This is a genomic window from Actinopolyspora mzabensis (assembly GCF_900101095.1).
GTDB lineage: Bacteria > Actinomycetota > Actinomycetes > Mycobacteriales > Pseudonocardiaceae > Actinopolyspora > Actinopolyspora mzabensis.
In genome coordinates this window covers 57,672-115,342 of the sequence record NZ_FNFM01000002.1, presented here as the reverse complement: position 1 = coordinate 115,342, position 57,671 = coordinate 57,672, and the positions used below count along the sequence as shown (strand labels likewise).

The window sequence follows — 57,671 nt, the reverse complement described above, 5'->3', positions numbered from 1 at the left end:
TACAGTCGCAAGACCGAAACATCGTGTTACCGCGTCATCGGTAATACCGGGTATCTGAAAGTGGAGATCCCCCAGGTTTACACGCTGAAGGGGGATGACCACGCGGTCGAGGCCACCGTGACGGTGGAGGGCCAGACCGAGGTGGTCGACGTGGCCGAGAACTCCTTCACGCCGGTCGGTGAGGGCGAGAATACCGAAAACGGTCCGGCCACATTGCTGGAACTACGCGCATCGTGATGAGTAGCGAAAAGGGAATGGTTTTGTCGAGTTCTAGATCGAGATGTGGTTTGGCCGTCGGGGTGGCTACGGTGGCCGCGACGGTGTTGGCCGGGTTGCCTGCTCACGCGCTCAGTGGTGGTCAGCAGGTGCCGCAGGGCAGTTACGAGTTTCTGGCCAAGGTGGATGTGGGCAGCGATCGCTCCTGCTCCGGTGCGCTGGTGGCGCCGCGGTGGGTGGCCACGGCGGCATCTTGCTTCGCGCAGGACCCGTCGCAGCCGGGCACGGTTCCGGCCGGGCCGCCGAACACGGCCACTACCGTCACGGTGGGTCGTGCGGATTTGTCCACTGACGGTGGTCAGGTCGCCGATGTGACGGAGTTGGTGCCGCGCACCGATCGGAATCTGGTGCTGGCCAAGCTGGGCAGCGCGATTTCGGGGATCACTCCGGCGCCGTTGACGACCGAGGGCGCCACTACTGGGGAGACGTTGCGGTCGGCGGGGTATGGCCGTACCGCGACCGATTGGACGCCGAACACCGCGCACACCGGCACGTTCGACGTGCAGTCCGTGTCGAGCGGGTCGGCCACCGTGCTGGGCACGACCGAGCAGTCCAGCATCTGCAAGGGCGACGCCGGTGGTCCGGTGCTGCGGTTGGTCAATGAGACCGTGCAGCTGGTCGGGCTCAACAGCGCCTCGTGGCAGCACGGCTGCTTCGGGGAGGACACCACCGAGCGTGGGGCGACCATCGCCCGCACCGACAACATCACCGGATGGCTCAACTCCCGGATGCTGGGGTTGTCCGCGACCGGTGTCAAGCACGCCAACACGCTGAACTGGGTGGACGCGGGCGCCGCGCAGTACCGCGTTTACGGCGCAACCGCCGCCGAGGTGCCGCTGCAGCAGGCCAACCTGCTGGGCACCGTGGCTGGAACCGGGTTCCGTCACGAAGCGCTCCGGGCGGGACAGACCTGGCACTACCGGGTGGTGCCTGTCTACCCCACCGGGGATGGCGCGGCCTCCAACACCGTTGAGTCCACGGTGTCCACCGAGGCCGGCACCGACTTCAACGGTGACGGCTACGAGGACATCGCCGCGTACACTACGGGGCTCTATGGTAGCGAATTCAGCAATGCCATCTCCGATGGTGCCGGTTTCGGTTCCGTTACCAATATCACACAGGAGCAGTTAGACGGTGCCCATTGGACGATGGGTGGCGATTTCAACGGTGACGGCAAGTCGGATCTGCTTATCGCCAACAAATTCTCCAGCGACAACCCAGGTGTTTACGTGGCACTGTCCAACGGTGACGGGTTCAATCCTTTCCAGCGTTGGCGGTCGAAGGTCAATCTGACGGTGACTCCGAGTGTAGATGTCGGTGACTTCAACGGTGACGGCAAGGACGACCTGGTGAGGTTCCCCAACAACTCCTCCGGTGGAGCCTATGTCTCACTCTCGAACGGCAGCGGTTTCGATGCGGAGACGCGGTGGCACGACTCCTTCGCCCCTGCCGGTGAGATTCCGATGGCAGGTGACTTCAACGGTGACGGCAGGGACGACATCGTTACCTTCCTGCAGGACGATCCGAAGCGTCCCGACGACGTTTACGTCTCGCTGTCCACCGGAAACAGCTTCCGCGAGGACGACGCCCTGTGGCATGAGCGCTTCGCTCTCGAAGGGGAACGTCCCGGCGTGGGTGATTTCAACGGTGACGGCAGGGACGATATCGTTACTTTCACCAGCGGTGACAACGGCCTCGTTTACGTCTCACTGTCCACCGGTGAGAAGTTCGCGGGCGGAGGCGTATGGCACGATTACTTCGCCCCCTCCGGTGAGAAGCCGGGTATTGGTGATTTCAACGGGGACGGCAGGGACGACATCATCACATTCCTGAATGGGGGCAAGGGCGAGGTCTACGTCTCGCTGTCCACTGGTGATTCTTTCATCAGGAACGATGATCTCTGGATCGAAGGTTTCTGTGGTGAGGACAGTACGAACCTTGAGATGTGTAATCCGGTTCCAAGCCTTCCACTGCCGAAAAGTCTCTGATTGAACGAACGTTCGTAACGGTGGCCGGTGCTCCACCAAGGGGCACCGGCCACGTTGCGTTCCCGCCCCGACGAGCACATTCGCCGCGTCCCATCCGCTGAAATCCGTTCGCGACTCCGGAGTAACCCAGCCGCGCCGGTCTCGTTGAGCGGTGTGACACGCACAACGCTCGTTAAGCGTGTCACAACTGTCAGATTTTCCGTCTGACCAGCGACCCGGGCCGCGTGCAGGCGTGGGTGCCGATGAGCGACGTGGAGGTGCGGATGGGTGTCGAAGTGGCCGTCGAGGGACTTTCCAAGTCCTTCGGGTCGCAGAACATCTGGTCCGACGTCACGCTGACGCTGCCCACCGGTGAGATCAGCGTGCTGCTGGGTCCCTCCGGGACCGGCAAGTCGGTGTTTCTGAAGGCCCTGGTCGGTCTGCTCAACCCGGAGCACGGCAAGGTCGTCATCAACGGAGTGGACGTCTGCGACTGCTCGGAGAGCCAGCTCTACGAGGTGCGCAAGCTCTTCGGCGTGCTGTTCCAGGACGGCGCGCTGTTCGGTTCGATGAACCTCTACGACAACATCGCCTTCCCGCTGCGGGAGCACACGAGGAAGGGCGAGACCGAGGTCCGCAACATCGTGGGCGAGAAGATGGAGATGGTCGGGCTCGTCGGCTCCGAGGAAAAACTGCCGGGCGAGATCTCCGGCGGTATGAAGAAGCGTGCCGGACTGGCCCGCGCCCTGGTGCTCGAACCGGAGATCGTCCTGTTCGACGAGCCGGACTCCGGGCTCGACCCGGTGCGCACGGCCTACCTCAACCAGCTGATCGTCGATCTCAACGCGCAGACCGACGCGACGTTCCTGATCGTCACCCACGACATCAACACCGCCCGCACCGTCCCGGACAACATCGGGATGCTCTACCGGCGCCACCTCGCCATGTTCGGCCCGAGGGAGCTGCTGCTGACCTCCACCGAACCCGCCGTGGAGCAGTTCCTCAACGGCCGCAGGGCCGGCCCCATCGGGATGAGCGAGGAGAAGGACTCCGGCCAGACCGCCGCGGAACTCGCCGAACTCGGCGAGGACCAGGGGGTTCCCGAGATCATTCCGCAGCTGGGCATCTCGCCGGGAGTTCCCGAGCGGGTCGCGGTTCGGCGCAGGCAGGACCGGGTCATGGCCGATCTCGACTCGCTCGAACCGGGCGCCCGGCAGGCAGTGGTCAACAGCCTCTCCGATTCCGAACGCGCCCGCTACGGCCTGGCCGGGGACGTCCCCACCGGCCCGGTCGACCTCGATGCCGAGCAGTGGAGCGCCGACAACGGTGACACGGTGCGGCTCTCCGGCGAGGCCGGATTCGCGGGAGAACTGTCCACCGAGCAGGTGGCGCGACTTCCCAGGGAGGAGGCGGGTGCTCCGAGCGGGGACCACTCCGGACCGGAGGCCCCGCGGCAGGAGGTCCCATCCGCCTCCGAGCAGACCCCGTCGAGCTCCGGTTCGCCGCAGCCCCGGCCCACGCCGCATCCGCGCCGTGCACCGGAACAGCGCGCCCCCGAACAGCGGGCTCCGGAACAACACCCCCCGGAGCAGCCGCAGCCGGTCGGTTCGGCCGAACCCGCCGCCTCCGACGGACGCAAACGCCGCCGGTTCTGGCGTAAGCGGGGTGACCGGTGAGCGCTCCGACCCGAACCAACATTCCGGGCACCGGGGCACTGCGCGAGACCGGCAGGTTGTTCGCGCTCGGCCTCGACGTGATCCGCCTGCTGCCCAAACGCCCGTTCCAGCTGCGCGAGTTCATCCAGCAGTGCTGGTTTATCGCCGGTGTCACGATCATGCCCACCGCGCTGGTGGCGATCCCGTTCGGCGCCGTGATCGCGCTGCAGCTCGGCTCGCTGACCCAGCAGCTCGGCGCGCAGGCCTTCACCGGCGCCGCGAGCGTGCTGGCCATCATCCAGCAGGCCAGCCCCATCGTCACCGCGCTGCTCATCTCGGGCGCGGGCGGTTCGGCGATCTGCGCCGACCTCGGCTCCCGCAAGATCCGCGACGAGATCGACGCGATGGAGGTGCTCGGCGTCTCGCCGGTGCAGCGGCTGGTCGTGCCCAGGGTGCTCTCGGCGATGCTGGTGGCCGTGCTGCTCAACGGCATGGTCAGCGTGGTCGGCGTGCTCGGGGGCTACTTCTTCAACGTGATCATGCAGGGCGGCACGCCCGGCGCCTACATGGCGAGTTTCGGCTCGCTGGCGCGGCTGTCCGACATCTGGGTGGGCGAGTTCAAGGCACTGATCTTCGGTTTCATCGCGGGCGTGGTGGCAGCCCACCGCGGTCTCAACCCGCCACCGGGACCGAAGGGGGTCGGCGAGGCCGTCAACCAGTCGGTGGTCGTGACGTTCCTGCTGCTGTTCGCCGTGAACTTCATCATCACGCTGCTCTACCTGCAGATCTTCCCGGCACAGAGGTTGTGAGGGAATGACCACTATCTCCCGGCGCGCGCTCGAAGTGGCGCGGCGTCCACTCCGGACCCTGGACGGCCTGGGCGACCAGATGTCGTTCTACCTGCGGGTGCTGGTGTGGCTGCCCAAGGCGATCGTTCGCTACTCCAGGGAAGTCCTGCGGCTGCTGGCCGAGGTCAGCTTCGGCAGCGGCGCGCTCGCGGTGATCGGCGGCACGGTCGGCGTGATGATCGGTCTGACCATGTTCACCGGTGTCGTGGTCGGGCTGCAGGGCTACGCCGCGCTGAACCAGCTCGGCACCGCGGCGTTCTCCGGCTTCGTCTCGGCCTACTTCAACACCCGTGAGATCGCGCCGCTGGTCGCCGGGCTGGCGCTGTCGGCAACCGTCGGATCCGGTTTCACCGCCCAGCTCGGCGCCATGCGCATCTCCGACGAGATCGACGCGCTGGAGGTCATGGGCATCCCCAGCCTGCCCTACCTGGTCAGCACGCGGGTGACCGCCGGTTTCGTGGCGGTGATCCCGCTGTACGTGCTGGGGCTGCTGACCTCCTACCTCGCGTCCCGCGCGGTCACGATCTTCGTCTACGGCCAACCGCCCGGTACCTACGACAAGTACTTCAACCTTTTCCTGCCGCCGCAGGACGTGCTGTGGTCCTTCGGCAAAGTGCTCGTATTCAGCGTGGTGGTGATCATGACGCACTGCTACTTCGGTTACCGCGCCAGCGGCGGTCCCGCCGGGGTGGGAATCGCCGTCGGCCGCGCCGTGCGCACCGCGATCGTGTCCACGGCGGTGCTCGACCTGCTGCTCAGCCTCGCCATCTGGGGTTCGACGACCACGGTTCGGATCGCCGGATGAGCAGGCGCGGACCCGGACCGGTCAAGCGGCGCCTGTTGGGCCTGGCGCTGCTGATGAGCATGGTGCTGTTCGTCAGCCTGACCGTGGCGATCTACCAGAAGGCCTTCAAACCGGTGGTCGAGGTGCAGCTGCGCGCCGCGTCCGCGGGTAACCAACTGCGCCCCCGTTCCGACGTGAAGGTGCGCGGCATGCTGGTCGGCAAGGTGCGCGAGGTGAGCGCCGCGGGTGACGGCGCGACGCTGCGGCTCGCCCTGGAGCCGGACAAGGTCGACAGCATCCCGTCCAACGTCACGGCCCGGCTGCTGCCGAAGTCGCTGTTCGGCTCCCGCTACGTCTCGTTGCGGATCCCCGACCGGCCCGCGGGCACGCACCTGTCCGAAGGGGACGTGATCACCCAGGACCGCACCGAGACGTCGGTGGAGCTGCAGAACGTGCTCTCCGACACGTTGGAGGTGCTGCGCGCGGTGCGGCCCTCCGAGCTCTCGGCCACCCTCAACGCGCTGAGCACCGCGCTGGAGGGACGAGGCGACGACATCGGCCGAACCCTCACTCGGCTGAACACCTACCTGGAGGGGATCAACCCGTCGGTGCCCGACCTCAAGCGCAACCTCCGCGAGGTCGTCGGTTTCGCCCGCACCTACGAACAGGCGGCACCGGACGTGCTCAACGCGCTGGACAACCTGACCACCACCTCCAGGACGCTGGTGGAGCAGCGCGAGCAGCTGCGCGTGCTGACGCGGCAAACCACCAGCACCTCCGACGACCTGCGGGGATTCCTGGCCGAGAACCGCGACAACCTGATCCGGCTCAACTCCTCGGCACGGCCCACCATGGACGTGCTGGCCAAGTACGCGCCGGAGTACCGGTGCTTCCTCGACGACCTGGCCGAGTTCGTTCCCAGGATCGACCGGGCCTTCGGCAAGGGCACCGACGAACCGGGGCTGCACATCACGTTGGAGATCACCTCCGACCGGGGCAAGTACGTCCCCGGCAGGGACGAGCCGGAATTCCGGGACAAGCGCGGTCCCCGCTGCTACAACTTCGAGAACGCGCCCACCCCCTTCCCGCAGTACCCGCCGGACGGTCCCGTCGAGGACGGTTCCTACAAGCCGCCGCCGGCCAAGACCTCCAACGAGGGGGTCAACCCGCCTTCGGGGATCGAGGACTACCTGCCCACCAGCGGTGAGGGGGCCGATTCCTCGACGGGCGGCTCCTCGTCGAACGGCTCCTCGGGCGGTGGGGGCGACGACTCGGCGGCGAGCACCTCGCCGCAGTCGGCCACCACCGCCAGCGAACTGGTGAACTCCCCCGCCGAACGCGAGTTCGTCTCCACCGTGCTCGCCCCGACGATGAACGTTTCCCCCGAGCGGGTTCCCGAGTGGAGTTCGCTGCTCGTGGGGCCGCTGCTGCGCGGAAGCGAGGTGAGCTACGAATGAGCGGACGCTCCATCACCGGCCCGCTGGTCAAGTTCACGATTTTCGTGCTGGTCACCGTGCTCGCCACCGGAGTGCTGATCCTGACCATCGCCAACCAGGGGCTGCGCGACTCGAAGTCCTACACCGCGCTGTTCACCGACGTCACCGGGCTGAAAGCGGGCGACGACGTGCGCATATCCGGGGTGAAGGTAGGCCAGGTGGAAAGCATCGGACTGGTCGACCACGGTACGGCCAAGGTGGACTTCACCGTCGCCGAACAACGACTGCCGAAGTCGACCCGTGCCGCGGTGAAGTGGCGCAACCTGATCGGGGAGCGCTACGTGTCGCTGCGACAGGGCGCGGGCGAGGTGGACGACTACCTGTCGGGAGGCGCGACCATACCGCTGGCACGCACCCAGCCACCGCTGGACCTCAACGCGCTGCTCGGCGGTTTCCAGCCGCTGTTCCAGGCGCTGTCACCGAAACAGGTCAACAAGCTCTCCTTCGAGATCATCCAGGTGCTGCAGGGCGAAGCGGGCACCGTGCAGAGTCTGCTCACCCACACCGCCTCGCTGACCAAGACCATCGCCGAGAAGGACGAGGTCATCGGCCAGGTCATCGACAACCTCAACGAGGTGCTGACCACGGTCAACGACCGTCGTGACCAGCTCTCCGGGTTGGTTTCCCAGTTGCAGGAGTTCGTCTCCGGGTTGGCTGCCGACCGCGGTTCCGTGGGCAGCGCCATCACCGCGATGGACGAGCTGACCAACACCACCGCCGGACTGGTCGAACAGGCGAGGCCACCGTTGCAGCAGGACATCGCCGGGCTCGGTGAACTCTCGGCCAACCTCAACGAGAACAAGACGGACGTGCGCGATTTCCTGCGCAAGATGCCCGACAAGCTCAACACCATCAGCAGGACCGCGAGCTACGGCTCCTGGTTCAACTTCTACGTCTGCGAGGTCTCCGGCACGGTCGGCGTGGGTGAGGCCGACATCCCGCTACCGTTGATGCCGGTTACCCAGCCGAGGTGTCGCCCATGAAGTCCTTCCGGAAACGCGACCCGATCAAGATCGGCATCGCCGGACTGCTGGTGCTGGTGCTGGGATTCCTGCTGGCGATGAACTACAAGAGCCTGCCGTTCGTCTCCGGAACCACCTACACCGCCAACTTCAGCGAGGCGGGCGGTCTCGCCGAGGGCGACACCGTGCGCGTGGCAGGGGTGAAGGTCGGCTCGGTCACCGGGGTCGAACTGGACGACGCCCACGTCAAGGTCACCTTCGACGTGCAGGACGCCTGGGTGGGCGACGGAACCGTGGCCGCCATCAAGGTCGGCACCCTGCTCGGCAAGAAGTACCTCGCCCTCGACACCAAGGGTGAGAACCGCCAGCCCACTTCCGAGCCGATCCCGCTGCGGCGCACCATGTCGCCCTACGACGTCATCGAGACCTTCAGCCAGTTGTCCGAAACCGTCGACAAGGTCGACACCGCGCAACTGGCCAAGAGCTTCCGCACCCTGTCGAACACCCTCTCCGGCACCTCGGAGGAGATGCGCGGCACGTTGCAGGGGCTGTCCCGGCTGTCCAACACCATCTCCGAACGGGACCGCCAGCTCAAGGAGCTGCTGGACAAGACGAACAAGGTGGCCACCACCGTCGCCGAGCGCAACACCGAGATCGAGAAGCTGCTGCGGGACGGCAACCTGCTGCTCGCGGAACTGCGGCAGCGCAGGGACGCGATCAAGTCACTGCTCGACGGGGTGACGAAACTGTCCCGCCAGCTCACCGGGCTGGTCGAGGACAACTCGGCGCAGCTGGGACCGGCGCTGCGGCAGCTGGACGAGGTGACCAAGCTGCTGCAACGCAACCAGGAGAACCTCGGCAAGAGCATCGAGCGCATGGCGCCGTTCACCCGGCTGTTCTCCAACGTGCTCGGCAACGGCCGCTGGTTCGACGTCTATCTCTGCGGGCTGTTGCCACCCGCGGTCGGCCCGATCAACCAGGAGGGATGTCTGCCATGAACCGACTGGGCAAACCTCCCCTGACCAGGTCGTTGGCGCTGGGAAGCGTGCTCGCGCTGCTGGTCACCGCGGCCGTGTGGTGGGTGTTCTACGGGGTGGACCAGCGCCGCGTCGTCGCCTACTTCGACAACGCGGTCGGCCTCTACGAGGGGGGCGAGGTGCGTGTGCTCGGTGTGCAGGTGGGAAGCATCGACACCGTGACACCGCAACCGAACCGGGTCCGGGTGGAGCTGAGCGTGCGCCGCTCGTTGCGGATCCCCGCCGACGCGGGAGCCGCCGTGATCTCGCCCAGCGTGGTGAGCGGCAGGTTCGTGCAGCTGACCCCGGTCTACGACGGCGGCCCGAAGCTGGCGGCCGGGGCGACCATCCCCAACGAGCGCACCGTGACGCCGGTGGAGATCGACGAGGTCTACCGCAGTCTCGACGAACTCTCCACCGCGCTCGGCCCGGAGGGCGCCAACTCCAACGGTGAACTCAGCAGGCTGCTGCGCACCAGCGCGAAAACCCTGGAGGGCAACGGTGAGCTGATCTCCCGCACCCTGCGCGACCTCGGCGAAGCCGGCAGCACGCTGTCCGGCAGCAGCGAGGACCTGTTCTCCACCGTGGACCAGCTGCAGCGGATCACCTCCAACCTCGCCGAGAACGACGAGCAGGTCCGCGACTTCAACAGCCAGATGCGCGACATCAACCAGCTGCTCGCCTCGCAGCGCGACGACCTCGACACGGCACTGTCCGAACTGGCCCTGGCGCTGGACAAGGTCGAGAAGTTCGTGCGGGAAAACCGCGGGAAGCTGCGCAGCAACGTCGAGCAGCTCAATTCGGTGGCCAAGGTGTTGGCGGAGCAGAACAAGGCACTGCGCGAGACGCTGACCGACGCGCCCCTGGCGCTGGGCAACCTGCAGAACTCCTACAACGCCGCTTCCGGGACCCTCGACACTAGGGCCAACCTTAACGAGCTGCGGCAGCCCCCGCTGGTGCTGCTGTGCAAGCTGTTCAAGCAGATCAGGCCGGAGAGCCAGCAGGGCTCGCTGGCGAACGTGCCGTCGGGACTGCGCGACGGTTGCGAGTCGGTGAGTTCCTTCCTGGGCAACGGCGGTGAACTGCTCGACCCGACGGAGACCATCGCCAAGCTGGAGCAGGGCAGCAAGCCAGATCTGCCGCTGCCGCTGCAGCGCAGCAGCGACGAGCTCTTCCAGGGCTCGCAAGGGTCCGGACCGAAAGGACAGTGATGGCCACGCCGCACACACCGTCCGACCCCGGCACCGCTCGGACCGCCGCGGTTCGAACCCCCACCGCGCGGTTCCGGCCGTTGCGTCGCGTCTCGCTGGCCCTGCTGACCACCCTGCTGGTCACCAGCGGCTGCGGACTCGGCGACTTCAACGGGGTGCACAGCCTGCCGCTCCCCGGCGGGGCCGACGTGGGGGACGACCCCTACACCGTCAAGGCGCGGTTCGACGACGTCACCGACCTGGTGCCCAACGCCGGTGTCCGGGTCAACGACGTGCCGGTCGGCCGGGTCTCGGACGTCGAACTCGTCGGGGACTCCTGGCGGGCCGAAGTGACCATGACGGTCCACGACAAGGTCGACCTGCCGGGCAACGCGCTCGCCAAGATCGAACAGTCCAGCCTGCTGGGCGAGAAGTACGTGGAGCTGTACCCGCCGCCGGACTCCGAGGAACCGAAGGGCGAACTCGGCGAGGGGGACGTGATCCCCAACGGCCGGACCGGGCGCGGCCCCGAGGTGGAGGAAGTGCTCGGGGCACTGGCCATGCTGCTCAACGGTGGTGGTATCGCCCAGATCCAGAACATCGCCGAGGAGCTCAACAAGGCCCTGGACGGCCGTGAGGCCCAGGTGCGCGACCTGCTGTCCAACATGGACCAACTCGTCGGTGAGCTGGACGAGAGCAAGGACGACATCACCGCCGCGCTGGACAGCGTCAACCGGCTCAGCGCCACGCTCCGCGAACAGCGTGGCAACATCGAATCAGCCCTGCGGGACCTCGAACCCGGCCTGAAGGTGCTGAACCGGCAGCGGCAGCAGCTGGTGACCATGCTGGAATCGCTGGACAAGCTCTCCGGCGTCGCCACCGACGTGATCGACAAGACCAGGCAGGACATCCTGCACAACCTGCGCAAGCTGCAACCGGTGCTGCGCAACCTCGCCGCGGCCGGCTCGGACCTGCCGAAATCACTGCAGATCCTGTTCACGTACCCCTTCACCGACGCCGCCGTGAAGGGAATCAAGGGCGACTACACCAATCTGTACATGGACGTCGACCTCAACCTCTCGCGCATCTCCGAGAACCTCGGACGCAGCAGACAACCGTTGCTCGATCTGCCCGGCGAGTCGAGCAGCTCCCAGCTTCCCGACATGCCGCTGCCCCTGACCTCGGGATCCTCGGGGCAGTCCGCCGGTTCCTCCGAGCGGTCCTCGGGCTCCGCCGAACCGGGCAACGGCCGGGGCGGGCAGCCGAGCACGTCCGGCACGCCCGAATCCACGGGGCCCTCCGCCGAGCGGGACGAGTCCTCGGGAGAGGACGACGGCGGCTTCCTCGACTTCCTGTTCGGAGGTGACTGATGCTCACCCGCAAGGTACGTGTGCAGATCGCGGCCTTCCTAGTCGTGGCGCTCGTCGGGGTCAGCTACGCCGGAGCCAGATACGCGGGGCTGGACCGGCTGTTCGGGCCGCGCGGTTACGTGGTGACCGTCCAACTGGCCGACTCCGGCGGCATCTTCCCCAATGCCGAGGTCACCTACAGGGGCGTGCAGGTGGGGCGGGTCGGCGAACTCGAACTCACCCCCGAAGGCGTGCGGGTCCCACTGGACATCGAGCCAGCCGCGCCGCGGATACCCGGCGACGTGCGGGCGATCGTGGCGAACCGCTCGGTGGTCGGTGAGCAGTACGTGGACCTGCGCCCGAAGAACTCCGAGGGGCCCTATCTGCACGACGGCTCGGTGATCCGCGAACGGAACACCGAAACCCCGCTGCCGGTCGAGGACCTGCTCGCCAATCTGGACTCCTTCGTCGAGTCGGTGCCCGAGGAATCGCTGCGCACCGTCGTCGACGAGCTGGGAACCGCTTTCGAGGGCAACGGCGGGAACCTGCAACGCATCCTGGACACCACCGACGAGTTCACCGCCGAGGCCCAACGCCACCTGCCACAGACCAAGCGGCTGCTCTCCGACGGAGCCACGGTGCTGGAGACGCAGAACGACCAGTCCTCGGCCATCAGGTCGTTCAGCGAGGACCTGCGACTGGTGTCGCGGCAGCTGGAGAAGTCCGACGGCGACATCCGTGCGGTACTGGACCGGGCACCGGAAGCCGCGCAGCAGGTCAGCGGGGTGCTGCGCACCACCGGCCCCGCGCTCTCCGGGCTGCTCGCCAACGGTATCCCCACGGCCAGGGCGCTCTCGGACAACAGCGCGGGACTGGAACAGTTGTTCGTGACCTATCCGGCGGTCAGCGCCGGGGGCTTCACCGTCGCCCCCGGGGACGGCTCCGCCCACTTCGGGCTGGCGCTCAACATCTTCGATCCGGTGCCCTGCGTGTACGAGAGCACCGAGCGCCGCGCGGGCAACGAGCTGGGCGCGGTGCCACTGAACACCGACGCGCGTTGCGATGTGCCGGAGGGGAGCCCCACCGCTGTACGCGGAGCTCACAACGCGCCTGGTAACTGACGACGACACCGGAGCGACAGCGCGAAACAGTGACAGTGCCAAACAGCGATAGCGCGAAACAGCGGATGGGCGCGGTGTCCCGGTCCCCCGATCGGGAGACCGCGCCGGTTCGTCACTCGTTCGGGAGGGGACTCTTATGAAATCGGCGGTCTCGGCACTGCTGCGACCCCGCCGCTGGCGGATGGTGCCGGTGGCGGTGGTGCTACTCGTCGCGAGCGTGCTCTCCGCGGGCGGATTCGGGGTTTCCTGGGCGCTCGCGGCCAACGACTCCGACGTGGAGCTGGCGGTCACCCGGGACCGCGTGTTGCGCGCCGGAAGACAGGCGGTGATCAATTTCAACTCGATCGACCACCGCAGGGTGAAGCAGGACATGCGGCGCGCGATCGACGGGACCACCGGGCCGCTGCGGGAGGTGCTCAAGGGCAGCCGGGAACAGCGTGTCGAGCAGGTGACCAAGGCCAAGTCGGTCACCGAGGCCGAGATCCTGGCCTCGGCCCTGACCGAGTTGAACGCACGGCAGGGCAAGGCCCGGATGATCGCCAGTTACAAGATCACCAAGACCGAGGACGGTGGTAAGCCGACCACCAGCCGTTGGCGGGTCAGGGCCGAACTCACCAGGACCGACGGGCAGTGGAAGCTGAACCGGATGACCCCGAGCGCGGGGTGAGCGGTGTCGCTCGGCACCGCTCGACCTCGATCCGTCACGGTCGCCACGAGACCGGTCGGTAACGCAGTTTTCGTGCAAGGAGAACACCCGTGAGCAACTCTCGCCGTCCCGCCGGCCGCGGCCGAGGCGGTTCCGCCGCGCGCAAACCGCGCGTGGCCGGTGCGCGCAACCGTGCCGTTAGCAGTGGCGACACCCGAACCTCCGAGGCCACCGGTGATGTCGCCGCAGCGGCGCCGGTCGACTCGCCGGTCGACTCGCCGGTCGACTCGTCCGGCGACTTCTCGCTCGACGAGCCCACCACCACCGGTGCGAGTGATACGGCTCCGACCGAGAGCGTGTCCTCGGTGACTTCCGCCGGGCACGGCGCGCCGGAGAAGGGCTCGGAGTTACCCGCCGAGGAGACGGAGTCACCCACGGCTGCGGGTGGAACGGACGGCGCCTCCGACTCGGGCTCGGAGGACCCCGCCACCTCGGAGGACCCCGCCACCTCGGACGAGCCCGCCCTCCCGGACGGCTCCACTGGTCCGGAGGACGAGGTCACCGAACGGCCTCACGAGACACCCCCCGGACACGAGGGAAACGGCCCGGAAGCGGACGGCAGTGGTTCGGACGGTCCGGACCCGGGCAGTGCCTCGAAGGAGTCCGACAGTGCTTCCGGGGCAACGACCCCCGGGGGCGGTTCGACGCGGAGCAATCGAAAGGTGCTCACGGCCGTGCTGCTGGCGCTGACCGTGGGATTCGCCGGGCTGGCATGCTGGTTCCAGTACTCCGCGCACACCCTGCGGCACGGCGGCGCGGCGGCAAACCGGGCCCTGGTGGACGAGTCGAGGACCAGCGAAGTGAAGGGCCAGGTCGGCAAGGCCGTGGAGAAGATCTTCTCCTTCGACTACTCCAATATGGACAAGACGGAGAAGGCGGCGGGCAACGTTCTGGTCGGCGATTCGGTCGAGCAGTACGACAAGATGTTCCAAACGGTGCGTGAACAGGCCCCGAAACAGAAGATGGTGTTGACCACCACCGTCGCCGAGTCCGGGGTGACGATGTTGCAGGACGGGCGCGCCGAGGTGCTGCTGTTCGTCAACCAGAACGCCACCCGCACCGGAAGTGGGGAGGGCGGTGTCTACCCGGCGCAGCTCAGCGTGGTCGCGGTGAAACGCGATGGCCAGTGGAAGATCAGCAGCATGACCCAGCTGTAGCAACCCGTCGCGGGGTCGGCCGGGGCCGCTCGGCAGGGCTACGCACCGATGCCCGGCGGCAGCGAGTCGCACTCCCGGTAACCACGTGCCCGGCCCCCTCCGCCCAGTAGCCGGGTGCGCGTCGATTTCCCGCGGACCCGACGCCGCCGACCGTGCCGCCGAACCGCGCTCAGACCCCCACGTGGGTGTAACCGGCCCACAGCGTCGGTGCCTCCGGATACCGCCGCCGCAGTCGCCGGGTGGTCGCGTTCAGTACTCCCGCGGAGAACTCGGCCCGGAACTCGCCGTCGCGCGCCAGCTCCGCGTACAGCGCCGCCAGCACGTCCTCCGCCGGACCCCGGTGCATCGCCCACAGCGTGCTGATCACGTGCGCGAATCCGATGAAGGCGAACGCTCCGGCCATCGTCAGCGCGGCCGCCGAGGGAGTGTCCTTCGTTCTGCACCTGGCCAGGCAGAGGAAGTTCCCGTCCCCGAAGTCACGCTGCCCGATGTCGAGCAGGTTCAGCGACCTGGCGCGGTCCTCCCGGTCCAGCACCAACCCGGCGGCGGGCTGGGCGGCGTGCTGCGTGCTCGGTTCGCAGACGTGGATCAGCTGGTGATGGCCGAACGCGGCGAACACGTCGTCGGCGGTGTGGTCGGGCTCCGACATCACGGTCGCCGAGGACCAGTGTCGCGCCGGGATCCTGCCCGGCTGTTCGGGAGTGCGTTCGTCGGCGGGCCCCGCGATCAGCGCCGTGTCGGCATCCGTCCGTTCCCGTCGCTGCTTGGTCGTCAACAGCACGCGCAGCCCCGGCGTGTGGGAGGAGATCACGCGGTCCAACGCGCTGTCCCCCGCGGTCGACGTCGCCGCGTGCAACGGGAGGAAAGCCGCGGGACCCTGCGTGCTCCACCACAGCCTGGGCCACCGCGCTCCCTGGGGTGGCGTACGGGTGTATCCCATTCGCTCCAGCACCGGGCGCGTGACGTGCTGCCACAGCCAGTCCAGCGTTATACCGAGGGTTCGTTCGGTGTCGGCCGTGCGCTGTGCCTGCTGCGCCGCGTTCAGCGTGGCGGCCGCGTGCTCCTCGGCCAGTTCCGGGGTCACACCGGGCAGCCGGACCACCAGGGCACGACCGCCGAAGACGATCACCGCGTCCGAACGGAACTCGCTCAGGTTGATCAGCACGACCGCACCCTCGTCGGCGGCCGAAGCCAGTGTGGCGAACTGCCAGGGCCGCATTCGGTCGTCGCCGGACTCGTTCCGGATCTCGCCGAGCAGCTCGTCCCAGGTGTCCGCCAGCCAGCGCCTGCGCCGCACGTCGTCGATGACGTCCACCCCGCCGAGGATCGGTTCCTCGGGATGCCGGTCCAGCAGCCTGCGCAGCCGCACCGCGTCGGTGGCCAGATCCGGGTGGCTCAGGTTGAGCTGTCCGAGCTCGCTGCCCGCGGGCATCAGCTCGGACAGCAGCGCCGCACGCCCGTGCTCCAGCAGCTCCACGGCCCGCTCCGGTTTGCCCACCTCGATGGCGCAGGCCGCCGCGTCGGCGGTCACATGGGCCCAGCGGCGTTGCACCGTCGGGGTCGCCACCGCGCGCTTGCCCTGAGTGACCAGCGGAAGCAGCTCCACGGCCAGCGTGAACGATTCGAGTGCCTCGGACCAGCGGTGTGCCTGCGCCGCGAGCCTGCCGCACAGGTTGGCGGCCTTGAGCCGTTGATCGGCCGGGCCGGTCGGCAGGGTGGCCGCCTCGGTCAGTGTTCTGCGAGCCCACCGGTACAGCTTCCGCCTGCCCGTGCGGCGGTGCAGGGTCTGCAGTGCGCGGCCCAGATGGGTTGCGACCGTGACGCGCTCCGGGGCCGAGTTCGGCATGGCGATCAGTGCCCTGTCGAACATCTCGATCGCCGTTTCCAGCTCTTCGTTGCGCGAGTTCAGCCGGTGCTGGTGCGTGGACACCACGCCGAGTTGCGCGTAGGCGGTGTACTGCGGCGCGGTGCGCTGCTCGGAGTCCCGCAGCGCCTCGCTGGCGGCGGCGTGCGCGCGATCCAGGTCGGACTGCTGGCCCGCCCGCTCGAACCGCGTGATCAGTGTGGAGGCAAGCGAGTTGAGGACCGCGCAGCGCTTGGCCGCCGTGGTTTCGGCATCCAGCGCCGCCTCGCCCGCTGCCACGGCGGTGTCCAGCGCCGCGGTGTTGCCAGCGTGCAGGTAGTGCCTGCGGGCCAGCGCCCCGTAGCTCGCCAGCGCCACGGCCCGGTTCGGGTCGTCGGTGGCCAGGTTGCGCATCACCGGGCTGATGGTCTTCAACGCGCGGTAGAGATTGCCGGACTCACCGCTGCTGTCCAGGTGCTCCACCGTCGCCGAGGTGAGGTTCCAGATCAGTTTGCCCAGTACCGGGTTGCCCGACTCCAGGTCGTCGAGCACCCCGAACAGCTCGTTGATCGCCGATTGCAGGTCGGTCAGATCGCCCCGCTGGCGGTAGCGCAGCCGCAGCGCCTCCGCGAACCGCAGCAGCATCCAACGGCGGTGCTGCCCGTCCGGAAGCATCCCCACGCCGGTGCGCAGGTACTTGATCCCCTCGTCGAGGTCGTTCGGATCGGTGGTTCGCTCGTGTCTGCGCAGCAGGGCCGAGCCGAGGCTGATCATCAGGTCCGGCCCGTCGGCGCGCTGCGTGCCCTCCTGGCCGCTCGATTCCCGTAGCGCGGCCTGGAAGACCTCGATCGACTCGTCGTCCGACTCGTTGTCGGCCGCGAGTCTGGCGTGCAGTTTCAGCGCGTTGCCCAGCCGGATCAGCGCGGTGTCCCGATGGCGCGGCAGATCCGCCGAGTCGGTGGCCGTGCTCCCCGCCCCGGCCTTCCCGGTGCGTTCTACTCCGAGTCGCGCGACGTCGACCGCTTCTACGGCCTGCTCGACCGATCCCTTGCGGCTGGCGCAGTCGGTCAGCGCGAGTGCCAGGTTGCTCAGGTAGAGGACCACGTCCGGGTCCTCGCTGCTCGCTGCCTCGGCGGCGGAGCGGTAGTAGGCCACCGCGTCCTCCAGGTGCGCGAGATCACCGGAGGCGAGGTGTGCGAGCTGGGCGGCGCTTCCCAGGTTGTTGAGCACCCCGGGACGAGAGGGGTCCTGCTCCGGCAGCGCTCCGGCAGTGGCGCGCAGCACCTCGGTGACCCAGGACAGTTCCTTGAAGTCGAAGGTGCTCATCATCCTGTTGAGCGCGGCCAGCGCGTCCGCGTATCGCTGTTCGGCGTCCTGCTCCGCCGAACGAGGAGCAGCGGAGCGGGCGGCTGCCGAACGAGCGGCGGCCGTGCCCTGCTGTGGTGGACCCTGCTGCGGTGGGCCCTGCTGTTGCTGCTGGGGGTGCGCGCCCGGCTGCTCCTGCGCGGGAGGATCCTCCGTTTCGTTGGTGAACCAGCTGTTGCCGGTACCGCTCGCCCCCCGCTCCGGTGTCGGACGTTCGGTCCGGTCGTCTCGGGGCGTTCGGTCCTGCTGGTTCACCTTGTGGTCCATTCTGTTCTCCCGTGTCACCGCCGGTGCGAAACCGGGGCCGGCTCCTGGAGGCCGGCAGCGTCCATAGAGTAGGATCACGATTCCGCACGGTCACGTCTCGATCGTGCCATGCCCGCTGCTCGCTGCAGACGATACGAGCGCCTCCTGCCGCCTCGCCGGGGTATCGGTCAAAAATTCGCATCGATTGTCCGGACTGTGGGAACGGGCCACGTTTTTCCGTGGTTCCACCGCGGCGGGGCGGGCGCTCCGGTAGGGCAGCGAGCCGTACGTCGGGCAGCGGGGGTCGGGTACCGGGCGGCGGGGTGGTCTTCCCGGCGGCGGTGCAGGACGCGGGTGCGGCGTCTACGGGGTTCGCGGCTGCCGCTCGCCGGAAGAGTGGCGTATGGAGGGTGTGACCCTGGTCGCGGCGTAGCGTGACAGTAGCAGCGCACGACGTGGTTACTAACCACGTCGAGTGATCCTGTTTTCCGTCGGGCGGGTGATGCGGCGTGGAGCTCTTGACTCACGGCCTCCGGGAGGTCACGCTTGTTCCCGGCAGACGCCGGAGCGGATGAGTCAGGGGATGACCGAGCGGGTGATGTGGTGATCATCGAGGCGGCCAGTGCTGGCCCCCTCTCGACAGCGGGCGACACGCGCGCTAGACTGCTACGTTGCGCTGCCCGCATTTTCCGTTCCCTGGCCTGAGGACCCGATGATGCACCCCTGAGCTGGGGTTTTCCGGATTGCGGGCGCCATTGCACCCTTGACAGCCGTGCTATCCGGACACTTACATCCAACGCTCCGGAAGCGGTTGCAGCCAGTTCAGAGTCCCGGAAGGACGCATCTTGGCAGTCTCCCGCGCGACCAAGGTCTCTGCAGCTTCCAACTTCACGAGGGGGATCCCTGGGGCCCCCAGGCGGGTCTCATTCGAGAAGATCCGTGAGCCGCTGGAAGTACCAGACCTGCTCGATCTGCAGGTCCAATCCTTCGAATGGCTCGTCGGTGACGAGGCCTGGTTCCAGCGCCGGGTCGATGCCGGCGAGGAAATGCCCGTTGGCGGTCTGGGAGAGGTCCTCAACGAGATCTCACCGATCGAGGACTTCTCGGGCTCCATGTCGCTGTCCTTTTCCGACCCGCGATTCGACGAGGTCAAGGCCTCCATCGAGGAGTGCAAAGACAAGGACATGACCTACGCCGCTCCGCTGTTCGTCACGGCGGAGTTCATAAACCAGACGACGGGCGAGATCAAGAGCCAGACGGTCTTCATGGGGGACTTCCCCGTGATGAGCGACAAGGGCACTTTCATCATCAACGGCACCGAGCGTGTCGTGGTCTCGCAGCTGGTCCGTTCGCCCGGCGTTTACTTCGACCAGACCGTCGACAAGTCGACGGACAAGGACGTCTACAGCGCGAAGATCATCCCGAGCAGGGGTGCCTGGCTGGAGTTCGACGTCGACAAGCGCGACACCGTCGGTGTGCGGATCGACCGCAAGCGCAGGCAGCCGGTCACCGTCCTGCTCAAGGCGCTGGGATGGACCGCCGAGGGTATCCGCGAGCGGTTCGGCTTCTCCGAGACGATGCTGTCGACCCTGGAGAAGGACCACACCTCGGGCCAGGACGAGGCCCTGCTGGACATCTACCGCAAACTGCGTCCCGGCGAGCCGCCGACGAAGGAGAGCGCGCAGACGCTGCTGGAGAACCTCTTCTTCAAGGAGAAGCGGTACGACCTCGCCCGCGTCGGCCGCTACAAGGTCAACAAGAAGCTCGGCATCGACCTGCCGTTCACCTCGGGCGTGCTCACGCACGACGACATCGCCACCACCATCGAGTACCTGGTCCGGCTGCACGCGGGCGAGAACTCGATGGGGTCGGAGGACAACGACGTCCCGGTCGAGCTCGACGACATCGACCACTTCGGCAACCGCAGGCTGCGCACCGTGGGCGAGTTGATCCAGAACCAGGTGCGGGTCGGGCTCTCCCGAATGGAGCGCGTCGTCCGCGAGCGCATGACGACCCAGGACGTCGAGGCGATCACACCGCAGACGCTGATCAACATTCGCCCGGTCGTCGCTGCGATCAAGGAGTTCTTCGGCACCTCGCAGCTCTCCCAGTTCATGGACCAGACCAACCCCCTGGCCGGCCTGACGCACAAGCGCAGGCTCTCGGCGCTGGGCCCGGGAGGTCTCTCCAGGGAGCGTGCGGGTGTCGAGGTTCGTGACGTCCACCCCTCGCACTACGGCCGGATGTGCCCGATCGAGACACCGGAAGGGCCGAACATCGGTCTGATCGGTTCACTGGCCACCTTCGGCCGGGTCAATCCGTTCGGGTTCATCGAGACGCCCTACCGCAAGGTGGTCGACGGTGTGGTCACCGACCAGGTGGACTACCTCACCGCCGACGAGGAGGACCGCTACACCAAGGCGCAGGCCAACACACCGATCGACGACGACGGCAACTTCCTCGAGGACCGGGTGCTCGGTAGGCGCAAGGGCGGCGAGGTCGAGCTGCTCGCCCCCACCGAGATCGAGTACATGGACGTCTCGCCGCGTCAGATGGTCTCGGCGGCCACCGCGATGCTGCCGTTCCTGGAGCACGACGACGCCAACCGCGCCCTGATGGGTGCCAACATGCAGCGGCAGGCGGTTCCGCTGCTGCGCAGCGAGTCCCCGCTCGTCGGTACCGGCATGGAGCTCCGTGCCGCCGTCGACGCGGGCAACGTCATCACCGCGGAGAAGGCGGGTGTCGTCGAGGACCTGTGCGCCGACTACCTCACGGTCATGGACGACGACGGCAACCGGCGTACCTACCGGCTGCAGAAGTTCGCCCGGTCCAACCACGGGACCTGCATCAACCAGAAGCCCATCGTCAACGAGGGCGACCGGGTCGAGGCAGGGCAGGTCGTCGCCGACGGTCCCTCGACCGAGGACGGCGAGATGGCGCTGGGCAAGAACCTGCTCGTGGGCATCATGCCGTGGGAGGGGCACAACTACGAGGACGCGATCATCCTCTCCCAGCGGCTGGTGCAGGACGACGTGCTCACCTCGATCCACATCGAGGAGCACGAGGTCGACGCCCGTGACACCAAGCTGGGCTCCGAGGAGATCACCAGGGACATCCCGAACGTCTCCGAGGACGTGCTCTCCGACCTCGACGAGCGCGGCATCGTCCGCATCGGTGCCGAGGTCCAGGGCGGCGACATCCTCGTCGGCAAGGTCACTCCCAAGGGTGAGACAGAGCTGACCCCGGAGGAGCGGCTGCTCCGCGCGATCTTCGGGGAGAAGGCCAGGGAGGTCAGGGACACCTCGCTGAAGGTGCCGCACGGTGAGACCGGCAAGGTCATCGGCGTCCGCGTGTTCAACCGCGAGGAGGACGACGAGCTCCCGCCCGGGGTCAACGAGCTCGTCCGGGTCTACGTGGCCCAGAAGAGCAAGATCCAGGACGGTGACAAGCTCGCCGGTAGGCACGGCAACAAGGGTGTTATCGGCAAGATCCTGCCGATCGAGGACATGCCGTTCACCAAGGACGGCACCCCGATGGACATCATTCTCAACACCCACGGTGTGCCGCGGCGTATGAACATCGGGCAGGTCCTGGAGACCCATCTCGGCTGGATCGCCTCGCAGGGGTGGTCGATCGACGGGGATCCGGACTGGGCGAGCAAGATCCCCGAGGAGCTCTACGACGTCGAGCCGGGTACCAAGACGGCCAGCCCGGTCTTCGACGGTGCTCGCGAGGATGAGATCACCGGTCTGCTGTCGTCGACGAGGCCCAACCGCGACGGGGAGCGTGTCGTGGACGGCGACGGCAAGGCGATGCTGATCGACGGACGCAGCGGGGAGCCGTACCCGCACCGCGTGGCGGTCGGCTACATGTACATCCTCAAGCTGCTGCACCTGGTGGATGACAAGATCCACGCACGGTCGACCGGGCCGTACTCGATGATCACCCAGCAGCCGTTGGGCGGTAAGGCCCAGTTCGGTGGCCAGCGCTTCGGTGAGATGGAGTGCTGGGCGATGCAGGCCTACGGCGCCGCCTACACGCTGCAGGAACTGCTGACGATCAAGTCCGACGACGTGCTCGGTCGCGTCAAGGTCTACGAAGCGGTCGTCAAGGGTGAGAACATCCCCGAACCGGGTATTCCGGAGTCGTTCAAGGTGCTGCTCAAGGAGTTGCAGTCGCTGTGCCTGAACGTCGAGGTGCTCTCCAGCGACGGTGCCGCCATCGAGATGCGGGACGGTGACGACGAGGACCTCGAACGCGCGGCGGCCAACCTCGGCATCAACCTGTCCAAGAACGAGGCTCCCTCGGTCGACGACGTCGTCAACTGACCTCGTCGCCGGTTCGCGGAAGCCCACCGCGGCCTCCGCGAACCGGCCCCACGTCCACCCGGCATACCCCCAACAAAGGGAGAAGATCCGACGTGCTTGACGTCAACTTCTTCGACGAACTCCGTATCGGACTGGCGACCGCCGATGAGATCCGCCAGTGGTCGTACGGCGAGGTCAAAAAACCCGAGACCATCAACTACCGCACCCTCAAGCCCGAAAAAGACGGCCTGTTCTGCGAGAAGATCTTCGGGCCCACCCGGGACTGGGAGTGCTACTGCGGCAAGTACAAGCGAGTCAGGTTCAAGGGCATCATCTGCGAGCGCTGCGGTGTCGAGGTCACTCGTGCCAAGGTGCGGCGTGAGCGGATGGGCCACATCGAGCTCGCCGCCTCGGTCACGCACATCTGGTACTTCAAGGGTGTGCCGAGCAGGCTCGGTTACCTGCTCGACCTGGCCCCCAAGGATCTCGAGAAGATCATCTACTTCGCGTCGTACGTGATCACCTCGGTAAACACCGAGATGCGGCACAACGACATGCCGACGCTGGAGAGCGAGATCGGCGTCGAGCGCAAGAACATCGCCGACCAGCGTGACTCCGACCTGGAGGCGCGGGCCCAGAAGCTCGAGTCGGATCTCGCCGAGCTCGAGACCGAGGGCGCCAAGAGCGACGTCCGCCGCAGGGTCAAGGAGAGCGGCGAGCGCGAGATGCGTCAGATCCGCGAGCGGGCCCAGAAGGAGATCGACAAGCTCGACGAGATCTGGGAGACCTTCACCAAGATGGAGCCTCGCCAGCTGATCTCGGACGAGTCGCTGTACCGCGAGCTCTACGACCGCTACGGCGAGTACTTCACCGGCGGCATGGGCGCCGAGTCGATCGAGGCCCTGCTCGCCAACTTCGACATCGACGCCGAGGCGGAGGGCCTGCGTGAGGTCATCCGCAACGGCAAGGGGCAGAAGAAGCTGCGTGCCCTCAAGCGACTGAAGGTCGTCGCCGCGTTCCAGACGACCAAGAACAACCCGCAGGGCATGGTGCTGGGCGCGATCCCGGTGATTCCCCCGGACCTGCGTCCCATGGTGCAGCTCGACGGTGGCCGCTTCGCGACCTCCGATCTCAACGACCTCTACCGCAGGGTCATCAACCGCAACAACCGCCTCAAGCGTCTGATCGATCTCGGCGCCCCCGAGATCATCATCAACAACGAGAAGCGGATGCTGCAGGAGTCGGTGGACGCGCTGTTCGACAACGGCAGGCGTGGCCGCCCGGTCAGCGGCCCGGGCAACCGGCCGTTGAAGTCGTTGTCCGACCTGCTCAAGGGTAAGCAGGGCCGTTTCCGGCAGAACCTGCTCGGTAAGCGTGTGGACTACTCCGGCCGTTCGGTGATCATCGTCGGTCCGCAGCTGAAGCTGCACCAGTGTGGTCTGCCGAAGGAGATGGCGGTCGAGCTGTTCAAGCCGTTCGTCATGAAACGGCTGGTCGACCTCAACCACGCGCAGAACATCAAGTCCGCCAAGCGGATGGTCGAGCGGCAGCGCCCGCAGGTCTGGGACGTGCTCGAGGAGGTCATCTCCGAGCACCCGGTGCTGCTCAACCGTGCGCCCACGCTGCACCGACTGGGTATCCAGGCGTTCGAGCCGCAGCTCGTGGAGGGTAAGGCGGTGCAGCTGCACCCCTTGGTCTGCGAGGCGTTCAACGCCGACTTCGACGGTGACCAGATGGCGGTTCACCTGCCACTGTCCGCCGAGGCCCAGGCCGAGGCCAGGGTGCTGATGCTTTCCAGCAACAACATCCTCTCGCCCGCTTCGGGACGTCCGCTGGCCATGCCGCGACTGGACATGGTCACCGGGCTGTACTACCTGACTCGCCAGATCGACGGTGCCACCGGTGAGGGGCACGCCTTCTCCTCGTACGACGAGGCGTTGATGGCCCACGACCGGGGCTCGCTCGACCTGCAGGCGATGGTCAGGATCCGGATGAACGACATCGTCCCGACCAAGGAGGACACGCCCGAGGACTGGGAGCCCGGCAGCTCGATGACGCTGCAGACCACCCTCGGCCGTGTGATGTTCAACGAGCTGCTGCCCGCGGACTACCCGTTCGTGAACCGGCTGCTGCCGAAGAAGGCCCAGGGTGCGATCGTCAACGATCTCGCCGAGCGTTACCCGATGGTCTCGGTCGCCCAGACGCTGGACAAGCTCAAGGACGCGGGCTTCTACTGGGCCACCAGGTCCGGGGTCACCACCGCGATCTCCGATGTGATCGTGCCGCCGAACAAGAAGGAGATCCTCGACTCCTACGAGGAGAAGGCGGATCAGGTGGAGAAGCGCTACCGGCGCGGTGCGCTCTCCCACCACGAGCGCAACGCCGAGCTGGTCAAGGTCTGGAACGCGGCCAAGGACGACGTCTCCGAGGCGATGGAGAACAACTTCCCGGAGGACAACTCGATCAACATGATCGTGAAGTCCGGTGCCGCCGGGAACATGTCCCAGGTGGTACAGCTCGCCGGGATGCGTGGGCTGGTCTCCAACCCCAAGGGTGAGTACATCCCGCGCCCGATCAAGACCAACTTCCGCGAGGGTCTGTCGGTGCTGGAGTACTTCATCTCCAACCACGGTGCCCGCAAGGGTCTGGCGGACACCGCGCTGCGTACCGCCGACTCGGGATACCTGACCCGTCGTCTGGTCGACGTCTCGCAGGACGTGATCGTGCGCGAGAACGACTGCGGTACCGACCGCGGTATCCGGATGCCGATCGGCGAGACGACGCCGGACGGCAGGCTGGTCCGCGAGCAGCACGTCGAGACCAGCGTCTACGCCCGGATGACCGCCGAGGACGTCACCGACTCCGACGGCAACATCCTGCTCACCAGGGGCTCGGACCTGGGCGATCCCGCCATCGAGACACTGATCTCGGCCGGGGTGAGCACCGTGCGGGTCCGCAGCGTGCTGACCTGCGAGTCCGGTTCGGGAGTCTGCTCCTACTGCTACGGCCGCTCCATGGCCACCGGCAAGCTCGTCGACGTCGGCGAGGCGGTCGGCATCGTGGCCGCGCAGTCCATCGGTGAGCCGGGTACGCAGCTGACCATGCGTACCTTCCACCAGGGCGGTGTCGGTGGTGACGACATCACGGCCGGTCTGCCGCGTGTGCAGGAGCTGTTCGAGGCCAGGCTGCCGAAGGGCAAGGCGCCGATCGCCGACGCCTCCGGACGGGTCCGGCTGGAGGACAACGACCGCTACTGGAAGATGACGCTCACCCCGGACGACGGCGGTGAGGACATCGTCTACGACAAGCTGTCCAAGCGGCAGCGGCTCGCGGTGCTCAACGTGGGTGGCACGGAGCGTCAGCTCGAGGACGGTGACCATGTCGAGGTCGGGCAGCGGCTCATGGAGGGTGCGGTCGATCCGCACGAGATCCTGCGCGTGCTCGGCCCGCGGGAGGCACAGCTGCACCTGGTCCGCGAGGTGCAGGAGGTCTACCGCTCGCAGGGTGTGGGCATCCACGACAAGCACGTGGAGGTCATCGTCCGGCAGATGCTGCGTCGTGTGATCATCATCGACTCCGGCGCCACCGAGTTCCTGCCCGGTTCGCCGGTCGAGCGGGCGCAGTTCGAGTCGGAGAACCGCCGCGTGGTCTCCGAGGGCGGCGACCCCGCCTCGGGCCGTCCGGTGCTGATGGGTATCACCAAGGCATCGTTGGCGACCGAGTCGTGGCTGTCGGCGGCCTCCTTCCAGGAGACCACCAGGATCCTGACCAACGCCGCGATCGAGGGCGCCAGCGACAAGCTGATCGGTCTGAAGGAGAACGTCATCATCGGTAAGTTGATCCCGGCCGGTACCGGTATCAACAAGTACCGCAACATCCAGGTGCAGCCGACCGAGGAGGCACGGGCCGCGGCCTACGCGATCCCGTCCTACGACGACGGCTACTACGCGCCGGACGTGTTCGGCCCGGGTACCGGTGCCGCGGTTCCGCTGGACGACTTCGACTTCGGTCGCGACTACCGCTGACGCGAAACGGTGCGCCGAACCGGGAAGTGTTCGGCGCACCGTCCGGTCGCCAGGCTCCCTGCTCGTCTCCTCCGAGCAGGGAGCTTTTTTCGAAGGGTGACGGCTCGCGTTACTCGGCGGAGCCGGTGGCGGAACCTCACGGGTCGTCTCGCTGCGGGATCCTCGACATCGAGTAGTCATACCCGATGTCGGGCCTACCCGCAGCGAGAGCCGCGCGAGAGGTTCCGCCGAGCGCCCCTACGCAACCGAGGCGGAAATGCTCACACGGGGGTCAGCTCTCCAGCTCTTCCAGGGTCTTGCGCACCCGCTGCAGTTCCGCCTCCAGCTCGGCCAGCCTGGCCTCGTGCTGCTGCCGGGCCTCGGAAAGCACCGACTCGATCGCTTCCGAGATGTCGTCGTGCAGTTCCCCGGCCGCCTTGGAAACGGAGGAGGCGGAGATCGGGAGTCCCTGCACGATCTTCTTGCCCGCGTGCGTCAGATCGGCCTGCCACTCGCCCTCGGCGGTTCCGCTGACCGTCAGTGTCAATTCCACCTGACGTGTCTTGCGCGCACCGGTCTGCTTGCGCCCCTTGGTCTTTTTCTGGGTGCCCTGTTCCGCGTTGCCGTTGTTCGCCTCGGCGTTCTCGGTTCCCCGGTCAGTGTCACCCCGCTCCGTATCACCTTGATCAGTGGCACTCTGATCAGCGACGCCCCGGTTGGTGGCGTCCTGCTCCCCGGCCTCCTGATCCGTAGCGTTCTGCCCCGCCGTGTCCTGCTCGGCGGTGGTCTGCTCGTCGGTTACGTTTTGCTGTTCGTTCACGTTTCCTCTCTCGGTCACACCGGTGAAAAAGATCAGGGTAGAACGCCTGTTCGATAATGCTTCGTGCGGTACTGCCGTAGTCACGGCGGGAACCGGTCCCGCGTTCCAACGCCCCGATCTCGTCGTGGTGCCCTCGAACTCCGGTTCAGCTCTCCGACAAGGCACGTAACAACGTTCGCAGCGCAGGTCCGAACGCGTGGCCCGGAGGAGCGGCGTAGCCGATCACCAGACCCTCCTGTCGCCGCCGCTCGTCCATCCAGTGCTCGGCCAGACCTTCCACCGCCACGGAGTGCCGACGCAGCCGTCGCAGCACCCGTTGTTCGGAAAGCCCTTCCGGATCCAGCCGCAGCGTCAGGTGCAGGCCTGCCGCTATCCCCGCGGGGTACAGCTCGTGGCGCACCTTCCGTTCGGTGAGCGCGGCCACGATCCGCCGTCGACGTCGCTCGTAACCGGCTCGGCAGCGCCGCACGTGTTGATCGTAGCTTCCGGAGCGCAACATCTCGGCCAGGGTGAGTTGTTCCGTCACCGGGGGTGTCCGGTCCCCGTCCGCCTTCCGTTCGCGCACCGGCTCCACCAGTCGTTCCGGCAACGCCAGCCAGGCCAGCCGGAGTCCCGGCGCCAGGGTTTTGCTCGCCGTGCCGGCGTAGATCACGTGCCGAGGCGCCAGCCGTTGCAGCGCCCCGACCGGCTCGCGGTCGAACCGGAACTCACCGTCGTAGTCGTCCTCGACGACCAGCCTGTCCTCGCTGTGGGCGAGTCCGCTCAGCTCGGTGCGCCGTTGCGCGGACATGGTCACGCCCAGCGGGTACTGGTGTGCCGGTGTCACCACGACAACGGGGCTGTGCGAACCACGCGGATCGAAACCCGCCTCGTCCAGCGGAACACCGTTGACCCGCAGGCCCACCTCTTCGGCGATTTCGCGCAACTTCGGCAACGAGGGGTCCTCGAAGTCCACCGAAGGCGTCCCGCGCCGCAGCAGGACCTCCCCGAGGACCCGCAGCGCCTGGCCGTACCCGCCGAACACGGCGATCCGCTCCGGGGAGGTGCGGACTCCCCGAACCCTCCCCAGGTACTCGGCCAACGCCTCGCGCAGCAGCGGATGACCCGCCGGGTGACCGTAGTCGAGCTCGGTGGCGGGCACGTGCCGGAGCGCGCGCTGCTGCGCGGCCAGCCAGGCGGAACGCGGGAACATGCTCAGGTCCGGCTTGCCGGGACGCAGGTCCCAGCGGAGTTCGGTGGGCCGCCGGACGGCGGGTTCCCTGCTGTACTCGCGGACCGGGGATTCGGTGGCCGCGACGACGGTCGCCGCCCCCTGCCTGGCCAGCAGCAGTCCTTCGGCCACGAGCAGCTCGTAGGCGCGGGTGACGGTGCCCCGGGACACCCCGAGGTCGGTGGCCAGCTCCCGGGTGGAGGGAACCCTGCTCCCAGCCGGGAGCCGGTCCTCCCGGATCGCCGCTCGAAGTGAGGCGGCCAGTTCGCTGCTGCCCACCCTCGCCCGCCGGTCGAGGTGGAGGTCGATTCCACCCGGGCCGGTTCGATCCGGACTGGACCCGTTGTCACGCATCGAACTGGACCATATCCGCGCCCCACGAGCTCGTAGATTCGCACCATGACCGAACAACGCATGAATCTCGCCGAATCGACTCCCGAGGTCTACCGCGCGATGCGGAACCTGGAGCAGTCGATCCAGGAGGAGCTCAAGCGGGCAAACGTGGAGAAGGAGGTGTACGAGCTGGTCAAGATCCGGGCCTCGCAGCTCAACGGCTGCGCGTTCTGCCTGGACATGCACCTGTCGGACTCGCGTGAGCTGGGTATAGCCCAACAGCGGCTCGACGTGCTCCCCGCCTGGCGGGAGGTGGGGCTGTACTCCGAGCGGGAACGCGCGGCGCTCGAACTGGCCGAGGCGATCACCCTCGTGAGCGAGAGCCACGTCGACGACGAGGTGTGGCAGCGGGTGCGCGGGATCTTCTCCGAGTCGGAGACGGCCGCGCTGACCTGGGCCGCCACGGGCATCAACATCTGGAACCGGCTGGCGATCACCTCGCGCGCGCAGCCGCCGAGCCGGGGGTGAGCCGAGGACTCGGACTGATCGGTTCAGCGTGGGAGCGGGCTCCCGCTCGGTTGGTACTCTTTCGGTCGTGGCGGTGATCCGGACCCCCGGTACTTCGGATCCTTCCGGGCGCGAACCGATGGGGCCGGGGTGTTCGTCATCGGCTCGTTCGCGGTGGAACGGCGAGAACGGGTGAACTTCCTGGAGCCGTTCGACGCGATCGTGCGACCGTCGGAACGGGACACCCGGTGAGTGTCCGGATGCCGTCGTTATCGGCCATGTCGAGCGTTTCCGGGTGCGCGGCCCGGAAATACCGAACCGAGCAGGAGCAGCCCTCATGACCGACAGGCAGTCCGGACCCGCCCAGGCCGGCGGCCACCCCGGTGCGCTCCGGCAGTTGAGCTGGTCGGAACGACTGCGCGGCGCGTTGCTCGGCGGAGCGGTCGGTGACGCGCTGGGTGCCGGGGTGCGTGGTTGGAACTCCTCCGCCATCCGGCAGTGGCTCGGCCCGCGCGGTGTCGTGGACAACCTGCCCGTGTTCGGTAACCGCGGTGGTGTCACGGATCTGACCCAGCTGATGGTGTTCACCATGGACGCCCTGCTGCGCGCCCGGGCCACGGGGGAGCAGGATCCGCTGCAGGTGATCCGTGCCAACCACATGGCCTGGCTGTACACCCAGGGTGTGCCCTGGCCGTACGCCATGTCCGGCTATTGGCGCAGTCATCCCGAACCCACGGGTTGGCTGCTCGGCAGATCGGAGCTTTTCTCCACCCGAAACCCGGGTGGTCCCGCGCTTCGTACGCTGTCGGCGCTGACCGACCGGATACCGGCCGAACAGCTCACCTCCGGGCAGCCCTCGGCCGTTCCACCCGAGGAGCAGCCCTTCGCGGACTGTCTGGTGTGGACCGCCCCGGTGATGGTCTGGAGTGGCGAGGCCCGGACCGTCAACGCGGTGGCATCGCGGGTTCCGTGGCTGCTGACCTCGAACTACGAGACCCGCGCCGCCTGCGCGTTGTACTCGGACGTGCTCGGCGCACTCATCAACGGCATCCCGCTGTGGGACGCGGTGCGCTCCTGGGAACTCCACCGCTCGCAGCTGGAACAGGGCGTTCCGCCCGCGGGCGTGCTGCGGACGTTGCACGCGGCCGTGTTCACCGCTCGACAGGGCGGACCGGTCGATCCGCGTGTGCTGGACATCGAGTTCTGCCCGTCCCACGGGCTGGGCGAGCTGGGGATCGCTTTCGCCTCGGTGGCCTCGGCGGCCACGTTCGCCGACGCGGTCACCGCCGCGGTCAACCACTCGGCGGACAGCAGCATCGCCGGGGCGCTGGCCGGACAGTTGGCCGGGGCGGTGCACGGGGCGGCGGCCATTCCCGAACGGTGGGCCGCCGAGCTGGAGATTCGCGAGATCGTCGACACTCTGTCCGCCGACGCGGCGGAGGCGTTCGCCCCGCCGCCACCCGCTCCGAAGTGGGCGCAGCGCTACGTCGGTGACAACGCCGAGCGTGCACGCGGCCTGGACTCCGCCGCCTGGACGGTGGACGCGGCCGCCCCTCCCACCCAGGTGCTGCCCGCGATCGGGAAGGAGCACCAGCCGTCCCCGGACCCCCCCGTCGATCCCCAACCCCCCGTCGATCCCCAACCGCCCGTCGATCCCGAACCGCCCGCCAATGCCGAGGACGAGGCCGGCGAGACCACTGTGGAGAGCACCGCGGCTCGGACCCCCGTGCCGGGGAGCGGTCCGGGAACCGATCGGATCGTGTTGCGCGGGGACTCCGAACGATCCCCGGACTACGGGACGGCCCCGAGTTCCGAGCAAGTCCCCGAATCTCCCTGGCAGGAGCCGTCCGGGGCGAGCACGAGCAGTGGTGGCTCCGGCCCGGTGGGGGACATCGCCGACATCGACCACCCGGAGAGCACACCCGTTCCCAGCGTGGACGAGGGAATTGTCGACTCGGCCGACCCGCTGGCGCGGGGGTATCTCGCTTCGCCGCGGGAAGAGCGTTCCGCCGCCCCGGCGACCTCGCAAGGCGACCCCGGTGACGGAACCGGCGAGCGTGCGGATCCGCTTCTCGCGCCGGAGGACACCGAGACATCGGCCGCGCCGCGGATCCGGTTGCCCGGCGTCGACCAGCTGCCACCGTTACCGGGCAGCAGAACCACCGGAGCCCCACCCACCGAGACGGCTTCACCGGAGCTCTCCTCGGTGCTCGATTCGTCCCCCGACGTGCCGTGGCCCCCGAAGGCCGAACGACCGGTCGGGCAGGACGCGGCGGGAGCGGTGGAGGACGAGGAGGTGGCAACGTCTCCGGAAGGAGCTTCGCAGGTCTCCGAACCCGGTGGTGCGCCGTTCGCGGCGCCGCTCACCAGCACCCTGGATGCCTCCACCGCAGCGGAGAGCGGTCAAGGGGCTCCCGTCGCGCGGGAGATCGCCGCGGAGTCCGACCTCCTCGTCGAAGGGGATCCCGAGCAGGCGTGGCCCGAGCCGACCCAGGGGAGAAGCCACGCGACAACTGCCGCTCCCGGTCGGATGACCGGTGACGGTCCCGGTGATCAACCCGCCGAACACGTTCCCGACCATCCCGCCGAATACCCGGCCGAACACCCCGCGGACCACTCAGCCGACCACTCGGCCGGGCGTCCGGCCGGGCATGTCGAGCCTCCGGCCGAGCCCCCGAGGGAGCGGGAGGACTCGTCGATCGAGTCCACCGCCCGTCCCTCCGGTGGTGACTCCGCATCCGATGGCGACTCCGCTGCCGGTACGCCGCCGAGCGGCACCCCTTCCGGGAGGGGACACGCGATCGCGGAGGACGCCGATGCGGCCCCGCACTCGCTGACCGAACGAATCCTGGGGTGCCTGCTGGGTGGAGCGCTGGGGGATGCCCTCGGGGCGGGGATCACCCCGCTGAGCGCCGAGGAAATCACCGAGCGTCACGGCACGGCGGGTCCCGGGGAGCTTCCGGAGTACGCCGGGACGCCCGGCTCGGTGACCGCGGCCACGCAGACCGTGCTGTTCAGCACCGAGGGGCTGATTCGTGCCTGTACCGGGCACTCGACCTCACCGGATGCCGTGGACCCGCTGCCGGAGCTGCGGCTCGCGGCCCAGCGTTGGCTGTACAGCCAGGGCGTTTCCTGGCGATGGGCGCTCGGTGACCTGATCGACGAGCATCCGGAGCCGGACGGTTGGCTGGTCGAGGTGCCCGAGCTGTTCGCCGTGCGTTCGCCGGGCTCCTCCGTGTACAGCGAGCTGGAGGCGTTCGGTGAGCGTTCCGCGCACGGTGAGCAGACGGCTCCCGTGGACAACTCCACCGGTTGTGGCGCGCTCGTACGTGCCACTCCGGCGGCGTTCTGGTCCGCCGAGCCCGTCGAGGTCTTCGAGGTCGGGGTGCGGTTGGCCTCGCTGACCCACGGTCATCCGAGCGGCTATTTGCCGGCCGGGGCGTTCGCGGTGATCGTGCAGCAGGCGGTACTGGGCAAGGGACTCGACGAGGGGGTGTGGCTGGCGCTCCAGGTGCTGGAGACCTGGCAGGGGCACGAGGACACCAGCGCGGCGCTCGCCACCGCGGTGGAGGTCGCCGCCGAGGGCACGCCGGATCCCGAGCGACTCGCGCGGCGGTTGGGCGGTGGCCGGAGCGCGGCCGAGGTGCTCGCCATAGCCGTGTGCGCCACGTTGGCTTCGGAGGACGTGCGTGGTGCGCTGCGCCTCGCCGTTCGCCACTCGGGTAACAGCAGTGCCAGCGGAGCGGTCTGCGGCTCCGTCGTCGGGGCGTTGCTGGGCGTGGGGGCGCTGCCGATGGACTGGTTGGCCGAGCTCGAACTCCGCGAGGTCGTGCAACGGATGGCGATGGACTGCGTCGCGGCCTTCGACGCTCGCCTGCGGCCGGAGGAGAACTCCGATGCGAGCTCCCCAGCATCGGACGGTGAGTGGCGCCGCCGCTATCCCTCCCGAAGCGTCGGGGAGAGCGAGGCGGGCCCGGCTCGTCCCGGCCGCCCGCCGTCGATCGACGAGTCGCCGGGGCCGCTCGTGGAGTCGGCGGACTCCGGTGGGGAACTTCCCGCTCCGGAAGTCGGGTGGCGCGACGGGGGCGAGGAGCGCGTCGCCTTCGACACCTCGGTTCCGGCCGACCCTTCGGACTCGTGGTTCGACGCCGGGCAGGTGCCGAGTGCCGGAACCGGTTCCGGCGGGAGCACCGGATGGACCGAACCCGGCGAACCGGAAGCGGGAACCGATGGTGCCGCGTTCGGTTCGGATGCTCCGGCGGGTGGGGAAACCGGGGATTCCTTCCCCGAATCGGATGATGTTCGACGAACCCACGTGATTCCGGCGGTCTCCGACGAGGCCGCTCGCCCCGAGACCCCCGGCCGCCCCGAGACCCCCGGCCGCCCCGAGACCCCCGGCCGCCCCGACACCCCCGGCCACCCCGAAAGCCCGGGGCGCACCGATGTCGCCGGATACTCCGAGACCACCGGTCACCCTCCCGTTCCCGACCACCCTGCCGTTACCGACCACCCCGCGGTACCCGAGCACCCCGCCGAGCCCGCTCGCGACAGCACGGCCTCGGACAACGCCGGCCCCGAATTCGCCGGGGCCCTCTGGGGCGGAAGCGCGACTCCGACCGAGGGGGGTGATCGGGGGGACGACTCCGGATCCCGGCTCCGGCCGGAAGCCGAGGGGCGCTCCGCCGGTTCCGGCGAGGCGGCACCACGTCCGCAAGTGGGGCGCGGCGAGCGGGAAGCGGGCAGCGACCAGTCGCACCACCCCAAACCGGCTCCTCGCCGGATCAACAGCGTCAGCTCCGGACAGCTCGACGTGCTGGACGACTCGTGAGAAAACCGCTCCCCTCCGGCACTGTCCCGTGCACGAGTGCTCGAGCGCGAGGCCGCCGCAGGAGCGGGCCGGGGAAGTGCTCGGGTATCCACAGTTCGGGAGCCGGGACGGCGGGTGCTCGCGCTCTCTTGTCTTCCGCAGTAGAGTCGGGTGCGGACGTTGGCGAGTCGGGCGCGCACCCCCGTTTTGACCCTCTGCAAACGGGGCAGGTATCTTTATGACTTGGACCCGAAACCCCTCGGGTCACTCCGCATGTCCGTGCGCGAGAACCGCCCGCGTGGTCGGCGGGGGAGCGCCCGTGGATGGTGCGGAACTCTCCTGACGGCCCACCGGGGCTACTGCCCGCTGGGACGCCGCCCCGCCGAACGGCTGAGGAATGGGCGACACGCCCGACCTCGTGTCGCGGGTGAGGGCGCGGGAGAGGCCCAAGTACACAGAGACCTACGTACGCGGTGCTCGGCGCCAGGGGTGCGAACGGTGCTCGAACGAGCGCTGCTGTTAACGAGTACCACCAAGACGCGAACGCTCGAGAAGAAAGCCGGTCCATGCCCACCATCCAGCAGCTGGTCCGAAAGGGCCGCCACGACAAGGCCGCGAAGGTGACGACCGCGGCGCTCAAGGGAAGCCCGCAGCGCCGTGGTGTGTGCACCCGCGTGTACACCACGACTCCGAAGAAGCCGAACTCGTCACTGCGCAAGGTCGCTCGTGTCAAGCTCACCAGCGGCGTCGAGATCACGGCCTACATCCCCGGCGAGGGGCACAACCTGCAGGAGCACTCGATCGTGCTCGTCCGCGGTGGCCGTGTGAAGGACCTCCCAGGTGTCCGCTACAAGATCATTCGCGGTTCGCTCGACACGCAGGGCGTGAAGAATCGTAAGCAGGCTCGTAGCCGGTACGGAGCGAAGAAGGAGAAGAGCTGATGCCCCGGAAGGGTCCTGCACCGAAGCGGCAGCTGAACGCCGATCCCGTGTACAGCTCGCCGCTGGTCACTCAGCTGGTGAACAAGGTCCTGGTGGACGGCAAGCGCTCGCTCGCCGAGCGCATCGTCTACTCCGCGCTCGAGGGGTGCCGCGAGAAGACCGGCACCGACCCGATCGTGACGCTCAAGCGCGCGCTGGACAACATCAAGCCCTCACTGGAGGTACGCAGCCGCCGTGTCGGTGGCGCGACCTACCAGGTCCCGGTCGAGGTGCGCGCGGGCCGCTCCACCACACTGGCCCTGCGCTGGGTGGTCCGTTTCTCCCGGCAGCGTCGTGAGAAGACGATGACCGAGCGCCTGACCAACGAGCTGCTCGATGCCAGCAACGGGCTCGGTGCGAGTGTCAAGAAGCGCGAGGACACGCACAAGATGGCGGAATCCAACAAGGCTTTCGCGCATTACCGGTGGTGAGGCCGGGCACGGCTGTATTGCCCGCCTCGGCTCACCGATTCGACGGCTTCAGGCTTGCTGTAGGAACGGGGACTAACTCGTGGCACGCGACGTGCTGACCGACCTGACCAAGGTCCGCAACATCGGCATCATGGCCCACATCGACGCGGGCAAGACCACCACGACCGAACGGGTTCTGTACTACACCGGGATCAACTACAAGCTCGGTGAGGTACACGACGGCGCCGCGACGATGGATTGGATGTCGGAGGAGCAGAAGCGGGGTATCACGATTACCTCGGCTGCTACCACGACGTTCTGGCAGGAACATCAGATCAACCTCATCGACACCCCCGGGCACGTCGACTTCACCGCCGAGGTGGAGCGTTCACTGCGCGTGCTCGACGGCGCTGTCGCCGTGTTCGACGGCAAGGAGGGGGTCGAGCCCCAGTCCGAGCAGGTGTGGCGCCAGGCGGACAAGTACGGCGTCCCGCGCATCTGTTTCGTCAACAAGATGGACAAGATGGGCGCCGACTTCTACTTCACCCTCGGCACCATCCGGGAACGACTCAACGCCAAGCCGCTGGTGCTGCAACTGCCCATCGGCAGCGAGTCCGACTTCGAGGGTGTTGTCGACCTGGTCAGCATGAAGGCGCTGACCTGGCGCGGTGACGTGGCCAAGGGCGCGCAGTACGAGATCGAGGACATCCCGGCCGAGCTGGTCGAGACCGCCAACGAGTACCGCAACGAGTTGCTCGAGTCGGTCGCCGAGTCCAGCGAAGAGCTCATGGAGGCCTACTTCGGCGGTGAGGAACTTACCGTCGAGCAGATCAAGCAGGGCATCCGTGCGCTCACGCTGAGCCAGGAGGCCTTCCCCGTGCTGTGCGGGACCGCCTTCAAGAACAAGGGCGTGCAGCCGATGCTGGACGCGGTCGTGGAGTACCTCCCCTCGCCGCTGGACATTCCCGCGGTGCAGGGTGTGCTGCCCGGCTCCGGCGACGCCGCCGAGCGGCAGGCCAGCACCGAGGAGCCCTTCTCGGCTCTGGCGTTCAAGGTTGCCGTGCACCCGTTCTACGGCAAGCTCACCTACGTGCGGGTCTACTCGGGCAGGATCGAGCAGGGTGCCCAGGTGATGAACACCATCCGGGACCGCAAGGAGCGCATCGGCAAGCTGTTCCAGATGCACTCCAACAAGGAGAACCCGGTCGAGGAGGGACAGGCCGGGCACATCTACGCGGTCGTCGGGATGAAGGACACCAGCACCGGTGACACCCTGTGCGACCCGCAGAACCAGATCGTTCTGGAGTCGATGAGCTTCCCCGACCCGGTCATCGAGGTCGCGATCGAGCCCAAGACCAAGGCCGATCAGGAGAAGCTGTCCACCTCGATCCAGAAACTCGCCGAAGAGGACCCGACCTTCCAGGTCAAGTTCGACGAGGAGACCGGGCAGACCATCGTCAAGGGCATGGGTGAGCTCCACCTCGAGGTCCTGGTCAACCGGATGAAGACCGACTTCAAGGTCGAGGCCAACATCGGCAAGCCGCAGGTCGCCTATCGCGAGACGATCCGCAAGTCGGTCCAGAAGCACGAGTTCACGCACAAGAAGCAGACCGGTGGTTCCGGCCAGTTCGCGCGTGTGGTCGTCAACCTGGATCCGATCGAGCAGAGCGCGGAGAGCGCGACCTACGAATTCGACAACCAGATCACCGGTGGGCGTATCCCCCGCGAGTACATTCCGTCGGTGGACGAGGGCGCGCAGGACGCCATGCAGGTCGGTGTGCTGGCGGGCTATCCGATGGTCGGTGTCAAGATGACCTTGGTGGACGGCCAGTACCACGAGGTGGACTCGTCGGAAATGGCGTTCAAGGTCGCCGGTTCGATGGCGATGAAGGAGGCCTGCTCCAAGGCCAGTCCCGCGCTGCTCGAACCGTTGATGGCGGTCGAGACGACGACACCCGAGGAATACATGGGTGAAGTCATCGGCGACCTCAACTCCCGCCGTGGTCACGTTCAGGCCATGGAGGAGCGTGGCGGTTCCCGCGTTGTCAAGGCGCTGGTTCCGCTGTCCGAAATGTTCGGGTACGTGGGCGATCTGCGTTCCAAGACGCAGGGTCGCGCGAACTACTCGATGGTGTTCGACTCCTACGGCGAAGTTCCGGCGAACGTGGCCAAGGAGATCATCGCGAAGGCCACGGGGGAGTAACTCCGCTGTGGCCCGGCATCGGCCCGTTTCCGCGCTCGGGACAGCGGGCCGATGGCACAACCCGACAGGACTCCGCCCGGAGCTGGCTCCCACGCGAGAGGGCGCGTGACCCGAGCCCGTGGCGGGGCGGAAATGATGACGAGTCCAGGAGGACATTCCAGTGGCGAAGGCGAAGTTCGAGAGGGACAAGCCGCACGTCAACATCGGGACCATCGGTCACGTTGACCACGGCAAGACCACGCTGACCGCGGCTATCACCAAGGTCCTGCACGACAACCACCCGGACCTGAACCCCTACACGCCTTTCGAGGACATCGACAAGGCGCCGGAGGAGAAGGACCGCGGGATCACGATTCAGATCGCGCACGTCGAGTACCAGACCGAGGCGCGGCACTACGCCCACGTGGACGCTCCGGGCCACGCGGACTACGTGAAGAACATGATCACCGGTGCCGCCCAGATGGACGGTGCGATCCTGGTCGTGGCCGCCACCGACGGCCCGATGCCGCAGACCCGCGAGCACGTGCTGCTGGCGAAGCAGGTCGGCGTCCCCTACATCCTCGTCGCGCTGAACAAGGCCGACATGGTCGACGACGAGGAGATCATGGACCTGGTCGAGATGGAGGTCCGTGAGCTGCTCAGCGAGCAGGACTTCCCGGGCGACGACGTCCCGATCGTCCGTGTCTCGGCGCTGAAGGCCCTGGAGGGCGACGCCGAGTGGGGTCAGAAGATCATGGAGCTGCTCAACGCGGTGGACTCCAGCGTTCCGGACCCGCAGCGTGCCACCGACCAGCCGTTCCTGATGCCGGTGGAGGACGTCTTCTCCATCACCGGTCGCGGGACCGTGGTCACCGGCCGTGTCGAGCGCGGTGTCATCAAGGTGAACGAGAACGTCGAGATGGTCGGCATCAAGGAGAAGCCGATCAACACGACCGTCACCGGCGTCGAGATGTTCCGCAAGCTGCTCGACAGCGGTGAGGCCGGCGACAACGTCGGTCTGCTGCTGCGTGGTGTCAAGCGCGAGGACGTCGAGCGGGGCATGGTTGTCATCAAGCCCGGCTCCACCACTCCGCACACCGAGTTCGAGGCGCAGGTCTACATCCTGTCCAAGGACGAGGGCGGCAGGCACACGCCGTTCTTCAACAACTACCGTCCGCAGTTCTACTTCCGTACCACCGACGTGACCGGTGTGGTGACCCTTCCCGAGGGCACCGAGATGGTCATGCCCGGTGACAACACGGAGATGTCGGTGCAGCTCATCCAGCCCATCGCCATGGAGGAAGGGCTGCGCTTCGCGATCCGTGAGGGCGGTCGTACCGTCGGCGCGGGTCGCGTCATCAAGGTCAACAAGTGATGGCAGGGTTCCGGACCCGGTGGTGACCGGACCCGGAACCCACCCCGATTCAGGGTCGACGCACTCGGTGTGTCACCCTGAACGGGTTGCCTGTTGAGGCGGCCGAACTTCGTGACCCGTGTGAATCACGGTTCGTGATCGGTTCGGCCGCTTCGACGTGGGCACGCCGTTGCCGTGAATTTCCTTCGCGGGGCGGCGTTCCGGTTGCGCGGGTGCCGCCGGACAGACGTTCCGGCCGGGGCCGATAGGTGGCAACCCGAGGTGTACGGATCCGTGTGGATCCATCTCATCGGCGTGGATCGATGGGACCGGTTGCGTCGCGCGGGCGACACGCCCGACCGCGTGTGCCGGGCACCCAGACACCTAAACAGGGGCGGGCTGCGAAACCGTGGTGTCGCGTTCGCGAGATCGGGCAGGTACGTGCGTCGCACGTGACCGCCGGATCGCCGCGACGTCGGCGCCGGGTCTGCGCACCGCGCTAGGTACTAGCGGCACGAGACTAGAGGAACGGCAAGCCACTATGGCGGGACAGAAGATCCGCATCCGGCTCAAGGCCTACGACCACGAGGCGATCGACGCGTCCGCGCGCAAGATCGTCGAGACCGTGACGCGCACCGGCGCTTCGGTCGTCGGGCCGGTGCCGCTGCCTACCGAGAAGAACGTCTACTGCGTCATCCGCTCCCCGCACAAGTACAAGGACTCGCGGGAGCACTTCGAGATGCGGACGCACAAGCGACTCATCGACATCGTCGAGCCGACACCCAAGACGGTGGATGCGCTCATGCGCATCGACCTGCCGGCCAGTGTCGATGTGAATATTCAGTGAGCGGTCGACGCGCATTCGTTTCAGTGACAGGCGGCGGAGAGAACGAGACCCATGTCTGAAAGGCAGATGAAGGGGATTCTGGGCACCAAGCTCGGGATGACCCAGGTCTTCGACGACAACAACCGGGTGGTCCCGGTGACGGTCGTGCAGGCCGGGCCCAACCTGGTGACCCAGATCCGTACCAACGAGAACGACGGCTACCAGGCCGTGCAGCTGGCGTTCGGCGCCATCGATCCGCGCAAGGTGAGCAAGCCCCGTGGGGGCCAGTTCGCCCGCGCCGGAGTGACGCCGCGTCGTCACCTGGTCGAGCTGCGCACCTCGGACGCCAACGACTACGAACTCGGCCAGGAGCTGAAGGCCGACGTGTTCGAGTCGGGCGCCCAGGTCGACGTGGTCGGCACCAGCAAGGGCAAGGGCTTCGCCGGCACGATCAAGCGGTACAACTTCGGCAGGCAGCCGATGAGCCACGGTACCCAGGCCGTGCACCGCAAGCCGGGCTCCATCGGTGGCTGCGCTTACCCCGCCAGGGTGTTCAAGGGCAAGAAGATGCCCGGCCGTATGGGCGGTAACCGCGTGACCACCCAGAACCTCAAGGTGCACCGGGTCGACGACGAGTCCGGGCTGCTGCTGATCAAGGGGGCCATTCCCGGCCCGAACGGTGGCCTCGTGCTGGTCAAGAGCTCTACGAAGGGTGGTGCGTGATGGCCGCGAAGCTCGACGTCCGTACCCCGGAAGGCAAGACCGACGGGCAGGTCGATCTGCCCGCGGAGCTGTTCGACGCGCAGGCGAACGTGCCGCTGATGCACCAGGTCGTGACCGCCCAGCTCGCGGCGGCCCGGCAGGGTACGCACTCGGTCAAGACCCGCAGCGAGGTCTCCGGCGGTAGCAAGAAGCCGTACCGCCAGAAGGGGACCGGTAACGCCCGGCAGGGCTCGATCCGCGCCCCGCAGTTCGTCGGCGGTGGCACGGTGCACGGCCCGACCCCGCGGGACTACTCGCAGCGCACGCCCAAGAAGATGAAGGCGGCCGCCCTGCGCGGCGCGCTCTCCGACCGGGCGCGTTCCGAGCAGCTGCACGTCATCAACCAGGTGACGACCGGCGACAAGCCTTCCACCAAGGAGGCCAAGGCCGCGCTGCGCAACGTCACCGACGCCCGGCGCGTGCTGGTGGTGCTCAACCGCACCGAGGAGAACGCGTGGCTGAGCCTGCGCAATCTTCCCCACGTGCACATCATCGACCCCGGTCAGCTGAACACCTACGACGTTCTGGTCAACGACGACGTCGTGTTCAGCAAGGAAGCCTTCGAGCGTTTCGTCGCGGAACGGTCTCCGGGTCGTTCGGCCAAGACCGCGGTCACTTCCGACGCGACTTCGAGTCAGGCTGAGGAGGCAGACCAGTGATCCCCGATCCGCGAGACATCATCATCGCGCCGGTGATCTCCGAGAAGAGCTACGCCCTCATCTCGGAGAACCAGTACACGTTCCTGGTGCGCCCGACCTCCAACAAGACCGAGATCAAGATCGCGGTCGAGAAGATCTTCGGCGTGCAGGTCAAGAGTGTCAACACGATCAACCGCCAGGGCAAGCGCAAGCGGACCCGTACCGGTTTCGGTAAACGCAAGGACACCAAGCGGGCGATCGTGACGCTGTCCCCCGATAGCAAGCCGATTGAGATCTTCGGCGGTTCGGCCGCCTGAAACGGGCGTTCGCGACCGACCGAAGGAGACTGAGGACTGCGATAGAGATGGGCATTCGCAAGTACAAGCCGACGACGGCGGGCCGTCGCGGTTCGAGCGTGGCCGATTTCTCCGAGATCACCCGATCTCACCCGGAGAAGTCGCTGGTCCGTCCGCTGCACGGCAAGGGCGGCCGGAACGGGCACGGCAGGATCACCACCCGGCACCAGGGTGGCGGCCACAAGCGTGCTTACCGCGTGATCGACTTCCGCCGGAACGACAAGGACGGTGTGCCGGCCAAGGTCGCGCACATCGAGTACGACCCCAACCGGAGCGCACGCATCGCGCTGCTGCACTACCGGGACGGCGAGAAGCGTTACATCATCGCGCCGAACAAGGTCCAGCAGGGCCACATGGTGGAGAGCGGGCCGCGGGCCGACATCAAGCCCGGCAACAACCTGCCGATGCGCAACATCCCCACCGGTACGGTGATCCACGCCATCGAGCTGCGCCCCGGTGGTGGGGCGAAGATCGCCCGTTCGGCGGGCACCAGGGTTCAGCTGGTGGCCAAGGAAGGGCCTTACGCCCAGTTGCGGATGCCTTCGGGCGAGATCCGCAACGTCGATGTCCGCTGCCGGGCCACGGTTGGCGAGGTCGGTAACTCCGAGCACTCCAACATCAACTGGGGCAAGGCGGGTCGTAACCGCTGGAAGGGCAAGCGCCCGACCGTCCGCGGTGTCGTCATGAACCCGATCGACCACCCGCACGGCGGTGGTGAGGGCCGCACCTCCGGCGGTCGTCACCCGGTCAACCCGAAGGGTAAGCCCGAGGGTCGTAGCCGCCGCAGCAAACCCAGTGACAAGCTCATCGTTCGGCGCCGTCGCACCGGCAAGAAGAAGCGGCGCTGAGCAGGGAGGTAACGACCGATGCCACGTAGCCTGAAGAAGGGCCCGTTCGTGGACGACCACCTGCTCAAGAAGGTGGACGCCCTGAACGAGTCCAACAAGAAGACGGTGATCAAGACCTGGTCGCGCCGGTCCACGGTCATTCCGGACATGGTGGGGCACACGATTGCGGTGCACGACGGCCGCAAGCACGTGCCGGTGTTCATCAGCGAGAACATGGTCGGGCACAAGCTCGGCGAGTTCGCCCCGACCCGCACTTTCAAGGGTCACGTCAAGGATGACCGTAAGTCTCGCCGCCGCTGAGCGGGTTTGTGACACGAACGAGCCGGGTCGTCGCACGGATTCGACGACCCGGGGCAAAGGGGTAGCAGGATGAATGCCCGTACCGACGACAGTGCCGCGGTTGAGAATCCGCGTGCAGTGGCGCGGGCCCGCTTCGTCCGCGTGTCGCCCATGAAGGCGCGGCGCGTGGTCGATCTCATCAGGGGTCGAAGCGCCAGCGAAGCCCTGGACGTGCTCAAGTTCGCGCCGCAGACCGCCAGCGGTCAGGTGTCGAAGGTGCTCGCCAGTGCGATGGCCAACGCGGAGAACAACAACGCGCTCGATCCGAGCACGCTGTGGGTACACCGCGCGTATGTGGACGAGGGACCGACGCTGAAGCGGTTCCGCCCGCGTGCTCAGGGCCGGGCCTTCCGGATCCGCAAGCGGACCAGCCACATCACGGTCGAGGTCGAGTCGCGCCAGCCGAAGGGCCAGGGCAAGTCTCGTAAGCGCAGCCAGAAGGGGAGTGCCCGGTAGTGGGTCAGAAAATCAACCCGCACGGCTTCCGGCTCGGCATCACCACGGACTGGAAGTCGCGCTGGTACGCCGACAAGCAATACGCGGAGTACGTCGCGGAGGACGTCAAGATCCGCCGTCATCTCTCCCGCGGGATGGAGCGCGCCGGGATCTCCAAGGTGGAGATCGAGCGCACTCGCGAGCGGGTGAGGGTGGACATTCACACCGCACGGCCGGGAATCGTCATCGGTCGGCGGGGTGCCGAGGCGGACCGCATCCGCGGTTCGCTGGAGAAGCTGACCGGTAAGCAGGTTCAGCTCAACATCCTCGAGGTCAAGAACTCCGAGGCCGACGCTCAGCTGGTCGCCCAGGGGATCGCCGAGCAGCTGTCGAACCGGGTGTCCTTCCGCAGGGCCATGCGCAAGGGCATGCAGTCGGCCATGCGCTCCTCCCAGGTCAAGGGAATCCGGGTGCAGTGCAGTGGCAGGCTCGGCGGCGCCGAGATGTCCCGCTCGGAGTTCTACCGTGAGGGCCAGGTGCCGCTGCACACGCTGCGTGCGGACATGGACTACGGGTTCTTCGAGGCTCGTACGACCTTCGGCCGGATCGGTGTGAAGGTCTGGATCTACAAGGGCGAGCTCATCGGTGGCCTGAAGCAGAAGCAGCAGGAGTCCGAGGTGCGCCCGCCGCGCGGTGAGGGCGGCGGCGGTGGCGGCGGTCGCGAGGGCGGCCGTGGCGGCCGTTCCGAGCGTGGCGGCCGTCGTCGTTCGGGTGCCTCCGGCACCACGAACGTGGGCACCGAGGGTGGCCGTGCCGCAGCCAAGGGCGGTAAGTCCGGTGGCTCCGCGGAGAGCCCGCAGCAGGAGCAGACGGCGACGGACGCCGCCGCCGCGAACGCTCCGGCTGTCAGCGAGCCGCACGCTGATGAGAAGACGGAGGACTGACAAGTGCTCGTCCCACGCAAGGTCAGGTGGCGCAAGAGCCACGCGCCGAAGCGTAAGGGCTTCGCCAAGGGCGGCACCCGGATCAACTTCGGCGAGTACGGCATCCAGGCGCTGGAACACGCCTACGTGACCAACCGGCAGATCGAGTCGGCCCGTATCGCGATCACCCGGCACGTCAAGCGTGGCGGCAAGGTGTGGATCAACATCTTCCCGGACCGCCCGCTGACCAAGAAGCCCGCCGAGACCCGCATGGGTTCCGGTAAGGGTTCGCCGGAGTACTGGATCGCCAACGTCAAGCCGGGCCGGGTGGTTTTCGAGCTGAACTACCCGAACGAAAAGATCGCTTACGAGGCATTGAGGCGCGCGGTCCACAAGCTTCCGATGAAGTGCAAGATCGTGTCCCGCGAGGGTGGTGACTTCTGATGGCGGCTGGCGTCACCGCTACCGAGCTCCGGGAACTCAACGACGAGGAGCTCGTCTCCCGGCTGCGTGAATCGAAGGAGGAGTTGTTCAACCTTCGGTTCCAGATGGCTACCGGGCAGTTGCAGAACAATCGAAGGTTGCGCGTCGTTCGTCGGGACATCGCTCGGATCTACACGATCATGCGTGAACGTGAGCTGGGCCTCTCCGTGTCTCCCGAGGGCGCCGAGGAGGGCGCGGCATGACCGAAACAGTCACGCAAGAGCAGCAGCGCAACCAGCGCAAGACCCGTGAGGGCTACGTCGTCTCGGACAAGATGGACAAGACGGTGGTCGTGGCCCTCGAGGATCGTAAGAAGCACCCGCTCTACGGCAAGATCATGCGTAAGACCACCAAGGTCAAGGTGCATGACGAGAACAACGAGGCGGGCATCGGCGACCGGGTGTCGTTGATGGAGACTCGTCCGCTGTCGGCCTCGAAGCGCTGGCGGTTGGTCGAGATCCAGGAGAAGGCCAAGTAACGCCATCCGCGGGGGGCAGCGGCAAGCCCCCCGCGGGTTGTTGTGACCGCGCATGCCGGGTCGGAAATCGGGCGTGCCAAAGTGTCTCCGCACAGCGTGTGCGGAAACTTAGGGTCAGGAGTAAAGGTGATCCAGCAGGAGTCGCGACTGCGAGTCGCCGACAACACCGGGGCCAAGGAGATCCTCACGATCAGGGTGCTCGGTGGTTCCGGTCGGCGCTACGCGGGTATCGGCGACGTGGTGGTGGCTACCGTCAAGGAAGCCATTCCCGCCGCCGGTGTCAAGCGTGGGGATGTGGTCAAGGCGGTAATCGTCCGCCAGAAGAAGGAGAAGCGTCGTCCGGACGGTTCCTACATCCGGTTCGACGAGAACGCCGCCGTCCTGGTCAGGCCGGGTGGTGACCCGCGAGGTACCCGTATCTTCGGCCCCGTCGGGCGTGAGCTGCGTGAGAAGAAGTTCATGAAGATCATCTCGCTCGCGCCGGAGGTGCTGTGATGAAGGTGAAGAAGGGCGACACGGTCGTCGTCATCGCCGGTAAGGACAAGGGTGCCCGGGGCAAGGTCATCCAGGCCTTCCCGAGCCGGGAGCGTGTGCTGGTCGAGGGCGTCAACCAGATCAAGAAGCACACGCGCGTCTCGCGTACCGAGCGTGGTGCGCAGTCCGGCGGCATCGTGACGCAGGAAGCCGCGATCCACGTCAGCAACGTCATGGTCGTGGACTCGGACGGTAAGCCCACCCGCGTCGGCTACCGCACCGGCGAAGACGGCAAGAAGGTTCGGATCTCTCGCCGCAACGGTAAGGACATCTAACTCGTGACTACCACTGAGAAGAACACCGAGAGGATTGTCCCGCGGCTGAAGGCCCGCTACCGCGACGAGATCGTACCGGCGCTCAAGGAGGAGTTCCAGTACTCCAATCCGATGCTGGTGCCGGGCATGGTCAAGGTCGTCGTCAACATGGGTGTGGGCGATGCCGCGCGGGACAGCAAACTGATCGAGGGCGCTGTTCGCGACCTCGCGACTATCACCGGCCAGCGCGCCGAGGTGCGCAAGGCACGCAAGTCCATCGCGCAGTTCAAGGTCCGCGAGGGTATGCCGATCGGCGCCAGGGCGACGCTGCGTGGCGCACGGATGTGGGAGTTCGTGGACCGGCTGGTCTCCATCTCCCTGCCGCGGATCCGGGACTTCCGGGGGCTGTCGCCGAAGCAGTTCGACGGTAACGGCAACTACACGTTCGGTCTCAACGACCAGTCGATGTTCCACGAGATCGACCAGGACTCGATCGACCGTTCGCGCGGTATGGACATCACGGTAGTGACAACGGCCACCACCGACGAAGAAGGCAGGTCGCTGCTGCGGCAGCTGGGATTCCCGTTCCGGGAACAGTGACTCGTGGCCGTCGCTGCGGATCGAGACTAGGAGAACTGGGCCGATGGCCAAGAAAGCACTGATCAACAAGGCGGCACGCAAGCCGAAGTTCCGGGTGCGTACCTACACTCGTTGCCAGCGTTGCGGAAGGTCCCGGGCGGTCCTGCGGAAGTTCGGGCTCTGCCGGATCTGCTTCCGCGAGATGGCCCACGCGGGCGAGCTGCCCGGGGTTAGCAAGTCCTCCTGGTGAGGTCGTGAGACGGGACGACTCCCCAGACGGTGGAGCGTCTCGTCACCGGTACCGAAACCAGTGGCTGCAGCCCGGCAACGGCTCGCGACGACAACGGACTGACCGCTGCGAAGGTTCTTCGGGAGCGGGCAGCCAGTACCCCGACTTCGTTCAGGCCAGGGCCCAGACCTGCGAACCGCGGTTCGCGGTATCCGGGCCCGGGGAACCGAACGAGAAAGGTTGACAGGGTCACCATGACGATGACCGATCCGATCGCAGACATGCTGACGCGTCTGCGCAACGGGAGTCGCGCATACCACGACGAGATCGTGATGCCGCACTCCAAACTCAAGGCGAACATCGCCGACATTCTTCAGCGCGAGGGTTACGTGGCCGGCTCTCGTGAACAGCAGGGCGCCAAGACCAAGGAACTGGTCGTGGAGCTCAAGTTCGGGCCCAACCGCGAGAAGTCCATCACCGGGCTGCGCCGGGTTTCCAAGCCGGGGCTGCGGGTGTATGCCAAGTCCACGAACCTTCCCAAGGTTCTGGGGGGACTGGGCATCGCCATCATCTCGACGTCGAGCGGTCTGCAAACGGACCGCCAAGCGATGCGGAACGGTGTGGGCGGGGAAGTCCTCGCCTACGTCTGGTGAAGGAGGAGTTTACGGTATGTCGCGCATCGGGAAGTTGCCGATCACCGTTCCCTCCGGCGTCGATGTGAGCATCGACGGCCAGACGGTTACGGTGAACGGCCCCAAGGGCAAGCTGCAACAGAACATTTCCGAACCGATCAGGGTCGAGCAGGACTCGGACGGCTCGCTGCTGGTGAAGCGTCCGGACGACGAGCGGGCGAACCGCTCGCTGCACGGTCTGTCCCGCAGCCTGATCAACAACATGGTTGTCGGCGTGAGCCAGGGTTTCCAGAAGGATCTCGAAATCCAGGGCGTGGGCTACCGCGTGGTGCAGAAGGGGCAGAAGCTCGAGTTCTCCCTCGGCTACAGCCACCCCGTGGTCATGGAGCCCCCGGAAGGCATCGAGTTCGCCACGGACGGCCCGGCCAAACTTTCGGTCAAGGGCGTCGACAAGCAGCTCGTCGGCGAGGTAGCCGCCAGGATCCGCAAGCTGCGTCTGCCCGAGCCGTACAACGGCAAGGGCGTGCGCTACGCGGGCGAGAAGATCCGCCGCAAGGTCGGGAAGACGGGTAAGTGACCATGAGCGAGAGCACCACAGCCACCAGGAAGAAGCCGGCGGGCAAGAGCATCGCGGGCGAGCGTCGCCGTTCCCGGGACCAGCGGCACGTTCGACTCCGCAAGAAGATCAGCGGTACCCCGCAGCGGCCGCGGCTGGTTGTCAGCCGATCCACCAAGCACATCGTCGCGCAGGTCATCGACGACACGATCGGTCACACCCTGGCTGCCGCTTCCACCCACGAGCCCGACATGCGCTCGTTCGAGGGTGACAAGACGGCCCAGTCCACCCGCGTGGGTGAGCTGGTCGCGCAGCGGGCCTCCGAGGCAGGAGTCGAGAAGGTCGTGTTCGACCGTGGCGGCAACGCCTACCACGGCCGGGTCGCGGCTCTCGCGGACGCTGCGCGTGGCGGCGGTCTGGAGTTCTGAGAAGTGCGCAATAACCACATCGTCGTCGTACGAAGGATGACAGCACGTAACGGAAGGGACGCCTGATGCCTGGACGCACTCGGCGTGAAGGCGGTTCGGAATCCGGCGGCAAGGACCGCAAGGACCGCCGCGACGGCGGCCGTGGCGGGGCGGCCCAGGAAAAATCCCCGCAGTTCGAGCGTGTAGTGACCATCAACCGGGTCGCGAAGGTCGTCAAGGGTGGCCGGCGGTTCAGTTTCACCGCCCTGGTCGTCTGCGGTGACGGCGACGGCCTCGTCGGCGTTGGTTACGGCAAGGCCAAGGAAGTGCCTTCCGCCATCGCCAAGGGGGTCGAGGAAGCCAAGAAGAACTACTTCCGCGTACCGCGGGTGGCGGGCACCATCACTCACCCGGTGCAGGGTGAGGACGCCGCGGGCAAGGTGCTGCTGCGCCCGGCCAGCCCGGGTACCGGTGTCATCGCGGGTGGCCCGGTCCGTGCGGTGCTGGAGTGTGCCGGTGTGCACGACGTGCTGAGCAAGTCGCTGGGCAGCGGCAACGCGCTCAACATCGTGCAGGCCACCGTCACCGCGCTGAAGGAGCTGCAGCGTCCCGAGGAGGTCGCGGCCCGCCGTGGTCTCCCGATGGAGGACGTGGCTCCCGCCCGGATGCTGCGCCAGCGCGCGGGTCAGGAGGTCTGAGCCGATGAACAAACTCAAGATCACCCAGACGCGTGGTCTGGTCGGCACCAAGCCCAACCAGCGTGACGCCATGCGCACCCTCGGGCTGCGTAAGATCGGCCAGACGGTCGTTCGGCCGAACAGTCCCACGGTTCGTGGTCAGGTCGACACCGTCGGCCACCTTGTTTCGGTCGAGGAGGTCGTCGAGTAATGGCCATCAAGATTCACGATCTGCGGCCCGCTCCCGGTTCCAAGCGGAGCAGGATCCGGGTCGGCCGTGGTGAAGCCTCCAAGGGCAAGACCGCGGGTCGCGGTACCAAGGGGACCAAGGCGCGCAAGACAGTGGCGCCCGGGTTCGAGGGCGGCCAGATGCCGCTGCAGATCCGGCTGCCCAAGCTGCGTGGCTTCAAGAACCCGAACCGGGTGGAGTACCAGGGCATCAACATCGGCAAGCTGGCCGAGCGCTTCCCGCAGGGTGGCAAGGTCGGCATCGACGAACTGATCGCCTCCGGACTGCTCAAGAAGGGCGAACTCGTCAAGATTCTCGGCGGCGGGGATCTCGATGGGGTGAAACTGGACGTGACCGCGCACGCGTTCACGGGCAGTGCCAAGGACAAGATCGCGGCCGCGGGCGGCAGCGCCACCAAGCAGGAGCGCTGAGCCCGGACGAACCACCCCACCACGGGGTGATGTTCCGGTGCGATCGAACCCGCGCCGCGTCGCGCGGTTCACGATTTCGGGCCGGTCGACTTCGCTGTCGACCGGCCCGTTCTTTTGCTCCGGCGGTGCTCCCGCTGTCGGTGAGCGGTGATTTCGCCTTCGAACACGTGGTACCGACAGCCACACGTCGGGTTCGCCGATCGCGAACAGTGTCCGAAGTGGCTGCTCATTGATCACCGTGAGTGTTGTTCGGGTGCCGTTTCGTTGCCGTTGTCCGCAGGTGGCTACTACGGGCGGGGTGAATGCTGTTAGAGTCCGTGCGGCGGTTCCGTGCCACGCCGTGGTACGGAACCGTTGACGGAATCCAGCCGTGGGCGACTCGTGAGTCGGCCACCGACATCGGCCGGTGACTACCGGCTCGCGCACAGGAGGTCTGCGTGCTCGGCGCCTTCCGCTCGGCTCTGACGACGCCGGACCTGCGCCGTAAGATCCTGTTCACACTGGGAATGGTCGTGCTGTACCGACTGGGTGCCACGATTCCGTCCCCCGGGGTGTCGTACCCGAACATCCAGCAGTGTGTGCAGGTTCTACAAGGCGAGAGTCAGAGCGTCTATTCGTTGCTGAACCTCTTCAGTGGCGGAGCCCTGCTTCAACTGTCGGTGCTTTCCCTCGGGATCATGCCCTACATCACCGCCAGCATCATCGTTCAGCTGCTGCAGGTGGTGATCCCGCGGTTCGAGCAGTTGAAGAAGGAAGGCCAGTCCGGCCAGGCCAAGCTCACGCAGTACACCCGCTACCTGACGGTGGCGCTGGCCGTGCTGCAGGCCACGGGCATCGTCGCGCTGGCCGTGCGCGGGCAGCTCTTCCCGGGGTGTCAGCAGCAGGTCATCCCGGACAACTCGGTGCTGAACATGGTGGTCATCGTCGTCACCATGACCGCCGGTGCGGCACTGCTGATGTGGATGGGCGAGCTGATCACCGAACGCGGGGTCGGCAACGGCATGTCGCTGCTGATCTTTACCTCGATCGCTTCCCGCATCCCGGCCGAGGGTGGCAACATCCTGAACAACAGCGGCGGCTTCGTCTTCGCCGTGATCTGCTGCTTCGGTCTGGTCATCATCGCCAGCGTGGTGTTCGTCGAGCAGGCGCAGCGCCGCATCCCGGTGCAGTACGCCAAGCGCATGATCGGGCGCCGGATGTACGGCGGCACCTCCACCTATCTGCCGCTGAAGGTCAACCAGGCCGGTGTCATCCCGGTGATCTTCGGTTCCTCGCTGCTGTACCTCCCGCAGTTGCTGGGGCAGCTCGCCGGTAACCAGAACACCTGGTGGTCGCGTTTCATTCAGACCTACATCGTCGACCCGTCCAGCTGGGTACACATCCTGCTGTACATGACGATGATCATCTTCTTCGCCTACTTCTACGTCTCGATCACGTTCAACCCGGAGGAGCGTGCCGACGAGATGAAGAAGTTCGGCGGTTTCATCCCAGGCATCCGTCCGGGCCGGCCCACTGCCGAGTACCTGAGTTTCGTGCTCTCGCGCATCACGTTGCCCGGTGCGCTCTACCTGGGCATCATCGCGGTACTCCCGAACTTCTTCCTCGGGGTGACCGGTGGTCAGGGCGGTGCGCAGAACTTCCCGTTCGGCGGAACCGCTGTCCTGATCATGGTCAACGTGGGACTGGACACCGTCAAACAGGTCGAGAGCCAACTCACGCAGCGCAGTTACGAGGGCTTCCTCCGGTAGGCTCGAAGAGTCCTGGCGATGACGCCGTGGCCGCTGCCCGCTCGGTGGTTCCCACCCCCGAGCGGCGCGGTTCCGCTTCGAGTGGTTTCCCACAGTTCGGGCGGTGAACATGGCGAAATCGGCCACGTCGGTTACGGTGTCGATCGCTCGATGTCCGTGTCGGCGGGATCGCCGCCGGGAGCACTTCCCGGTGTCGCCGCGGCGCGGGCGTGCGATGACAGACGGGACGAAAGTGCCCGCCAAACGGTGGCGTGAGCCATCATCACGGATTCGGAGGCAGACCCTTGGTGCGATTGGTTCTGGTTGGCCCGCCAGGTGCGGGCAAAGGCACCCAAGCGGCCGTGCTGAGTGAACATCTCGCGGTCCCCCACATCTCCAGTGGCGATTTGTTCCGGGAGAACATCGACAACGTCACGCCGCTGGGCAAGGAGGCCAAGAGCTACCTCGACGCCGGGGAGCTGGTGCCGGACGAGGTCACCAACGAGATGGTGCGTCAGCGACTTGCCGCCAGTGACGCGGCCGAGGGCTTTCTGCTCGACGGATTCCCGCGCACGACGCCGCAGGCCGACGTGCTCAGCAACATCCTCTCCGAGAACGGGATGGAACTCACCGCGGTGGTGCAGTTCGAGGTTCCCCGGGAGGAGCTGGTCCGGCGCCTGCTGGACCGCGGTCGTTCGGACGACACCGAGGAACTCATCCGGCGCAGGCTGGACGTGTACGACTCGGAGACGGCGCCGCTGCTGGACTACTATCGGAACAAGCTGATCACGATCGACGCGTTCGGGCCGGTCGAGGAAGTCACCTCGCGAGCTCTGGAGGCCCTGCGCGCTCGTGCCTGAGTGGTTCCGCTCCCCGGTTCGATCCGTTGCCCGTAGCCGGGCGGCCGCTCCCGGGGAGATGATTTCGTGGCCGGACCCCGCGTGAACTCGTTCCGCGAACTGTGGTGTCCGGCGCGACGGTACTCGAGCCGCGGGGGTCGGGACGCGGGGCGGAGCCGAAGAGGTCTTCGGCCGTCCCGGAGTGCCCGGCTCCCGCGGTTGCCGGGCCGCGGTGGGGGAGTGGCCCGGGAGTCGTACCGGGACGAGAATCGTTCTTGTAAGGCCGTTGAGTTGACGAGAGGGGCAGCCGGTGCTGCGTCGCGGTAAGGGCATCGAGCTCAAGAGCAGTGGTGAGATTCAGGCGATGCGCGCGGCGGGACTCGTCGTCGCGCGCGCCCTCGCGGCGGTGACCGAGCAGGCGAAACCGGGGGTCAGTACCGCCGAACTCGACTCGGTCGCCGAGGAGGTCATCCGAGGCGCGGGTGCGACTCCCTCCTTCAAGGGTTACCACGGTTTCCCCGGTTCGATCTGCGCCTCGATCAACGAGAAGATCGTGCACGGCATCCCCTCGACGACCGAGGTGCTCGCCGACGGCGACCTGATCTCGGTCGACTGCGGAGCGATTCTGGACGGGTGGCACGGTGACTCCGCCGTTACCATCCCGGTCGGTTCGGTCGGTGAACGTGACCTGGCGTTGTCGGCTGCCACCGAGCGAGCGATGTGGGCGGGTATCGACAAGGTCGCGGCCGGTAACAGGCTGACCGACATCTCGCACGCGGTGGAGTCCGCGGCCAGGGCTGCCGCCACCTCGGACGGAATCGACTACGGGATCATCGCCGAGTACGGCGGGCACGGTATCGGAACCCGCATGCACATGGAGCCCTTCCTTCCCAACCTCGGCAGGCCGGGCAAGGGGCCCAAGCTCCGGGAGGGGATGGCACTGGCCGTCGAGCCGATGCTGACTCTCGGTCCGCCGGACAGCGAGGAGCTCTCCGACGAGTGGACCGTCGTGACCGTCGACGGCTCCCGGGCCGCTCACTGGGAGCACACCGTGGCAATCACGCCGGACGGACCCTGGGTGCTCACCGCCGAGTGACACCGCGTGTCACTCGGGTTGCGTAGCTGGTTCCGTGGCGGAACCTCTCGCACGGCGCTCGCTGTGGGTGCCCCGACATCGGGTAGGTACTACACAACGTCGCGGCCGTCCTCGCGAGAGCCGCACGGGAGAACCCGCGGTCGGTTCTGCTGCGAGGGTGGTGGTAGCCCGCCCGCGGGAGTGGTGGGAGCTCGGTATCGGGGGAGCACCGCGGGCCCGGCGATTTCGCGAGAAATTGACGCCCACCCGGGCCGGGCCACCTCACGCATCGGGGCCCCTCGCCTAGCTGCGCGGCGATTTCGCGAGAAATTGACGAAGGATTCGGGCGCTGCAGCTCACACGATCGGGGAGCGGCAGGTGTAGTGCAGCATCGGCGGGACACTTCGCCACGTGGTGTGCGTCAGCACCTCGCCGAAACCGGCCTCCAGGCGAGCGCGGAACCGGCGCCCCCCGGCGCTGTGGCGCATCGGCAGGTAGGTCATGGCGGTGAACACCCCGGCGGGTGCCAGGCTCAGGCGACACTGCCGAAGGACCTCGTGCTGCTCGTTCTCCCCGAGCAAGGACCAGGGAATGCTGGTCACGATCACGTCCGCGCTCTCGATCCCGAGGCTGGGCAAGGTCGATCGCAGTTTCCGAGCGTCTCCGTGCACCGTTTCCATCTCGGGAATCCGGTCGCGCAGATGGCGCACCATGCGCTCGTCGAGTTCTATGCCCACGTGCCTGCCCGCGGTGGGAAGTCTTTTCCGTATCTCGACGCTGAGTGAGCCGGTCCCCGGGCCGAGCTCGACAACCACCGGCTCACCGTGGGCCGGCACGACGCGCCCCACGCTGTCCGCCACCGCGCTCGAGGTGGGGGTCGCCGCGCCAACCGTTCCCGGATGACGGATCGCCGCAGTGAGGAACCGCCGGTAATCAGCGACGGGCGCCTTTCGCAGCCAATGCGTCGGTGAGAAACGGCCGTGGTGCTGGGTCGTCACCTTGTGTCTCCTCGGTGTGCCTGACCGGGGTGTCGCGCCGGACGGCCTTCGATCATACCGCCACTTGCTCCGGGAGCGCTTCCTACGGAGCGTCGCTCGCGGTCCGGCTCGCCCCGAGCCTCCCCGGTGAGACGGGGTTCGGCGGGTGTCAGCGGCGGTGATACGGGCGGCTGTGGGACTCGTCTCCCTCCTGGCGCGGCGAACGGACAACGACCAAATGTAACACAGGGTGTTTGTGTTACTGCTGAGAGTTACTGCCGGCTCGTTGTCCAGCCCCGATTTGGGTGGCATTCGCGCGTGCGCGTACAGTGGAGTATCGGCGCACTCGTGGCGCCGGTTCGTCATGCCGTTCTGTTCGCAGGGGGCGTGGTCCGCTGGGGCGGGCAGCAATGCGGTTTCCCGATCGTGGGGGCCGTGATCCTGTGCATGTCCTCCGGGCCAGCTTGTCCGTGGGTGGTTGGGCTGCCGGACCGCGTCGGAGTGGGTCTGCCTTTGGTGCCGGCTCCGGCGTCAGCGGTAATAACGGTACGAGCTACCGAGAAGATGAACTGTCACCGTCACGAAACGCGGAGGACATGGGCAAAAAGGACGGGGCCATTGAGGTCGAGGGTCGGGTGATCGAGCCGCTCCCCAACGCGACCTTCCGCGTCGAGTTGGAGAACGGCCACAAGGTCCTCGCGCACATCAGTGGCAAGATGCGCCAGCACTACATCCGCATCCTGCCCGAGGACAAGGTCGTCGTGGAGCTGTCTCCCTACGACCTCTCCCGTGGGCGCATTGTCTACCGCTACAAGTGACCTCCACGGTGTCCGGGGTTACGGACACGCGTCGCGATCAGGAGAGCACGGCCGTGAAGGTCAAACCGAGTGTCAAGAAGATCTGCGATAACTGCCAGGTGATCCGTCGTCACGGACGGGTTCTTGTGATCTGCAACAACGGGCGTCACAAGCAGCGTCAGGGCTGATCGGCAGCGAAGCGGTCTCTACCGAGACAACCGAACCAGGCGATACAAGGGACCTCCCCATGACCTGCCGACTCGGGAGTTGAGTCGGTTCACCCCCGGAACCAGGCCGGGGCTTCGTGTGGTTACGGGGTCCGGACGGGTCTTCGGTTTCGAAGCGAGTCCGCCCGGGCGAGCCCCGTGCACGAGGACGGTCGGGGAGTAGACCTGGAATGAAGAGTGAGGAGCACCTGCCAGATGGCAAGGATTGCCGGCGTCGACCTCCCGCGCGAGAAGCGCATCGAGGTCGCGCTGACCTACATCTACGGCATCGGCCGCAGCAGCTCGCAGGAGATTCTGCGCAACGCGGGCATTTCGATGGACACCCGTGCCAAGAATCTCGACGACGAGCAGCTCGCCAAGCTGCGTGAACACGTCGAGAACAACTACCGGGTCGAGGGTGACCTCCGTCGTGAGGTGCAGGCCGACATTCGCCGGAAGATCGAGATCGGCTCCTACGCCGGGATGCGGCACCGTCGTCACCTGCCGTTGAACGGGCAGCGGACCAAGACCAACGCCCGTACCCGCAAGGGGCCGAAGAAGACGGTCGCAGGCAAGAAGAAGGCCAGGAAGTAAGCCTCGCGAGGAGATAAGCAGTAATGCCACCGAAGGGTCGCGCCGGGACCGTCAAGAAGGTCCGGCGCAAGGAAAAAAAGAATGTAGCGCACGGACAGGCGCACATCAAGAGCACTTTCAACAACACGATCGTGTCGATCACCGACACCGTCGGTTCGGTGATCAGCTGGGCCTCCGCCGGTCACGTCGGCTTCAAGGGCTCCCGCAAGTCCACGCCGTTCGCCGCGCAGATGGCGGCCGAGAACGCCGCCCGCAAGGCCGCCGAGCACGGCATGAAGAAGGTCGACGTGTTCGTCAAGGGGCCCGGTTCCGGACGTGAGACGGCGATCCGTTCGCTGCAGGCCGCCGGCCTCGAAGTGGGAACCATCCAGGACGTGACCCCGCAGCCCCACAACGGCTGCCGCCCGCCGAAGCGTCGTCGGGTCTGAGAAGCGGGAGAGGAGTAGAAACGCAATGGCCCGTTACACCGGTCCCGCGACCCGTAAGTCCCGTCGGTTGAAGGTTGACCTCGTCGGCGGTGACCAGTCGTTCGAGCGTCGTCCGTACCCGCCGGGGCAGCACGGCCGCGGACGCATCAAGGAAACCGAGTACCTGCAGCAGCTGCAGGAGAAGCAGAAGGCCCGCTTCACGTACGGAGTGCTGGAACGTCAGTTCCGCTCCTACTACGAGGAGGCCAACCGCAGGCCCGGCAAGACCGGTGACAACCTGCTGCAGATGCTGGAGAGCCGGTTGGACAACGTGGTCTACCGTGCGGGACTCGCTCGTACCCGCAGGCAGGCCCGTCAGCTGGTCAACCACGGTCACTTCCTGGTCAACAACAGGAAGGTCGACATTCCGAGCTACCAGGTCGCCAAGTTCGACATCATCGACGTCAAGCCGAAGTCGTTGAACACGACGCCGTTCATCATCGCCAAGGAAACCCTGGGCGAGCGGCCCTGCCCGGCCTGGCTGCAAGTGGTGCCCTCGTCGCTGCGTGTGCTGGTGCACCAGCTGCCCGAGCGTGCGCAGATCGATACACCGGTCACCGAGCAGCTCATCGTCGAGCTCTACTCGAAGTGATACCGGGCGGAGCGGCTACCGCATCGATGGCTGCTCCGCGGTCCGGTACGGGTGGGGACGCGACGCGTCCCCACCTCGCCCACTGTTCGCAGCGGGCACGCCATCCCTTCGGCGTAAAATGGCGGGCGCCGTGTGGAAAGGAAAAACGACAGTGCTCATCTCCCAGCGACCCTCACTGTCCGAGGAGCCTATTTCGGAGACGCGCTCCCGGTTCACCTTCGAGCCGCTGGAGCCCGGCTTCGGTTACACCCTCGGCAATTCGCTCCGCCGTGCCCTGCTGTCCTCGATCCCGGGTGCGGCCGTGACCAGCCTGCGTATCGACGGTGTGCTGCATGAATTCACCACGATTCCGGGGGTCAAGGAAGACGTTACAGACGTCATCCTGAATATCAAAGAACTCGTGGTCAGTTCCGAGGACGACGAGCCCGTCACCATGTATCTGCGCAAGCAGGGTCCGGGTGACGTCACCGCCGCCGACATCGTCCCACCCGCCGGTGTGACGGTACACAATCCCGATCTCCACATCGCGACCCTGAACTCCAAGGGCAAGCTGGAGATCGAGCTCGTGGTCGAGCGGGGTCGCGGCTACGTCCCGGCGGCACAGAACAAGGAGTCCGGCGCCGAGATCGGCCGGATTCCGGTGGACTCGATCTACTCGCCGGTGCGGAACGTTTCGTTCGACGTCACCGCGACTCGTGTCGAACAGCGCACGGACTTCAACCGACTCGTTCTCGATGTCGAGACCAAGCCGTCGATGACCGCGCGGGACGCGGTCGCCTCGGCAGGCCGCACCCTGGTCGAACTGTTCGGCCTGGCCCGTGAGCTCAACGTCGACGCAGAGGGCATCGAGATCGGTCCGTCGCCCGCCGAGGCGGACACCATCGCA

Annotated in this window: 54 protein-coding genes and 1 pseudogene (2 of these 55 cut by a window edge); 51 read left to right on the top strand and 4 right to left on the bottom strand. The window is 67.0% G+C overall.

Annotated elements, in window-relative coordinates; translation table 11 throughout:
- The 13 genes and pseudogenes from BLR41_RS03045 to BLR41_RS02985 form a co-directional block, all read left to right on the top strand.
- A protein-coding gene (locus BLR41_RS03045) for a hypothetical protein (RefSeq protein ID WP_092626278.1) crosses the window boundary here: on the top strand, positions 1-237 show its 3' portion. The gene continues 180 nt to the left of window position 1, outside the view; the window shows 237 of its 417 coding nt (coding positions 181-417); the start codon falls outside the window, past its left edge; it ends in the stop codon at positions 235-237.
- A 71-nt stretch (positions 238-308) separates the two neighbouring features.
- Entirely contained in the window at positions 309-2,264 is a 1,956-nt protein-coding gene (locus BLR41_RS03040; RefSeq protein WP_176797793.1) for an FG-GAP-like repeat-containing protein, read from the top strand.
- Positions 2,265-2,527: 263 nt separating this feature from the next.
- Positions 2,528-3,682, top strand: a pseudogene (locus BLR41_RS03035) (ABC transporter ATP-binding protein); the annotation flags it as partial.
- Between the two features lie 233 nt (positions 3,683-3,915).
- Positions 3,916-4,707, top strand: coding sequence for an MlaE family ABC transporter permease (locus BLR41_RS03030; RefSeq protein WP_092626272.1), 792 nt, complete (start codon positions 3,916-3,918; stop codon positions 4,705-4,707).
- 4 nt (positions 4,708-4,711) lie between these two features.
- Positions 4,712-5,551 (top strand): MlaE family ABC transporter permease, encoded by an 840-nt coding sequence (locus BLR41_RS03025; RefSeq protein WP_092626270.1) that lies wholly within the window; start codon positions 4,712-4,714, stop codon positions 5,549-5,551.
- Positions 5,548-6,987 (top strand): MCE family protein, encoded by a 1,440-nt coding sequence (locus BLR41_RS03020; RefSeq protein WP_092626267.1) that lies wholly within the window; start codon positions 5,548-5,550, stop codon positions 6,985-6,987. The genes BLR41_RS03025 and BLR41_RS03020 overlap by 4 nt, the downstream gene beginning before the upstream one ends.
- Entirely contained in the window at positions 6,984-8,009 is a 1,026-nt protein-coding gene (locus BLR41_RS03015; protein ID WP_092626265.1) for an MCE family protein, read from the top strand. The genes BLR41_RS03020 and BLR41_RS03015 overlap by 4 nt, the downstream gene beginning before the upstream one ends.
- On the top strand, positions 8,006-8,986 hold the full coding sequence (locus tag BLR41_RS03010) for an MCE family protein (protein ID WP_092626263.1): 981 nt from the start codon (positions 8,006-8,008) through the stop codon (positions 8,984-8,986). Before BLR41_RS03015 ends, BLR41_RS03010 begins: the two co-directional genes overlap by 4 nt.
- Positions 8,974-10,215 carry an MCE family protein gene (locus tag BLR41_RS03005; protein ID WP_245693771.1) on the top strand — a complete coding sequence of 414 codons (1,242 nt, stop codon included), beginning with the start codon at positions 8,974-8,976 and terminating at the stop codon, positions 10,213-10,215. The genes BLR41_RS03010 and BLR41_RS03005 overlap by 13 nt, the downstream gene beginning before the upstream one ends.
- Positions 10,215-11,564, top strand: coding sequence for an MCE family protein (locus tag BLR41_RS03000; protein ID WP_092626259.1), 1,350 nt, complete (start codon positions 10,215-10,217; stop codon positions 11,562-11,564). The genes BLR41_RS03005 and BLR41_RS03000 overlap by 1 nt, the downstream gene beginning before the upstream one ends.
- Positions 11,564-12,664, top strand: a complete 1,101-nt coding sequence (locus BLR41_RS02995; RefSeq protein ID WP_092626257.1) for an MlaD family protein — start codon at positions 11,564-11,566, stop codon at positions 12,662-12,664. Before BLR41_RS03000 ends, BLR41_RS02995 begins: the two co-directional genes overlap by 1 nt.
- A gap of 136 nt (positions 12,665-12,800) precedes the next feature.
- The gene (locus BLR41_RS02990) at positions 12,801-13,331 is read left to right on the top strand and encodes a hypothetical protein (protein ID WP_092626255.1); all 531 of its coding nucleotides are present in this window, start codon (positions 12,801-12,803) and stop codon (positions 13,329-13,331) included.
- 89 nt (positions 13,332-13,420) lie between these two features.
- Complete coding sequence (locus tag BLR41_RS02985; protein ID WP_092626253.1) at positions 13,421-14,527, top strand: ICP22 family protein; 1,107 nt, start codon at positions 13,421-13,423, stop codon at positions 14,525-14,527.
- 169 nt (positions 14,528-14,696) lie between these two features.
- Here BLR41_RS02985 and BLR41_RS02980 read toward each other — a convergent pair whose 3' ends face one another.
- Positions 14,697-18,002, bottom strand: coding sequence for a CHAT domain-containing protein (locus BLR41_RS02980; protein ID WP_092626251.1), 3,306 nt, complete (start codon positions 18,000-18,002; stop codon positions 14,697-14,699).
- A gap of 824 nt (positions 18,003-18,826) precedes the next feature.
- Between BLR41_RS02980 and rpoB the strand changes: the two genes are divergently transcribed.
- Both rpoB and BLR41_RS02970 read left to right on the top strand, forming a co-directional pair.
- The gene (rpoB, locus tag BLR41_RS02975; protein ID WP_092626249.1) at positions 18,827-22,309 is read left to right on the top strand and encodes a DNA-directed RNA polymerase subunit beta; all 3,483 of its coding nucleotides are present in this window, start codon (positions 18,827-18,829) and stop codon (positions 22,307-22,309) included.
- A 92-nt stretch (positions 22,310-22,401) separates the two neighbouring features.
- A complete protein-coding gene (locus tag BLR41_RS02970) occupies positions 22,402-26,313 on the top strand; it encodes a DNA-directed RNA polymerase subunit beta' (protein WP_092626247.1) in 3,912 nt (1,303 codons plus the stop codon).
- 271 nt (positions 26,314-26,584) lie between these two features.
- Here the strand turns inward: BLR41_RS02970 and BLR41_RS23320 are convergent, their stop codons facing one another.
- Complete coding sequence (locus BLR41_RS23320; protein ID WP_092626793.1) at positions 26,585-27,112, bottom strand: DUF6319 family protein; 528 nt, start codon at positions 27,110-27,112, stop codon at positions 26,585-26,587.
- Positions 27,113-27,257: 145 nt separating this feature from the next.
- On the bottom strand, positions 27,258-28,676 hold the full coding sequence (pdxR, locus tag BLR41_RS02960) for a MocR-like pyridoxine biosynthesis transcription factor PdxR (RefSeq protein ID WP_092626244.1): 1,419 nt from the start codon (positions 28,674-28,676) through the stop codon (positions 27,258-27,260).
- Positions 28,677-28,721: 45 nt separating this feature from the next.
- On the opposite strand from pdxR, the gene BLR41_RS02955 reads away from it, so the two are divergent.
- From BLR41_RS02955 to map, 30 genes are all read left to right on the top strand, one after another.
- Positions 28,722-29,183: a carboxymuconolactone decarboxylase family protein gene (locus BLR41_RS02955; protein ID WP_092626242.1), complete on the top strand. Its 462-nt coding sequence runs from the start codon at positions 28,722-28,724 to the stop codon at positions 29,181-29,183.
- A gap of 316 nt (positions 29,184-29,499) precedes the next feature.
- On the top strand, positions 29,500-33,990 hold the full coding sequence (locus tag BLR41_RS02950) for an ADP-ribosylglycohydrolase family protein (protein WP_092626240.1): 4,491 nt from the start codon (positions 29,500-29,502) through the stop codon (positions 33,988-33,990).
- A 545-nt stretch (positions 33,991-34,535) separates the two neighbouring features.
- On the top strand, positions 34,536-34,910 hold the full coding sequence (gene rpsL, locus BLR41_RS02945; RefSeq protein ID WP_043570381.1) for a 30S ribosomal protein S12: 375 nt from the start codon (positions 34,536-34,538) through the stop codon (positions 34,908-34,910).
- On the top strand, positions 34,910-35,380 hold the full coding sequence (gene rpsG, locus BLR41_RS02940; RefSeq protein WP_092626238.1) for a 30S ribosomal protein S7: 471 nt from the start codon (positions 34,910-34,912) through the stop codon (positions 35,378-35,380). Before rpsL ends, rpsG begins: the two co-directional genes overlap by 1 nt.
- Positions 35,381-35,459: 79 nt before the next feature.
- Positions 35,460-37,562 (top strand): elongation factor G, encoded by a 2,103-nt coding sequence (fusA, locus tag BLR41_RS02935; protein ID WP_092626236.1) that lies wholly within the window; start codon positions 35,460-35,462, stop codon positions 37,560-37,562.
- A 160-nt stretch (positions 37,563-37,722) separates the two neighbouring features.
- On the top strand, positions 37,723-38,916 hold the full coding sequence (gene tuf / locus BLR41_RS02930; protein WP_092626234.1) for an elongation factor Tu: 1,194 nt from the start codon (positions 37,723-37,725) through the stop codon (positions 38,914-38,916).
- Between the two features lie 520 nt (positions 38,917-39,436).
- Positions 39,437-39,742, top strand: a complete 306-nt coding sequence (gene rpsJ, locus BLR41_RS02925) for a 30S ribosomal protein S10 (RefSeq protein ID WP_017976809.1) — start codon at positions 39,437-39,439, stop codon at positions 39,740-39,742.
- 51 nt (positions 39,743-39,793) lie between these two features.
- Entirely contained in the window at positions 39,794-40,444 is a 651-nt protein-coding gene (gene rplC / locus BLR41_RS02920) for a 50S ribosomal protein L3 (RefSeq protein WP_092626232.1), read from the top strand.
- Positions 40,444-41,142, top strand: a complete 699-nt coding sequence (gene rplD / locus BLR41_RS02915) for a 50S ribosomal protein L4 (protein WP_092626230.1) — start codon at positions 40,444-40,446, stop codon at positions 41,140-41,142. Before rplC ends, rplD begins: the two co-directional genes overlap by 1 nt.
- Positions 41,139-41,438: a 50S ribosomal protein L23 gene (gene rplW, locus BLR41_RS02910; RefSeq protein ID WP_092626228.1), complete on the top strand. Its 300-nt coding sequence runs from the start codon at positions 41,139-41,141 to the stop codon at positions 41,436-41,438. The genes rplD and rplW overlap by 4 nt, the downstream gene beginning before the upstream one ends.
- Positions 41,439-41,485: 47 nt before the next feature.
- A complete protein-coding gene (gene rplB / locus BLR41_RS02905) occupies positions 41,486-42,325 on the top strand; it encodes a 50S ribosomal protein L2 (protein WP_092626226.1) in 840 nt (279 codons plus the stop codon).
- A gap of 18 nt (positions 42,326-42,343) precedes the next feature.
- Entirely contained in the window at positions 42,344-42,625 is a 282-nt protein-coding gene (rpsS, locus tag BLR41_RS02900; RefSeq protein ID WP_017976804.1) for a 30S ribosomal protein S19, read from the top strand.
- A 69-nt stretch (positions 42,626-42,694) separates the two neighbouring features.
- Positions 42,695-43,120: a 50S ribosomal protein L22 gene (gene rplV, locus BLR41_RS02895; protein ID WP_170837289.1), complete on the top strand. Its 426-nt coding sequence runs from the start codon at positions 42,695-42,697 to the stop codon at positions 43,118-43,120.
- A complete protein-coding gene (gene rpsC / locus BLR41_RS02890) occupies positions 43,120-44,043 on the top strand; it encodes a 30S ribosomal protein S3 (protein ID WP_092626224.1) in 924 nt (307 codons plus the stop codon). The genes rplV and rpsC overlap by 1 nt, the downstream gene beginning before the upstream one ends.
- A gap of 3 nt (positions 44,044-44,046) precedes the next feature.
- Positions 44,047-44,466, top strand: coding sequence for a 50S ribosomal protein L16 (gene rplP / locus BLR41_RS02885; protein ID WP_019852823.1), 420 nt, complete (start codon positions 44,047-44,049; stop codon positions 44,464-44,466).
- Entirely contained in the window at positions 44,466-44,708 is a 243-nt protein-coding gene (gene rpmC / locus BLR41_RS02880; protein WP_017976800.1) for a 50S ribosomal protein L29, read from the top strand. Before rplP ends, rpmC begins: the two co-directional genes overlap by 1 nt.
- A complete protein-coding gene (rpsQ, locus tag BLR41_RS02875) occupies positions 44,705-44,983 on the top strand; it encodes a 30S ribosomal protein S17 (protein ID WP_092626222.1) in 279 nt (92 codons plus the stop codon). The genes rpmC and rpsQ overlap by 4 nt, the downstream gene beginning before the upstream one ends.
- A 126-nt stretch (positions 44,984-45,109) precedes the next feature.
- A complete protein-coding gene (gene rplN, locus BLR41_RS02870; protein ID WP_092626220.1) occupies positions 45,110-45,478 on the top strand; it encodes a 50S ribosomal protein L14 in 369 nt (122 codons plus the stop codon).
- A complete protein-coding gene (rplX, locus tag BLR41_RS02865) occupies positions 45,478-45,792 on the top strand; it encodes a 50S ribosomal protein L24 (RefSeq protein WP_092626218.1) in 315 nt (104 codons plus the stop codon). The genes rplN and rplX overlap by 1 nt, the downstream gene beginning before the upstream one ends.
- A gap of 3 nt (positions 45,793-45,795) precedes the next feature.
- Positions 45,796-46,371 (top strand): 50S ribosomal protein L5, encoded by a 576-nt coding sequence (rplE, locus tag BLR41_RS02860; protein ID WP_092626216.1) that lies wholly within the window; start codon positions 45,796-45,798, stop codon positions 46,369-46,371.
- A 43-nt stretch (positions 46,372-46,414) separates the two neighbouring features.
- Entirely contained in the window at positions 46,415-46,600 is a 186-nt protein-coding gene (locus tag BLR41_RS02855) for a type Z 30S ribosomal protein S14 (RefSeq protein WP_092626214.1), read from the top strand.
- Positions 46,601-46,833: 233 nt separating this feature from the next.
- Positions 46,834-47,232: a 30S ribosomal protein S8 gene (rpsH, locus tag BLR41_RS02850; RefSeq protein WP_092626212.1), complete on the top strand. Its 399-nt coding sequence runs from the start codon at positions 46,834-46,836 to the stop codon at positions 47,230-47,232.
- Between the two features lie 16 nt (positions 47,233-47,248).
- Positions 47,249-47,788: a 50S ribosomal protein L6 gene (rplF, locus tag BLR41_RS02845; RefSeq protein WP_092626210.1), complete on the top strand. Its 540-nt coding sequence runs from the start codon at positions 47,249-47,251 to the stop codon at positions 47,786-47,788.
- Between the two features lie 2 nt (positions 47,789-47,790).
- Positions 47,791-48,195 carry a 50S ribosomal protein L18 gene (gene rplR, locus BLR41_RS02840; RefSeq protein ID WP_176797792.1) on the top strand — a complete coding sequence of 135 codons (405 nt, stop codon included), beginning with the start codon at positions 47,791-47,793 and terminating at the stop codon, positions 48,193-48,195.
- 65 nt (positions 48,196-48,260) lie between these two features.
- Positions 48,261-48,872 (top strand): 30S ribosomal protein S5, encoded by a 612-nt coding sequence (gene rpsE, locus BLR41_RS02835; protein WP_092626206.1) that lies wholly within the window; start codon positions 48,261-48,263, stop codon positions 48,870-48,872.
- A gap of 4 nt (positions 48,873-48,876) precedes the next feature.
- Positions 48,877-49,062, top strand: a complete 186-nt coding sequence (rpmD, locus tag BLR41_RS02830) for a 50S ribosomal protein L30 (RefSeq protein ID WP_092626204.1) — start codon at positions 48,877-48,879, stop codon at positions 49,060-49,062.
- The gene (gene rplO, locus BLR41_RS02825; protein WP_092626202.1) at positions 49,062-49,511 is read left to right on the top strand and encodes a 50S ribosomal protein L15; all 450 of its coding nucleotides are present in this window, start codon (positions 49,062-49,064) and stop codon (positions 49,509-49,511) included. Before rpmD ends, rplO begins: the two co-directional genes overlap by 1 nt.
- Positions 49,512-49,948: 437 nt before the next feature.
- Positions 49,949-51,259, top strand: coding sequence for a preprotein translocase subunit SecY (gene secY / locus BLR41_RS02820; RefSeq protein WP_092626200.1), 1,311 nt, complete (start codon positions 49,949-49,951; stop codon positions 51,257-51,259).
- A 284-nt stretch (positions 51,260-51,543) separates the two neighbouring features.
- On the top strand, positions 51,544-52,098 hold the full coding sequence (locus BLR41_RS02815) for an adenylate kinase (protein ID WP_092626198.1): 555 nt from the start codon (positions 51,544-51,546) through the stop codon (positions 52,096-52,098).
- A 289-nt stretch (positions 52,099-52,387) separates the two neighbouring features.
- Entirely contained in the window at positions 52,388-53,173 is a 786-nt protein-coding gene (gene map, locus BLR41_RS02810) for a type I methionyl aminopeptidase (RefSeq protein ID WP_092626196.1), read from the top strand.
- Positions 53,174-53,508: 335 nt separating this feature from the next.
- Here the strand turns inward: map and BLR41_RS22700 are convergent, their stop codons facing one another.
- Positions 53,509-54,150 (bottom strand): class I SAM-dependent methyltransferase, encoded by a 642-nt coding sequence (locus BLR41_RS22700; RefSeq protein WP_245693770.1) that lies wholly within the window; start codon positions 54,148-54,150, stop codon positions 53,509-53,511.
- Positions 54,151-54,725: 575 nt separating this feature from the next.
- On the opposite strand from BLR41_RS22700, the gene infA reads away from it, so the two are divergent.
- The 6 genes from infA to BLR41_RS02775 all read left to right on the top strand — a co-directional run.
- Positions 54,726-54,947, top strand: coding sequence for a translation initiation factor IF-1 (gene infA / locus BLR41_RS02800; protein WP_017976785.1), 222 nt, complete (start codon positions 54,726-54,728; stop codon positions 54,945-54,947).
- 53 nt (positions 54,948-55,000) lie between these two features.
- Positions 55,001-55,114 (top strand): 50S ribosomal protein L36, encoded by a 114-nt coding sequence (rpmJ, locus tag BLR41_RS02795; protein ID WP_092626791.1) that lies wholly within the window; start codon positions 55,001-55,003, stop codon positions 55,112-55,114.
- 234 nt (positions 55,115-55,348) lie between these two features.
- The gene (gene rpsM / locus BLR41_RS02790; RefSeq protein ID WP_092626194.1) at positions 55,349-55,726 is read left to right on the top strand and encodes a 30S ribosomal protein S13; all 378 of its coding nucleotides are present in this window, start codon (positions 55,349-55,351) and stop codon (positions 55,724-55,726) included.
- Positions 55,727-55,749: 23 nt separating this feature from the next.
- The gene (gene rpsK / locus BLR41_RS02785; protein ID WP_092626192.1) at positions 55,750-56,154 is read left to right on the top strand and encodes a 30S ribosomal protein S11; all 405 of its coding nucleotides are present in this window, start codon (positions 55,750-55,752) and stop codon (positions 56,152-56,154) included.
- Positions 56,155-56,179: 25 nt separating this feature from the next.
- Entirely contained in the window at positions 56,180-56,785 is a 606-nt protein-coding gene (gene rpsD / locus BLR41_RS02780) for a 30S ribosomal protein S4 (protein ID WP_092626190.1), read from the top strand.
- Between the two features lie 151 nt (positions 56,786-56,936).
- A protein-coding gene (locus BLR41_RS02775) for a DNA-directed RNA polymerase subunit alpha (protein ID WP_092626188.1) crosses the window boundary here: on the top strand, positions 56,937-57,671 show its 5' portion. The gene runs 387 nt beyond the window's last position; 735 of the gene's 1,122 nt are visible here — the first part of the coding sequence; its start codon is at positions 56,937-56,939; the stop codon falls past the right edge of the window.

Excerpts from the sequence above, each read along its gene's own strand:
- BLR41_RS03025 (WP_092626270.1), top strand. The coding sequence starts at position 4,712 with ATGACCACTATCTCCCGGCGCGCGCTCGAAGTGGCGCGGCGTCCACTC.
- BLR41_RS03020 (WP_092626267.1), top strand. The coding sequence starts at position 5,548 with ATGAGCAGGCGCGGACCCGGACCGGTCAAGCGGCGCCTGTTGGGCCTG.
- BLR41_RS03015 (WP_092626265.1), top strand. The coding sequence starts at position 6,984 with ATGAGCGGACGCTCCATCACCGGCCCGCTGGTCAAGTTCACGATTTTC.
- BLR41_RS03010 (WP_092626263.1), top strand. The coding sequence starts at position 8,006 with ATGAAGTCCTTCCGGAAACGCGACCCGATCAAGATCGGCATCGCCGGA.
- BLR41_RS03005 (WP_245693771.1), top strand. The coding sequence starts at position 8,974 with ATGTCTGCCATGAACCGACTGGGCAAACCTCCCCTGACCAGGTCGTTG.
- BLR41_RS03000 (WP_092626259.1), top strand. The coding sequence starts at position 10,215 with ATGGCCACGCCGCACACACCGTCCGACCCCGGCACCGCTCGGACCGCC.
- BLR41_RS02995 (WP_092626257.1), top strand. The coding sequence starts at position 11,564 with ATGCTCACCCGCAAGGTACGTGTGCAGATCGCGGCCTTCCTAGTCGTG.
- BLR41_RS02990 (WP_092626255.1), top strand. The coding sequence starts at position 12,801 with ATGAAATCGGCGGTCTCGGCACTGCTGCGACCCCGCCGCTGGCGGATG.
- BLR41_RS02980 (WP_092626251.1), bottom strand. The coding sequence starts at position 18,002 with ATGGACCACAAGGTGAACCAGCAGGACCGAACGCCCCGAGACGACCGG.
- pdxR (WP_092626244.1), bottom strand. The coding sequence starts at position 28,676 with ATGCGTGACAACGGGTCCAGTCCGGATCGAACCGGCCCGGGTGGAATC.
- BLR41_RS02955 (WP_092626242.1), top strand. The coding sequence starts at position 28,722 with ATGACCGAACAACGCATGAATCTCGCCGAATCGACTCCCGAGGTCTAC.
- BLR41_RS02950 (WP_092626240.1), top strand. The coding sequence starts at position 29,500 with ATGACCGACAGGCAGTCCGGACCCGCCCAGGCCGGCGGCCACCCCGGT.
- rpsL (WP_043570381.1), top strand. The coding sequence starts at position 34,536 with ATGCCCACCATCCAGCAGCTGGTCCGAAAGGGCCGCCACGACAAGGCC.
- rpsG (WP_092626238.1), top strand. The coding sequence starts at position 34,910 with ATGCCCCGGAAGGGTCCTGCACCGAAGCGGCAGCTGAACGCCGATCCC.
- rpsJ (WP_017976809.1), top strand. The coding sequence starts at position 39,437 with ATGGCGGGACAGAAGATCCGCATCCGGCTCAAGGCCTACGACCACGAG.
- rplC (WP_092626232.1), top strand. The coding sequence starts at position 39,794 with ATGTCTGAAAGGCAGATGAAGGGGATTCTGGGCACCAAGCTCGGGATG.
- rplD (WP_092626230.1), top strand. The coding sequence starts at position 40,444 with ATGGCCGCGAAGCTCGACGTCCGTACCCCGGAAGGCAAGACCGACGGG.
- rplB (WP_092626226.1), top strand. The coding sequence starts at position 41,486 with ATGGGCATTCGCAAGTACAAGCCGACGACGGCGGGCCGTCGCGGTTCG.
- rpsS (WP_017976804.1), top strand. The coding sequence starts at position 42,344 with ATGCCACGTAGCCTGAAGAAGGGCCCGTTCGTGGACGACCACCTGCTC.
- rplV (WP_170837289.1), top strand. The coding sequence starts at position 42,695 with ATGAATGCCCGTACCGACGACAGTGCCGCGGTTGAGAATCCGCGTGCA.
- rpmC (WP_017976800.1), top strand. The coding sequence starts at position 44,466 with ATGGCGGCTGGCGTCACCGCTACCGAGCTCCGGGAACTCAACGACGAG.
- rpsQ (WP_092626222.1), top strand. The coding sequence starts at position 44,705 with ATGACCGAAACAGTCACGCAAGAGCAGCAGCGCAACCAGCGCAAGACC.
- rplX (WP_092626218.1), top strand. The coding sequence starts at position 45,478 with ATGAAGGTGAAGAAGGGCGACACGGTCGTCGTCATCGCCGGTAAGGAC.
- BLR41_RS02855 (WP_092626214.1), top strand. The coding sequence starts at position 46,415 with ATGGCCAAGAAAGCACTGATCAACAAGGCGGCACGCAAGCCGAAGTTC.
- rpsH (WP_092626212.1), top strand. The coding sequence starts at position 46,834 with ATGACGATGACCGATCCGATCGCAGACATGCTGACGCGTCTGCGCAAC.
- rplF (WP_092626210.1), top strand. The coding sequence starts at position 47,249 with ATGTCGCGCATCGGGAAGTTGCCGATCACCGTTCCCTCCGGCGTCGAT.
- rplR (WP_176797792.1), top strand. The coding sequence starts at position 47,791 with ATGAGCGAGAGCACCACAGCCACCAGGAAGAAGCCGGCGGGCAAGAGC.
- rpsE (WP_092626206.1), top strand. The coding sequence starts at position 48,261 with ATGCCTGGACGCACTCGGCGTGAAGGCGGTTCGGAATCCGGCGGCAAG.
- rpmD (WP_092626204.1), top strand. The coding sequence starts at position 48,877 with ATGAACAAACTCAAGATCACCCAGACGCGTGGTCTGGTCGGCACCAAG.
- rplO (WP_092626202.1), top strand. The coding sequence starts at position 49,062 with ATGGCCATCAAGATTCACGATCTGCGGCCCGCTCCCGGTTCCAAGCGG.
- infA (WP_017976785.1), top strand. The coding sequence starts at position 54,726 with ATGGGCAAAAAGGACGGGGCCATTGAGGTCGAGGGTCGGGTGATCGAG.
- rpsM (WP_092626194.1), top strand. The coding sequence starts at position 55,349 with ATGGCAAGGATTGCCGGCGTCGACCTCCCGCGCGAGAAGCGCATCGAG.
- rpsK (WP_092626192.1), top strand. The coding sequence starts at position 55,750 with ATGCCACCGAAGGGTCGCGCCGGGACCGTCAAGAAGGTCCGGCGCAAG.
- rpsD (WP_092626190.1), top strand. The coding sequence starts at position 56,180 with ATGGCCCGTTACACCGGTCCCGCGACCCGTAAGTCCCGTCGGTTGAAG.